Genomic DNA, 55566 nt, shown 5'->3' with positions numbered 1-55566 from the left:
GACATCTCGGCGCATCCGCAGGGTGCGTTCACGGGCGAGCAGTCGGCCGCCATGCTGAAGGACTTCGGCGTGCGCTATGCGATCGTCGGCCATTCCGAGCGCCGCCAGTACCATGCCGAATCCGACGAGGCGGTGGCCGCCAAGGCGGCGGCCGCGCTGGCGAACGGCATTACGCCGATCGTCTGCGTGGGCGAGACGCTGGCCGAACGCGAAGCAGGGCACACCGAAGAAGTGGTCAAGCGCCAGCTGGCCGCGGTGATCCACGTCAACGGCCATTGCATCAGCGAGATCGTCGTGGCCTACGAGCCCGTCTGGGCCATCGGCACCGGCAAGACCGCCACGCCCGAGCAGGCGCAGGCGGTGCATGCCGTGCTGCGCGCGCAACTGCACCATGCCGCGAGCGAGCACGCAGCGGGCATCCGCATCCTCTATGGCGGCAGCATGAACGCGGCGAACGCCGCCGAGCTGCTGGCCCAGCCCGACATCGACGGCGGGCTCATCGGCGGCGCATCGCTCAAGGCCCCCGATTTCCTGCAGATCATTTCGGCTGCCGCACGCTGAACGCGGCGCGAGCAGTCATCAATTAGGAGTAAGAACGAATGAACCTGGTCCTCAATCTTTTGGTCGGCGTGCAGATGCTGACGGCGCTGGTCATGATCGGGTTGATCCTGATCCAGCACGGCAAGGGCGCCGACATGGGCGCGGCCTTCGGCAGCGGCAGTGCCGGCAGCCTGTTCGGTGCCAGCGGCAGCGCCAATTTCCTGTCGCGCACCACTGCGGTGCTGGCGGCGGTGTTCTTTGCCTCCACGCTGCTGTTGGCCTACTTCAGCCATGCGCGGCCCGCGGGCGGCGGCAACAGCCTGCTGGAGCGCGCGGCCATCGGCGTGCCGGCCACGCCTGCTTCGGGCGCGGCAGGGCAGATTCCCGCTGGCGCAGCCCCGGCTGGTGCAGCTGCATCGGCGCCGGCCGCACCCGCTCCGGGCGCCGGCGAGATCCCGAGCAAATAATCAAGTTGTTTTCATTGAGCAGGTCGCTGAAAACGACTTCATTTCAGGGTAAACTCTAAAGCTGTTCGGAAAGCCAAACACCTTCACAGGTACCTCATGCCATCCGGACAAGTCAAAACCGCGGTCGTGGTGAAATTGGTAGACACGCTATCTTGAGGGGGTAGTGGCGAAAGCTGTGCGAGTTCGAGTCTCGCCGACCGCACCAAATCTCACCGGCAGAAAGCCTCTTTCAGAGCGTTCTTCTGCCGGTGGCAAGCGGTGAAAAATTCCCGATGAACCTCGATTCCTATCTCCCCGTCCTTTTGTTCATTCTGGTCGGTGTCGGTGTAGGCGTCGCGCCACAGGTCATCGGCTACATCCTGGGGCCCAACCGGCCCGACGCAGCGAAGAATGCACCTTACGAGTGCGGCTTCGAGGCCTTCGAGGATGCGCGCATGAAATTCGACGTGCGCTATTACCTCGTCGCGATTCTCTTCATCCTGTTCGATCTCGAGATCGCCTTCCTGTTTCCGTGGGCCATTGCGCTCAAGGAAATCGGCGCCGTCGGCTTCTGGGCCATGATGATCTTTCTCGCCATCCTCGTCGTGGGCTTCGCCTACGAGTGGAAAAAAGGCGCGCTCGACTGGGAATGACAAGGAAGCTACAAAATGGCCATTGAAGGCGTCATGAAAGAAGGCTTCGTCACCACCACCTACGACACGGTGGTGAATTGGGCGAAGACCGGATCACTTTGGCCGATGACTTTCGGCCTTGCATGCTGTGCCGTCGAGATGATGCATGCGGGCGCGGCCCGCTACGACATCGATCGCTTCGGCATGCTGTTTCGTCCGAGCCCGCGCCAGTCCGATCTGATGATCGTGGCCGGCACGTTGTGCAACAAGATGGCGCCGGCGCTGCGCAAGGTCTACGACCAGATGCCCGAGCCGCGCTGGGTGTTGTCGATGGGTTCGTGCGCCAATGGCGGCGGCTACTACCACTACAGCTACTCGGTGGTGCGCGGCTGCGACCGCATCGTGCCCGTCGACGTCTATGTGCCGGGCTGCCCGCCGACGGCCGAGGCGCTGCTCTACGGGATCATCCAGCTGCAGCAGAAGATCCGCCGCACCAACACCATTGCGCGCGCCTGAGGAGCTGCCCTGATGACCGACTTTGCGATTTCTCCAGAGGCGCTCCAGGCGACTCTGGTGCAGACCCTGGGTGCCAAGGCCAAGCGCGTGACGGTTGCGCTCGGCGAGGTGACGGTGGTCGTGGCTGCCGCCGACTACATCGACGCCGCGCTGCTGCTGCGCGATGCGCCCGGCTGCCGCTTCGAGCAGCTGATCGACCTCTGCGGCATGGACTACTCGGACTACCGCGAAGGCGAGTGGGAGGGCGCGCGTTATTGCGTCGTCGCCCACCTGCTGTCGGTTAGCCTCAACCAGCGTGTGCGGCTCAAGGTGTTCGCCGAGAGCGACGACCTGCCAGTCGTCGATTCGCTGCAGCCGGTGTGGAGTGCCACTACCTGGTTCGAGCGCGAGGCCTTCGACCTCTACGGCATCGTGTTCGAGGGGCATGACGACCTGCGCCGCATCCTGACCGACTACGGCTTCATCGGCCATCCGTTCCGCAAGGATTTCCCGGTGTCGGGCCACGTCGAGATGCGCTACGACGAAGAACAGAAGCGCGTGGTCTACCAGCCGGTGTCGATCGAGCCGCGAGAGATCACGCCGCGCGTGATCCGCGAAGACAACTACGGCGCCGGACTCCACTGACATGGCCGAAATCAAGAACTACACCCTCAACTTCGGCCCCCAGCATCCCGCGGCACACGGCGTGCTGCGCCTCGTGCTGGAGCTCGACGGCGAAGTGATCCAGCGCGCCGATCCGCACATCGGCCTGTTGCACCGTGCGACCGAGAAGCTGGCCGAATCGCGCACCTTCATCCAGTCGCTGCCGTACATGGACCGTCTCGACTACGTGTCGATGATGAGCAACGAGCACGCCTACTGCCTCGCCATCGAGCGGATGATGGGCCTCGATGTGCCGGAGCGCGCGCAGTACATCCGTGTGATGTTCGCCGAGATCACCCGCCTGCTGAACCACCTGCTGTGGCTCGGCGCGCACGGGCTCGACTGCGGTGCGATGAACATGCTCATCTACTGCTTCCGCGAGCGCGAGGACCTGTTCGACATGTACGAGGCGGTTTCGGGCGCGCGCATGCATGCGGCCTACTTCCGTCCGGGCGGCGTCTACCGCGACCTGCCCGACGCGATGCCGCAGTACAAGGTCAGCAAGATCAAGAACGCCAAGGCGATCGAGAAGCTCAACGAGAACCGCCAGGGCTCGCTGCTCGACTTCATCGACGACTTCTGCAAGCGCTTCCCGAAGATGGTCGACGAGTACGAGACGCTGCTCACCGACAACCGCATCTGGAAGCAGCGCACCGTGGGCATCGGCGTGGTGACGCCGGAGCGCGCGCTGAACCTCGGTTTCACGGGTCCGATGCTTCGCGGCTCGGGCGTCGAGTGGGACCTGCGCAAGAAGCAGCCATACGACGTCTACGACCGCATGCAGTTCGACGTGCCCGTCGGGCGCACCGGCGATTGCTATGACCGCTACCTCGTGCGCGTGGAAGAAATGCGCCAGGCCAACCGGATCATCCAGCAGTGCTCGGCCTGGCTGCGCGTCAACCCGGGCCCGGTCATCACCGACAACCACAAGGTCGCCGCGCCTGCGCGCGAATCGATGAAGGCGAACATGGAGGAGTTGATCCACCATTTCAAGCTCTTCACCGAAGGCTTCCACGTGCCCGAAGGCGAGGCGTATGCCGCCGTCGAGCATCCGAAGGGCGAGTTCGGCATCTACCTCGTGAGCGACGGCGCCAACAAGCCCTATCGCCTGAAGATCCGTGCGCCCGGTTTCCCGCATCTCGCCGCCCTCGACGAAATGTCGCGCGGTCACATGATCGCCGACGCTGTCGCGGTGATCGGCACGATGGACATCGTGTTCGGCGAAATCGACAGGTGAGAAAGAGCGAATGACTTCCTCGACCCACCACGACACGGCGCCTTCTGCTCCTTTGAGGGCCGACATTCTCGAGCGCTTCGCGCGCGAGGTCGCCAAGTACCCCGAGGCCGGCAAGCAGTCGGCCGTGATGGCGTGCCTGGCCATCGTCCAGCAGGACGAGGGCCACGTGAGCATCCCGCGCGAGCGCGAGATCGCCGACTACCTGGGCATGGCGCCGATCGCCGTGCACGAGGTCACGACCTTCTACAACATGTACAACCAGCATCCGGTGGGCCGCTTCAAGCTCAACGTGTGCACCAACCTGCCGTGCCAGCTGCGCGACGGCGCCACCGCGCTCGTGCACCTCGAGAAGAAGCTCGGCATCAAGATGGGCGAGACCACGGCCGACGGCCTGTTCACGCTGCAGCAGAGCGAATGCCTTGGTGCCTGCGCCGATTCGCCGGTGATGCTGGTCAACGACCGCACGATGTGCAGCTTCATGAGCAACGAGAAGCTCGACCAGCTCGTCGACGGCCTGCGCGATTCGGCCAAGGGAGAGGCTGCATGATGTCGCCCGAACAAGTGCTCCAGCAGTTCCGCGCCACGGGCGTGCAGACCTGCTTCCACAATCGCCACCTCGAGCCGCAGATCTATGCCGGCCTCGACGGCACCAACTGGCGCCTGGCCGACTACGAGGCGCGCGGCGGCTATCAGGCGCTGCGCAAGATCCTCACCGAAGGCCTCACGCCCGACCAGGTGATCGCCGAAGTCAAGGCCTCGGGCCTGCGCGGCCGCGGCGGCGCGGGCTTTCCGACGGGCCTCAAGTGGAGCTTCATGCCCCGCCAGTTCCCGGGCCAGAAGTACCTCGTGTGCAATTCCGACGAGGGCGAGCCGGGCACCTGCAAGGACCGCGACATCCTGCAGTTCAACCCGCACATCGTGATCGAGGGCATGGCCATTGCTGCCTACGCCATGGGCATCAGCGTGGGCTACAACTACATCCACGGCGAGATCTTCCAGAGCTACGAGCGCTTCGAAGAGGCGCTCGAGGAAGCGCGCGCGGCGGGCTACCTCGGCGACAACATCATGGGCAGCGCGTACAGCTTCCAGCTGCATGCGTCGCATGGCTTCGGCGCCTACATCTGCGGCGAGGAAACCGCGCTGCTCGAGTCGCTAGAAGGCAAGAAGGGCCAGCCGCGCTTCAAGCCGCCGTTCCCGGCGAGCTTCGGCCTCTACGGCAAGCCCACCACCATCAACAACACCGAGACCTTCGCGGCGGTGCCCTGGATCATCCGCAACGGCGGCCAGGCCTACCTCGAGTGCGGCAAGCCGAACAACGGCGGCACCAAGATCTACTCGGTGAGCGGCGACGTCGAGCTGCCCGGCAACTACGAAGTGCCGATGGGCACGCCGTTCTCGAAGCTGCTCGAGCTCGCGGGCGGCGTGCGCAAGGGCCGCACGCTCAAGGCCGTGATTCCCGGCGGATCGTCGGCGCCGGTGCTGCCGGCCGAGATCATGATGCAGTGCACGATGGACTACGACTCCATCGCCAAGGCCGGCTCCATGCTGGGCTCGGGCGCCGTGATCGTCATGGACGACAGCCGCTCGATGGTCGAGTCGCTGCGCCGCCTCTCGTACTTCTACATGCACGAATCCTGCGGCCAGTGCACGCCGTGCCGCGAGGGCACGGGCTGGCTCTACCGCGTGGTCGACCGCATCTACAACGGGCAGGGCAGGGCGACCGACATGGACCTGCTCAACTCCGTGGCCGACAACATCCAGGGCCGCACCATCTGCGCGCTGGGCGATGCCGCGGCCATGCCGGTGCGCGCCATGATCAAGCACTTCCGCCACGAGTTCGAGGCACTGATCCCGGGCTATGTCCCGAAGGCGTCTGTCAAGGCATGAACCGCCGGGCCGTTCCCAAGGTGAATACCGCAGCCGCAGGCGGAGGTTGTCCGTTGGCGCGAGAAGAAACACACTCATGATCGAAATCGAACTCGACGGCAAGAAGGTCGAAGTGACCGAAGGCAGCATGGTGATGCATGCGGCCGACAAGGCGGGCACGTACATCCCGCACTTCTGCTATCACAAGAAGCTCAGCATCGCGGCCAACTGCCGCATGTGCCTGGTCGACGTGGAGAAGGCGCCCAAGCCGATGCCGGCCTGCGCCACGCCCGTGACGCAGGGCATGATCGTTCGCACCAAGAGCGAGAAGGCCATCAAGGCGCAGCAGTCGGTGATGGAGTTCCTGCTGATCAACCATCCGCTCGACTGCCCGATCTGCGACCAGGGCGGCGAATGCCAGCTGCAGGACCTGGCCGTGGGCTACGGCGGCTCTTCCTCGCGCTACGAGGAAGAGAAGCGCGTCGTGTTCCACAAGGACGTCGGCCCGCTGATCAGCATGGAAGAAATGAGCCGCTGCATCCATTGCACGCGCTGCGTGCGCTTCGGCCAGGAAGTGGCCGGCGTGATGGAGCTCGGCATGATCCACCGCGGCGAGCATTCCGAGATCACCACCATCCTCGGCGAGACCGTGGATTCCGAACTCTCGGGCAACATGATCGACCTGTGTCCGGTCGGTGCGCTCACGAGCAAGCCGTTCCGCTACAGCGCTCGTACTTGGGAGCTGTCGCGCCGCAAGTCGGTGAGCCCGCACGATTCGACCGGCGCGAGCCTGATCGTGCAGGTCAAGAACAACCGCGTGATGCGCGTGGTGCCGCTCGAGAACGACGACGTCAACGAATGCTGGATCGCCGACCGCGACCGCTTCTCGTACGAGGCGCTCAACGGCCCCGAGCGCCTCACGCAGCCCATGCTCAAGCAGGGCGGCCAGTGGCAGCAGGTCGACTGGCAGACCGCGCTCGAGTACGTCGCCAACGGCCTCAAGCAGATCAAGGCCGACCACGGCGCGCAAAGCATCGGCACGCTCGTGAGCCCGCACAGCACGCTCGAGGAGCTCAAGCTCGCGGCCATGCTCACGCGCGAGCTCGGCAGCGACAACATCGACTACCGCCTGCGCAACGCCGAGTTCCCGGCATTCGAAGGCGTGCGCTGGCTCGGCACTTCGGTCGCATCGCTGTCGCAACTGCAGCGTGCGTTCGTCATTGGCTCGAACCTGCGCAAGGACCATCCGCTGTTCGCGCTGCGCATCCGCGAAGCCGTGCGCAAGGGTGCGGCGCTGTCGGTGCTGACCTCGCAAGGCCTGCTGGCCGATCCCGAGGCATGGGCCATGACCGTGGCCCAGGCCGCCGTCGTCGACGCCGGCCAATGGGTCGAGGTGCTCGCAGGCGTTGCCGCGGCGATCGGCCAGACCACGGGCGTCACATCGCCGCTCGCACCCGCCAACGCACCCGACGACACCGCCAAGGCCATCGCGGCTTCGCTGCTCGGCGGCGAACGCAAGGCGATCCTGCTCGGCAACGCCGCGGCGCACCATGCGCAGGCCAGCAGCCTGCTGGCCCTCGCGAACTGGATCGGCGCGCAGACCGGCGCCACCGTCGGCTACCTGACCGAAGCCGCCAACACCGTGGGCGCACAGCTCGTGGGTGCGTTCCCGAAGAACGGCGGCCTCGATGCCGGGCGCATGCTCGCGGCCGGTTCGGGCCTCAAGGCGGTGCTGCTGCTCAACAACGAACCGGTGTTCGACTCGGCTGCGGGCGCCGCGGCCGCCGACACCATCGGCAATGCCCAGATGGTCGTCACGCTGAGCCCATTCAAGGCCAACCTCGAATTCAGCGACGTGCTGCTGCCGATCGCGCCGTTCACCGAAACGCCGGGCACCTTCGTCAATGCCGAAGGCCGCGTGCAGAGCTTCCATGCCGTCGTCAAGCCGCAAGGCGAGGCGCGTCCGGCCTGGAAGGTGCTGCGCGTGCTCGCGAACCTGCTCGGCCTGCCGGGCTTCGCCTTCGAATCGACCTCGGAAGTGCTCGCCACGGTGGGTGACAACGGCGCGCTGCCGGCCGGTGCGCTGGCCAACGCCACCGCTGCAAAGGCCGTGGCCGCCGACGCGGGCCTGCCCGCGCCCGTGGTCGCGAGCATCTACCAGCTCGATTCGATCGTGCGCCGCGCGCCGTCGCTGCAGCTCACCGCCGATGCGCGCAGTGCATCGGCCGCACCGGCCCGTGCCGAGGAGGCCTTGGCATGATCGACGCACTGCACGCTTTCGGCCAGGGCCTGGTTCAGGCCGGCTGGTGGACCGGCATGGCCTGGCCCGTGATCTGGACGCTCATCAAGATCATCGCGGTCGTGATCCCGCTGATGCTTGCCGTCGCCTACCTCACACTCTGGGAGCGCAAGGCCATCGGCTTCACGCAGATCCGGGTCGGGCCGAACCGCATCGGGCCGCTGGGCCTGTTGCAGCCGATTGCCGACGCGCTCAAGCTGATGACCAAGGAAATCATCCTTCCGACGGTTGCCAACAAGGGCCTGTTCCTGCTCGGTCCGATCATGACGATCATGCCGGCGCTCGTCGCATGGGTCGTGATTCCCTTCGGTCCCGACCAGGCGCTGGCCAACATCAATGCCGGCCTGCTGTTCGTGATGGCCATCACCTCGCTCGAGGTCTACGGCGTGATCATCGCCGGCTGGGCCTCGAACTCGAAGTACGCCTTTCTGGGCGCGCTGCGCGCGTCGGCCCAGATGGTGAGCTACGAGATCGCGATGGGCTTCTGCTTCGTCGTGGTGCTGATGGTCTCGGCCAGCCTCAACATGACCGACATCGTGACGGGGCAGGGCAAGGGCATGTTCGCGGACATGGGCATCGGCTTCCTGTCGTGGAACTGGCTGTCGCTGCTGCCGATCTTCGTCGTCTACTTCATCTCGGGCCTGGCCGAAACGAACCGCCATCCTTTCGACGTGGTCGAGGGCGAATCCGAGATCGTCGCGGGCCACATGATCGAGTACTCGGGCATGAGCTTCGCGATGTTCTTCCTGGCCGAGTACGCCAACATGTGGCTGGTCTCGATCCTGTGCGTCGTGCTGTTCCTCGGTGGATGGCTGCCGCCCTTCGAGTTCCTCGCCTTCATTCCGGGCTGGATCTGGCTCGGCATCAAGACCTTCTGCGTGGTCACCATGTTCCTGTGGGTCCGCTCGACCTTCCCGCGCTTCCGCTATGACCAGATCATGCGGCTCGGCTGGAAGATCTTCATTCCGGTCACGCTCGTGTGGCTGGTGGTGGTCGGTGCCTGGATGCAGACCCCGTTCAATATCTGGAATTAACTGGAAGCGCCAACATCATGTCTGCGCACACCGCAACCACCACCGCGTCCGCACCGTTCTCGCTCAAGGACTTCCTGAGCAGCTTCATGCTGCTCGAGCTGTTCAAGGGCCTGGCGATCACGGGCAAGTACGCCTTCGCACGCAAGATCACCGTGCAGTTCCCCGAAGAGAAGACGCCGCTGTCGCCGCGCTTCCGGGGCCTGCATGCGCTGCGCCGCTATGAGAACGGCGAAGAGCGCTGCATCGCCTGCAAGCTGTGCGAGGCCGTGTGCCCCGCGCTCGCGATCACGATCGAATCCGACGTGCGCGACGACGGCTCGCGGCGCACCACGCGCTACGACATCGACCTGACCAAGTGCATCTTCTGCGGCTTCTGCGAAGAAAGCTGCCCGGTCGATTCGATCGTCGAGACCCACATCTTCGAATACCACGGCGAAAAGCGCGGCGACCTGTACTTCACCAAGGACATGCTCCTGGCGGTGGGCGATCGCTACGAAAAAGAAATCGCGGCGAACAAGGCGGCCGACGCCAAGTACCGCTGATCCGATCGGCCCGAACCCCGTACCCATCCGAATTCCAATGGACGTCAAGACCGGTCTGTTCTATCTGTTTGCCGCGGTGCTGCTGTTCGCGGCATTCCGCGTCATCACCGCACGCAATCCCGTGTACGCCGCGCTGTACCTGGTGCTGGCCTTCTTCCAGGCCTCGGCCATCTGGCTGCTGCTGCGTGCCGAGTTCCTTGCGATCGCGCTGGTGCTCGTCTACGTGGGGGCGGTGATGGTGCTGTTCCTGTTCGTCGTGATGATGCTCGACATCAACATGGACGGCTTGCGGCAGGGCTTCTGGAAGCACTTTCCGCTGGCCGCCGGCGTGGGCGCGCTCATCGCGCTCGAGATGGCCGCGGTGCTGATGGGCGGCTTCCGCCTGTCCGAGGCGCCGCGCGCGGCGACCGAGGCCGCGGCCAACAGCTCGAACACGCTCGAGCTCGGCAAGTTGCTGTATTCGGAATATCTGTATCCGCTCGAGATCGCAGCTGTGATCCTGCTCGTGGCCATCGTGGCGGCCATTGCCCTGACGCTGCGCACCCGCAAGGACAGCAAGTACGTCAACCCGGCCGACCAGGTTCGCGTCAAAGCGCGTGACCGCGTGCGCATCGTGCAGATGTCCGCCACGCGCGCAGCCGAGCCCGTGGTGGAAGCACCAGCCGCCGCCGACGCGCCTGCAGCAAAGGAAAACAAGGCATGACGCTCACGCTCGGACACTTTCTCTCGCTCGGCGCGATGCTCTTCGCGCTGTCGGTGATCGGCATCTTCCTGAACCGCAAGAACCTCATCGTGCTGCTGATGGCGATCGAGCTGATGCTGCTCGCGGTGAACATGAACTTCGTGGCGTTCTCGTACTTCCTGGGCGACATGCACGGCCAGATCTTCGTGTTCTTCATCCTGACGGTGGCGGCGGCCGAGTCGGCCATCGGCCTCGCGCTGCTGGTCCTGTTGTTCCGCAACAAGTCCAACATCAACGTCGATGAGCTCAACACGCTCAAGGGATAACGACAAGAACTCACCATGAGCGCAACCCTCTCTGCATCCACGCTGCTGGCCGTTCCGCTGGCACCCCTGGTCGGCGCGGTCCTCGCGGGCCTGTTCGGCACCAAGTTCGCCGGCAACCACATCGGCCGCAAGGTCACGCATTCGCTGACGATCCTCGGCGTGCTCGTCGCATTCGTGATCTCGGCCATGACGCTGAAGTCGGTCATCGTCGACGGCGCCCGCTTCAACGAGACCATCTACGAATGGATGATGGTCGGCGGCCTCCGGATGGAGGTCGGCTTCCTTGTCGACGGCCTCACCGCCATGATGATGTGCGTCGTGACCTTCGTGTCGCTGATGGTGCACATCTACACCATCGGCTACATGGAGGAAGACGAGGGCTACAACCGCTTCTTCGCGTACATCTCGCTCTTCACCTTCTCGATGCTGATGCTCGTCATGAGCAACAACATGCTCCAGCTGTTCTTCGGCTGGGAAGCGGTGGGCCTGGTGTCGTACCTGCTGATCGGCTTCTGGTTCAACCGGCCGACCGCGATCTTCGCGAACATGAAGGCGTTCCTGGTCAACCGCGTGGGCGACTTCGGCTTCATCCTCGGCATCGGCCTGATCGCGGCCTATGCGGGCACGCTGAACTACGGCGAAGCCTTTGCCAAGGCCGACACGCTGGCCGGCATCACCTTCCCGGGCACCGAATGGATGCTCGTGACCGTGATCTGCATCTGCCTGTTCATCGGCGCCATGGGCAAGAGCGCGCAGTTCCCGCTGCACGTGTGGCTGCCCGACTCGATGGAAGGCCCGACCCCGATCTCGGCACTGATCCACGCGGCGACCATGGTGACAGCGGGCATCTTCATGGTGGCGCGCATGTCGCCGCTGTTCGAGCTCAGCGACACGGCGCTGTCGTTCATCCTCGTGATCGGTGCCATCACCGCGCTGTTCATGGGCTTCCTGGGCATCATCCAGAACGACATCAAGCGCGTGGTCGCGTACTCCACGCTGTCGCAGCTCGGCTACATGACGGTGGCGCTCGGCGCCTCGGCGTACTCGGTGGCGGTGTTCCACCTGATGACCCACGCCTTCTTCAAGGCGCTGCTGTTCCTCGGCGCCGGCTCGGTGATCATCGGCATGCACCACAACCAGGACATCCGCTGGATGGGCGGCGTGCGCAAGTACATGCCGATCACCTGGATCACGTCGCTGCTGGGCTCGCTTGCGCTGATCGGCACGCCGCTGTTCTCGGGCTTCTACTCGAAGGACAGCATCATCGAGGCGGTGAAGGAAAGCCATCTCTGGGGCGCGCAGTTCGCGTATTGGGCGGTGCTGGCCGGCGTGTTCGTGACCGCGTTCTATTCGTTCCGCATGTACTTCCTGGTGTTCCACGGCAAGGAGCGCTACGACCAGAACCCCGATGCCCACCATGACGACCATGGTGCACACGGCGACGACGGCCATGGCCACCACGACCACAAGCCGCACGAATCGCCGATGGTGGTGTGGCTGCCGCTGGTGCTCTTGGCCATTCCGTCGGTCGTGATCGGCTACTTCACGATCGAGCCGATGCTGCACGGCGATTTCTTCAAGGACGCGATCTTCGTGGACGCCGCGAAGCACCACGCCATGAAGGAACTCGGCGAGGCCTTCCACGGCCCGATGGTGATGGCCCTGCACGGCCTGCAGACGGCGCCGTTCTGGCTGGCGCTCGCGGGTGTGGTGCTCTCGTACTACATGTACATGGTCAACCCGGCGCTGCCGACCGCCATCAAGCGCGGCTTCGGTCCGGTCTATCGCCTGCTCGAGAACAAGTACTACCTCGACTGGATCAATGAGAACATCGTGGCGCGCGGCGCGCGAGCGCTCGGTACCGGCCTCTGGAAGGGCGGCGACCAGGCGCTGATCGACGGTGCCGTGGTCAACGGTTCCTGGAAGCTCATCGGCCGCCTCGCGGGCGTGGTGCGCTGGCTGCAGTCGGGCTTCATCTATCACTACGCCTTCGCGATGCTGCTCGGCATCTTCATCCTGATGACGTACTTCGTCTGGTTCAAACGCTGAGTCCAAGCGCTGGAGAAAAAGAAAAATGGGTTTGTTGAGCCTTGCCATCTGGGTGCCGATCGCATTCGGCACCGCGCTGCTGGCGTTCGGCCGCGACGAAAACGCCCGGGGCGTGCGCTGGGTCGCGCTCGTCGGCGCCATCGCGAGCTTCCTGGTGACCGTGCCGCTCTTCACCGGCTTCGAGAACGGCACTGCCGCCATGCAGTTCGTCGAGAAGGCGAGCTGGATCACGCGCTTCAATGTCAGCTACCACCTGGGCGTGGACGGCCTCTCGCTCTGGATGGTGCTGCTGACGTCGTTCATTACTGTCGTGGTGGTGATCTCGGCCTGGGAAGTGATCACCGAGCGCGTCAACCAGTACATGGGCGCGTTCCTGATCCTGTCGGGCCTGATGATCGGCGTGTTCTCCGCGCTCGACGGCATCCTGTTCTACGTGTTCTTCGAAGCCACGCTGATCCCGATGTACCTGATCATCGGCATCTGGGGCGGCCCGAACAAGATCTACGCGGCGTTCAAGTTCTTCCTCTACACGCTGCTCGGCTCGCTCCTGATGCTGGTGGCGCTGATCTACCTGTACAACACCTCGGGCGGCAGCTTCGACATCCTGACCTGGCACAAGCTGCCGCTGGATGGCACCGCGCAGACCTTCCTGTTCTTCGCCTTCTTCGCCGCCTTTGCCGTCAAGGTGCCGATGTGGCCGGTCCACACCTGGCTGCCCGACGTGCACGTCGAGGCGCCCACGGGCGGCTCGGCCGTGCTGGCGGCGATCATGCTGAAGCTCGGCGCCTACGGCTTCCTGCGCTTCTCGATGCCGATCGCCCCCGATGCGTCGCACGAATGGGCCTGGCTCATGATCGCGCTGTCGCTGATCGCGGTGATCTACGTTGGTCTCGTGGCGCTGGTGCAGCAGGACATGAAGAAGCTCGTGGCTTATTCGTCGATCGCGCACATGGGCTTCGTGACGCTCGGCTTCTTCATCTTCAACGAACTCGGCGTGTCGGGCGGCATCGTGCAGATGATCGCGCACGGCTTCGTGTCGGCCGCGATGTTCCTGGGCATCGGCGTGCTGTACGACCGCGTGCATTCGCGCCAGATCGCCGACTACGGCGGCGTGGTCAACACCATGCCCAGGTTCGCGGCCTTCGCGCTGCTGTTCGCCATGGCCAACTGCGGCCTGCCGGGCACGGCCGGCTTCGTGGGCGAGTGGATGGTGATCCTCGGTGCGGTCAAGTTCAACTTCTGGATCGGCCTGGCGGCCGCCACCGCACTGATCTTCGGCGCGGCCTACACCCTGTGGATGTACAAGCGCGTCTACCTCGGCCCGGTCGGCAACGACCACGTCAAGGAACTCACCGACATCAATGCCCGCGAGTTCCTGATGCTCTCGCTGCTGGCGATCGCGGTGCTGTGGATGGGCCTCTATCCAAAGCCCTTCACCGATGCGATGGACGCGTCCGTGGTCGAACTGCTGCGCCACGTGGCGGTTTCCAAACTGCCTTCCTGATGATGACCCCCACGTTTGCGGCTGTGCCGCTGCACTGCCCCCCGAGGGGGCCCCGGACCGGCTTGGGGCGGCCCTGCGCCGCCGGGCCACGCTGAACAAGAGAACGAGATGATTGACAAACTCAGCTGGGTCGCGATCTACCCGGAAATCGTGCTGCTGGTCATGGCCTGCATCATTTTGCTGGTCGACCTGTCGACCACGAGCCCACGCCGCACGCGCACCTATGTGCTCACGCTGCTCACGCTCGCTGTGGTGGCGGTGCTGACCGGCCTCGCGGCCAACGACGGCAAGACCGTCTACGGTTTCGGCGGCATGGTCGTGAGCGACCCCATGGGCAACTGGCTCAAGTGCTTCGCCACGCTGGCGCTGATGGTCACGCTGGTCTATGGCCGTCCGTATGCGGCCGACCGCGAGATGCTGCGCGGCGGCGAACTGTTCACCATCAGCATGTTCGCGCTGCTGGGCATGTTCGTGATGATCTCGGGCAGCAACTTCCTGCTGATCTACCTCGGCCTCGAACTGCTCACGCTGTCGAGCTATGCGCTGGTGGCGCTGCGCCGCGACAACGCGGTGGCCAGCGAGGCGGCCATGAAGTACTTCGTGCTCGGCGCGATGGCGAGCGGCTTCCTGCTCTACGGGCTTTCGATGATGTACGGCGCGACCGGCTCGCTCGACGTCAACGAGGTGTTCAAGATCATCGCGAGCGGCAAGGTCAACCACCAGGTGCTGGTGTTCGGCCTGGTGTTCATCGTGGCGGGCCTGGCGTTCAAGGTCGGCGCGGCACCGTTCCACATGTGGGTGCCCGACGTCTACCAGGGCGCGCCGACGGCCGTCACGCTGCTGATCGGTGCGGCGCCCGAGCTGGCTGCGTTCGCCATCATCATCCGCCTGCTGGTCGAGGGCCTGCTGCCGCTTGCCTTCGACTGGCAGCAGATGCTGGCCGTGCTGGCCATCGCGTCGCTCGTGATCGGCAACCTGGCCGCGATCGCGCAGACCAATCTCAAGCGCATGCTGGCCTATTCGACCATCGCGCAGATGGGCTTCATGCTGCTCGGCCTCGTGGCGGGCGTGGTCAACGGCAACACCTACAACGCGCAGTTCGCGTACAGCGCCTCGATGTTCTACATCGTGACCTACGTGCTGACGACGCTCGCGAGCTTCGGCATCATCCTGCTGCTGGCACGCGAAGGCTTCGAGAGCGAGGAGATCACGGACCTCGCGGGCCTGAACCAGCGCAGCCCGCTGTACGCTGGCGTGATGGCCGTGGCGATGTTCTCGCTCGCGGGCCTGCCGCCGCTGGTCGGCTTCTACGCCAAGCTCGCGGTGTTGCAGGCGCTGATTGCCTCGGGCCAGGCGATCTACATCGGCCTCGCGGTGTTCGCGGTGGTCATGTCGCTGATCGGTGCCTTCTACTACCTGCGCGTGGTCAAGGTCATGTACTTCGATGCGCCTGTCACCGTCAGCACCGTGTCGGCACCGCGCGACGTGCGCGTCGTGCTGTCGGCAAACGGCCTGCTGATCCTCGTGCTGGGCATCGTGCCGGGCGGCCTGATGGCGCTGTGCGCCAAGGCCATCGTGGCCACGCTGGCCAACTGATTCCGGACTGAGCACGCTCGGTGTCGCAAACCGCATCGGTCTGGGTCGTGCTGCTGGTGGCCCTGGTGGCCGCCAACCTGCCGTTCCTCAACGAACGGCTGTTCGGCGCCGTGCCGCTGGCCACGCAGCCCAAGCCGCTGGCCGTCCGCTTCGCGGAGCTGGTGGTGATGTACTTCATTGCCGGCGGCGTCGGCCTGCTGTTCGAGCGCAGGGCAGGGCAGATCGCGCCGCAGGGCTGGGAGTTCTATGTGGTGACCGGCGCGCTCTTCATCGTGCTGGCCTTCCCAGGGTTCACCTGGCGCTACTTGATGAAGCACAGGCACTGAAACTGAAGAAATGACTTCTTCTCCAATCGCCGATTCGCACCTGAGGGAAGAACGCACGGGCAGCGAGATGCTGCTCGAGGGCAACTTCCTCAAGGTCTGCCGCGACACGGTGCGCCTGCCCGACGGGCACAGCGCGACGCGCGAGTACGTGATCCATCCGGGCGCCGTCGTCGTGGTGCCGCTGCTCGACGACGGCCGGGTGGTGATGGAGCGCCAGTACCGCTATCCGGTCGAGCGCGTGATGGTCGAGTTTCCGGCCGGCAAGCTCGATGCGGGCGAGGACCCCTTCGTCTGCGGGCGCCGCGAACTGCTCGAGGAAACCGGCTACACCGCGCGCGAATGGGCCCATGCAGGCGCCATGCACCTGGCGGTGGCCTATTCCACCGAGATCATCCATATCTACTTTGCGCGCGGCCTCTCGCTCGGCGAGCGCCAGCTCGACCACGGCGAGTTTCTCGACGTGTTCACCGCCACGCCGCAGGACGTGGCGCTCTGGTGCCGCGACGGCACGATCACCGATGCAAAGTCGCTCACCTGCGCGCTCTGGCTGCAGAACGTCCTTTCGGGGGCATGGGCTCTGGACTGGCAGGCCGCCCCGGAACAAGGCGGCGCGGGATAATCCGCGCATGAAGGTTCTCGATCTCCGATGCACGCACGGCCACGGCTTCGAAGGCTGGTTCGCGTCCAATGAGGCATTCGAGTCCCAGCTCGCCGCCGGGCTGGTCGAGTGCCCGATCTGCGCCGACACAGGCATCGTCAAGCTGCTGAGCGCCCCGCGCCTCAACCTAGGCAACCCCAGGCCGCCCGAAGCGGCCTCGGCGCCGTCGAAGTCGCAGCTGCCCGCCGAGTTGCCACAGTCGCCCGAGGCGCGCTGGATGCGCGCCGTGCGCGAGGTGCTCGCCAGGACCGAGGACGTCGGCGACCGCTTTGCCGACGAAGCCCGCCGGATGCACTACGGCGAAGCCGAGGAGCGCGGCATCCGTGGCCAGGCCACGCCCGAGCAGACGGTCGCGCTGCTCGAAGAAGGCATTCCCGTGCTGCCGCTGCCGATCCCGGCCGCGCTCAAGGAAACCCTGCAGTAGTCAAACCGCTGGGCCTTTCGTTCACAGCTTTTCAGCTCGTGAACTGCAGCGCGGCCAGCCGCGCATAGACCCCGCCCTGCGCCACCAGCGCCGCATGCGTGCCCTGTTCGACGATGCCGCCGTGGTCGAGCACCACGATGCGGTCGGCGCGCTGCACTGTCGCAAGCCGGTGCGCGATCACCACCGTCGTGCGGTTTTCCATCGCCGACTCGAGCGCGGCCTGCACCATGCGCTCGCTTTCCGCGTCGAGCGCGCTCGTGGCCTCGTCGAGCAGCAGCAGGGGCGGGTTCTTGAGGATCGCGCGCGCGATCGCAATGCGCTGGCGCTGCCCGCCCGACAGTCGCACGCCACGCTCGCCGAGGAAGGTGTCGTAGCCCTCGGGCAGCGCGCTGAGGAAGTCGTGCGCGAAGGCTGCACGGGCCGCGGCATGCACCTCGTCGGCGCTCGCCTCGGGCCGGCCGTAGCGGATGTTCTCGAAGGCGCTGGCCGAGAAGATCACCGCATCCTGCGGCACCAGGCCGATGCGCGTGCGCAGGTCGGCGAGCGCGAGCCCGGCGAGCGGCGCGCCGTCGAGCAGCAGCCCGCCCGACTGCGGGTCGTAGTAGCGCAGCAGCAACTGGAACACCGTGCTCTTGCCCGCGCCGCTCGAACCCACGAGCGCCACCGTCTCGCCGGGGGCCACGTCGAGGCTGAAGTCCTTCAGCGCCGGTGTCCCGGGCCGTGAAGGATAGTGGAATGTCACCGCGTCGAAGCGGATCGTGCTGCCTGCGGCGGGCGTCGGCGCCATGGCCGGGCTGGGCGGCGACACGATGGCCGAGGGCGCGTGGAGCAGCTCCATGAGCCGCTCGGTGGCGCCGGCCGCACGCAGCAGGTCGCCGTAGACCTCGCCGAGCACCGCGGTGGCCGCCGCGAGGATCGCGACATACACCACCGTCTGGCCCAGGTGGCCGGCCGTGATGTCGCCGCGCAGCACCGCCTGCGTGCCCTGGTACAGGCCCCACAGCAGCGCCGCCGAAGTGGCGATGATGATGAAGGCCACGAGCACCGAACGCGCGCGCGTGCGCCGCACGGCGGTGCCGAACGCGTTCTCGGTCGAGGCGCGGAACCGATCGGCCTCGCGCGCCTCGGCCGTGTAGCTCTGCACCACGGGAATGGCATTGAGCACCTCGGCCGCGATCGCACTCGCGTCGGCCACCCGGTCCTGGCTGGCGCGCGAGAGCTTGCGCACGCGGCGACCGAACCACATGCTTGGCAGCACCACCAGCACCAGGATGCCCATCACCTGCACCATCACGTAGGGATTGGTCCAGATCAGCACCGCGAGCGCGCCCACGCCCATCACCGCATTGCGCAGCCCCATGCTGAGCGACGAGCCCACCACCGTCTGCACCAGCGTGGTGTCGGCCGTCAGGCGCGACAGCACCTCGCCGGTCTGCGTGGTTTCGAAGAAGGCCGGGCTCTGGCGCAGCACGCGCTCGTAGACCGCATTGCGCAGGTCGGCCGTGACGCGCTCGCCGAGCCAGCTCACCGTATAGAACCGGGCGGCCGAGAAGAGGCCCAGCGCCACCGCCACCGCGAACAGGGCGCCGAAGTGCTCGCGCAGCGCCATGGTCTGCGCGCCCTTGTCGCTGCTGACCAGGCCGCCGTCGATCAGGCTGCGCAGCGCGAGCGGAAACGCCAGCGTGGTGACCGCTGCCATGACAAGAAAGATGCCGGCGAGCGCGATCTGCACGCGGTAGGGCCGAAGAAAAGGGCCCAGGCCCGAGAGCGATCGGGGTGAGCCCTTGGCCGGCGAGGACAGGGGAGGAGATGCCATGCGGCGATTCTAACGAGCGACCTTTGCCGTCTCAAAGGTAGCCTTGACAATGATTGCCTCGGCAATTAATATTTCGGCCATGAGCGATGCAGATACCCCGCAGGGCACCCAGGCCCCGGCTTCCAACCGCGAGCCGGCCGATTTCTATCGTCCCGAGACCTACCGGGCCGAGGACAGCATCGGCTACCTGATGCGCCGCATCGTGAGCTCGGTCGCGCAATCGGTGGAAACCGGGCTGTGCGAACCGGGCGGGCCGACCTATCCGCAATGGATGCCGCTCTACAAGCTGCACGTGGGAGCGGCCACCACGGTGGCCGAACTGGCACGCGCCTGCGAACTCGATGCGGGCGCAATGACGCGCCTGCTCGACCGTCTGGAGGCCAAGGGCCTGTGCCGCCGCGTGCGCTCGCTCGAAGACCGCCGCGTGGTCAACATCGAACTCACCGACGAAGGCCGCGCCGCCGCCAAGGAGGTGCCGCATGTGCTGTGCCGCGTGCAGAACGATGTCCTCGCGGGCTTCAGCAAGGAAGAGTGGGTGCAGCTCAAGGGCTACCTGCGCCGCGTGCTCGACAACGCACAGACCCTCTCGGCCCGTGGAGAAAAGAATGACTGAATCCTTCGCCGCGCGCGCGATGCGCCGCACCCCCGTGGTTGCCGCCGCGCTGCTCGTGGTGGCGTTGGCCGGCTGTGCCGACATGGGCGGCATCCGATCCCAGGCCACGCTGCGCGACGCCACGTCGCTCGGCATCGCCGCCGACACCCATGCCGCCGCCATGCCGGCCGTCGACAGCCACTGGTGGCGCGCCTTCGGCGATGCGCAGCTCGATGGCCTCGTCGACCGCGCGCTGGCCGGCAACCCGAACCTCCAGGTCGCCCGGGCGCGCCTCGCGCGGGCCCAGGCGTCGGTCGACATCGCCGGCGCGGCGCTGAAACCCCGGGTCGATGCCACGCTCGACCTGAAGCGCCAGAAGTTCAACAGCAACTACATCTATCCCGCGCCGCTCGGCGGCTCGACCCAGAACACCGGCCTGCTGCAGCTCGGCGCGAGTTGGGAGCTCGACTTCTTCGGCAAGCACCGCAGCGCGCTCGATGCGGCGATCGGCAGCGCCAACGCCGCGGCCGCCGAGGCCGATGCCGCGCGCGTGCTGCTGGCCAGCAACGTGGCGCGCAGCTACTTCCAGTGGGCGCGCCTGAACGAACAGCTCGGCGTGGCCCAGCGCACGCTGGCGCAGCGCGACGAGACGCTGAAGCTCGTGCGCGACCGCGTCGCCGCCGGCCTCGACACGCGGCTCGAGCTGCGCCAGAGCGAAGGCGGCCTGCCCGAGGCGCGCCAGCAGATCGAGGCGCTCAACGAGCAGATCGCGCTGCAGCAGCATGCGCTCGACGCGCTCGTGGGCCAGCCCGGCGCCACCGCGTCGCTGAAGCCGCCAATGCTCGAGGCCGTCAAGCCGATCGCGCTGCGCCCCGACATGCCCGCCGACCTGCTCGGCCGGCGCGCCGACATCGCGGCCGCGCGCTGGCGCGTCGAGGCGGCCACGAGCGACGTGGCGAACGCGCGCACCCAGTTCTATCCCAACGTCAACCTCACCGCCTTCGTCGGCTTCCAGAGCTTGGGGTTGGGCAAGCTGCTCAAGTCGGGCAGCGAGCAGTGGGGCGTTGGCCCCGCGGTCCATCTCCCGATCTTCGAGGGTGGCCAGTTGCGCGCCAACCTGCGCGGCAAGGCAGCCGACCTCGATGCCGCGATCGAGAGCTACAACGCCACCGTGCTCGACGCAGTGCGCGATGCGGCCGACCAGGTGTCGAGCGCGCAGTCGATCACGCGCCAGCAGGCCGAGCAGCGCGCCGCGCAGGCCGCGGCGGAGGGCGGCTACGAAATCGCCGTGCAGCGCTACCGCGCAGGCCTCGGCAACTACCTCAACGTGTTGACGGCAGAAACCGCTGTGCTCTCGCAGCGCCGGCTGGCGGTCGACCTCGCCGCGCGCGCACTCGACACCCAGGTCGGCCTGGCGCGTGCGCTCGGCGGCGGTTGGCAGGCGCCTTCCATCGCGACCGCCGCCGCGCCGTCGCCAGGGGCCGCACCGAACTGAGCGCGCCGTCGACCAACTTCGGAAAGAACTTCATCACCATGAACGACAACAACACACCGACGCCCGCTGCACCCGCAGCCTCCCTCGCAACCGAAGCCCCGGCCGGCAACGGCAAGCGCCGCCGCGCACTGACCGCACTCGCGGCCGTGGTGATCGTGGCCGGCAGCGGCTGGGGCCTCTACGAATGGCTGGTCGCCAGCCACTACGAAGAGACCGACAACGCCTACGTGCAAGGCCACGTGATCCAGATCACGCCGCAGATCGGCGGCACCGTGATGGCCATCAACGCCGACGACACCGACTTCGTGAAGGCCGGCCAGCCGCTGGTGCAGCTCGACCCCGCCGATGCGAAGGTCGCGCTCGAGCAGGCCGAGGCCGCGCTGGCGCAGGCCGTGCGCCAGGTGCGCACGCTCTATGCCAACAACGGCTCGCTGGCGGCGCAGGTGTCGCTGCGCCAGGCCGACATCGCCAAGGCGCAGAGCGACGTCGCCAAGGCCCAGGACGACCTGCAGCGCCGCCGCTCGCTCACGGGCAATGGCGCGGTCTCGAAGGAAGAACTCAACCATGCCGAGACGCAACTCGCCAACGCGAAGAGCGCGCTGGCGGCGGCGCAGGCCGGCGTGCTCGCCGCGCGCGAGCAGCTCGCGAGCAACCAGTCGCTGACCGAGGGCACCACGGTGGCCGAGCATCCGAGCGTGCTGGCTGCCGCCGCCAAGGTGCGCGAGGCCTACCTCGCGACGCAACGCGTCGCGATGCCCGCGCCGGTCGACGGCTACGTCGCGCGCCGCACGGTGCAGCTCGGCCAGCGCGTGGCGGCCGGCACGCCGATGATGTCGATCGTGCCGCTCAACCAGCTCTGGGTCGATGCCAACTTCAAGGAAGTGCAACTGCGCAACATCCGCATCGACCAGCCCGTGAAGCTCACGGCCGACGTCTACGGCAAGAAGGTCGAATACACCGGCCGTGTGGCGGGCCTGGGCGTGGGCACGGGCAGCGCGTTTGCGTTGCTGCCGGCGCAGAACGCGACCGGCAACTGGATCAAGGTGGTGCAGCGCGTGCCGGTGCGCATTGCGCTCGACCCCGCGCAGCTCAAAGCCAACCCGCTGCGCATCGGCCTGTCGATGCTGGCCGAGGTCGACATCACGCAAAAGGACGGCAAGATGCTGGCCGATGCGCCGCGCACCACGCCGCTCTCGCAGACGCAGGTCTACAGCCGGCTCGACCACGGCGCCGATGCCGAGGTGGACCGCATCATCGCGGCCAACCTCGGACGCGGAGCGGCGGCCGGCCATGCCGCGAAGCCGGCCGCCGGCACGAAGCAACAGCAGCTCGCCTCTCAATCGCATCCCGGCTGATCGCCGCCGGACCCCGAGGCAAAGCCCATGGCCACTGCTGCTGCTCCCGCCTACGTCGCGCATCCGCCGCTCGAGGGCGCCGCCCGCGTCTGGGGCACGATCGCGCTGTCGGCCGCGACCTTCATGAACGTGCTCGATTCGTCGATCGCGAACGTGTCGCTGCCGGCCATCTCGGGTGACCTGGGCGTGAGCACCACGCAAGGCACCTGGGTCATCACCAGCTTCGCGGTGGCCAACGCCATTGCGGTGCCGCTCACGGGGTTCATGACCCAGCGCTTCGGCCAGGTGCGGCTCTTCATGGCGAGCGTGATCCTCTTCATGATCAGCTCGCTCCTGTGCGGCCTGGCACCGAACATGACCATGCTGATTGCGTTCCGCGCGCTGCAGGGCTTCGTCGCCGGGCCGATGATCCCGCTGTCGCAGACGCTGCTGCTGTCGAGCTATCCGCGCGCCAAGGCCGGCCTTGCCATGGCGATGTGGTCGATGACCACGCTGGTCGCGCCGGTGATGGGGCCGCTGCTCGGTGGCTGGATCACCGACAACATCTCGTGGCCGTGGATCTTCTACATCAACATCCCGGTCGGCATCGTCGCGGCGGTCATCACCTGGGCGCTCTACCGCAAGCGCGATAGCGGCACGCACAAGGTGCCGATCGATGCCATCGGCCTCGCGCTGCTGGTGCTCTGGGTCGGCGCGATGCAGCTGATGCTCGACAAGGGCAAGGAGCTCGACTGGTTCCACTCGCCCGAGATCATCGCGATGGCGGTGATCTCCGTGGTCGGCTTCGCGTTCTTCCTGATCTGGGAGCTGACCGACAAACACCCGGTGGTCGACCTTTCGCTCTTCAAGCGGCGCAACTTCTGGTCGGGCGCGGTGGCCACGGCGGTGGCCTACGGTCTGTTCTTCGGCAACGTGGTGCTGCTGCCGCTGTGGTTGCAGCAGTGGATGGGCTACACCGCGACGCAGGCCGGCATGATCATGGCGCCCGTAGGGCTGCTCGCAATCTTCTTCTCGCCGCTGGTCGGGCTCACGGTGTCGAAGATCGATCCGCGGCAGTACGCGACCTTCTCGTTCCTGATCTTTGCGCTGGTGCTCTGGATGCGCTCGAACTTCAACACGCAGGCCGACTTCGCGACGATCATCATCCCGACGGTCATCCAGGGCATTGCGATGGCGTTCTTCTTCATCCCGCTGGTGACCATCACGCTGTCGGGCCTCACGCCGGACCGCATACCGGCCGCCTCGGGGCTGTCGAACTTCCTGCGCATCACCGCGGGCGCGATGGGCACCTCGATCACCACCACGCTGTGGGAGAACCGTGCGGCGCTGCACCACGCGCAGCTTGCCGAGTCGGTGAACCAGGGCAATGCCGCGGCGACCAGCGCAATGTCGGGCCTGGCGAGCAGCGGGCTCAGCAGCGACCAGGTGCTGGCCCAGATCAACCGCGTGGTCGACCAGCAGGCCTTCATGCTGGCCACGAACGACATCTTTTATGCGTCGGCGCTGCTGTTCCTGCTCCTGATCCCGCTCGTGTGGCTCGCGAAGCCGCAGCGCGGCGGTGCCGGCGGCGACGCCGCGGCCGGCGCGCACTGAGCGCGCAGCGCGCGCCGGGCGCGCTGCCAATGTCGTTGCGGCGACAGTCGCCTGCGGGCAGCCGCGAGGTTGCACCGCAGCATAGGCATTTGCCCCAGTATGCAATCACGGGGCGCCCCTCAACAATCGGTCCGCGTTCGACAGTGGCGCGACAAGATGGACCGCATGACTTTTCTATCCTTTCTGAACCCGGGCGACTTCGCGAGATGAGCGACGTCATCCTAGAAACGCGCCAGCTCACCAAGGAGTTCAAGGGGTTCACCGCGGTCAGCAAGGTCGACCTCTCGGTGGTGCGCGGCTCCATCCATGCGCTCATCGGCCCGAACGGCGCCGGCAAGACCACCTGCTTCAACCTGCTCACCAAGTTTCTCGAACCCACGAGCGGCACCATCCTGTTCAACGGCAACGACATCACCGGCGAGCGGCCGGCGCAGATCGCGCGGCGCGGCATCATCCGCTCGTTCCAGATCTCGGCGGTGTTCCCGCACCTCACCTTGCGCGAGAACGTGCGCCTCGGGCTGCAGCGCGCGCTCGGCACCTCGTACCATTTCTGGAAGAGCGAGAAGACGCTCGCGCCGCTCGATGCGCGCGCGCTCGAGCTGCTGGCCGAGGTCGGCCTCGCCGAGCAGGCCGACGAACTCACGGTGAACCTGCCCTACGGACACAAGCGTGCGCTCGAGATCGCCACCACGCTCGCGATGGATCCCGAGCTGATGCTGCTGGACGAACCCACGCAGGGCATGGGCCATGAAGACGTGCACCGCGTGGCCGAACTCATCAAGCGCGTGTCGGCAGGGCGCACCATCCTCATGGTCGAACACAACATGAGCGTGGTCTCGACCATCGCCGATACCATCACCGTGCTCCAGCGCGGCGCCGTGCTGGCCGAAGGCCCGTATGCCGAAGTCTCGAAGAACCCGCAGGTGATGGAGGCCTACATGGGCACCACCGACGGCCAGCTGCAGGGAGCCCACTGATGGCCGCGCCCGCACTCGAGATCAAGGGCCTGAACGCCTGGTACGGCGAATCGCACGTGCTGCACGGCGTCGACATGGTGGTGCAGCCCGGCGAGGTCGTCACCCTGCTCGGGCGCAACGGCGCCGGGCGCACCAGCACGCTGCGCGCGATCCTGGGCCTGACCGGCACGCGCAAGGGCAGCATCCAGGTCAATGGCGTGCAGACCATCGGCATGGCCACGCACCGCATCGCGCACCTCGGCATCGGCTATTGCCCCGAGGAGCGCGGCATCTTCGCGAGCCTCTCGGCCGAGGAGAACCTGCTTTTGCCACCTCCGCTCAAGAGCGCCAAGGGCGCGGGGCAGGGCATGTCGGTGGCCGAGATCTACGAGATGTTCCCGAACCTCGCCGAGCGGCGCCACAGCCCCGGCACCCGGCTCTCGGGCGGCGAGCAGCAGATGCTCGCGGTGGCGCGCATCCTGCGCACCGGCGCCCGGCTGCTGCTGCTCGACGAGATCTCCGAAGGCCTCGCGCCAGTGATCGTGCAGGCCCTCGCCCGCATGATCCAGACGCTGCGCGGCAAGGGCTACACCATCGTGATGGTGGAGCAGAACTTCCGCTTCGCCGCGCCGCTGGCCGACCGCTTCTACGTGATGGAGCACGGCCGCATGGTCGAGGCTTTCAGTGCCCGCGAACTCGACGCGAAGATGCCCGTGCTCGGCGAGCTGCTCGGCGTCTAGGCTTTCCCCGATTTTTCCAAGGAGACATTCCATGAACTCGAAATTCCTGATTCCATCGCTGGTGGCGGTTGCCGTGCTCGCGGCCTGCGGCAAGAAGGAAGAGCCCGCGCCGGCACCCGCACCTGCGGCGCCGACGGCACCCGCCCCGGCTGCGGCCCCTGCACCTGCCGCCGCACCCACCGCGGACGCACCATCGCCCAACAAGGTCACGATCGGCTACATCAGCGATCTCTCGGGCCTCTACGCCGACCTCGAAGGCAAGGGCGGCGCCACGGCCATCCAGATGGCCATCGACGACATGGGCGGCAAGGTGCTCGGCCAACCCGTCGAGGTGCTGTCCGTCGACCACCAGAACAAGCCCGACATCGCGGCCTCGAAGGCGCGCGAATGGATCGACACCGCCGGCGCCACGATGATCTTCGCGGGCACCAATTCGGGTGTGGCACTGGCGACCGCCAAGGTCGCGCAGGAAAAGAAGCGTGTGTTCTTCACCAACGGCGCCGCCACCTCGGCGCTGACCAATGCGCAGTGCAGCCCCTACACCGTGCACTACGCCTACGACACCGTGGCGCTCGCCAAGAGCACCGGTGGCGCGGTGGTCGACACCGGCGGCAAGAGCTGGTTCTTCCTGACGGCCGACTACGCCTTCGGCCATGCGCTCGAAGCCGACACCTCCAAGGTCGTCAAGGCCAAGGGCGGCACGGTGGTGGGCACGGTCCGCGCGCCGCTCAATGCGTCCGACTTCTCCTCGTTCCTGCTGCAGGCGCAGAACTCCAAGGCCCAGGTGCTGGGGCTCGCCAACGCCGGCGGCGACTTCGTCAATTCGATGAAGGCCTCGAAGGAGTTCGGCATCGACAAGACCATGAAGCTCGCGGGCCTGCTGGTGTTCCTGACCGACGTGAAGAGCCTCGGCCTCGAGGCCACGCAGGGCCTGCTGCACACCACCAGCTGGTACTGGGACGCCGATGACGCCTCGCGCAAGTGGGCGGCCCGCTACGAGGAAAAGACCGGCAACAAGCCTTCGGACATCCAGGCCGCCGACTACTCGGCCACCATGGCCTACCTCAAGGCCGTCGAGGCGGTGCAGACCACCGACGCCGACAAGGTCATGGAGCAGCTCAAGAAGACGCCGATCGACGACTTCTACGCCAAGGGCGTGATCCGTCCCGACGGCCGCATGGTGCACGACATGCTGCTGGCCGAGGTCAAGAAGCCTTCGGAGTCGAAAGGCCCGTGGGACCTGCTGAAGATCGTCAAGAAGGTGCCGGGCGACGAGGTCTACACGACCAAGGAAGAAAGCACCTGCGCCCTCTGGAAGTAAACCTGCTGTCCCGCGCGAAACCGCTGCCGCCACTCCGAACCCAGTTGCCACGATGAATATTTCCATGCCCGCCCTGTTGAGCCAGCTCCTGCTGGGGCTGGTCAACGGGTCGTTCTACGCGATCCTGAGCCTGGGGTTGGCGGTGATCTTCGGCCTGCTCAACGTCATCAACTTCGCACACGGTGCGCTGTTCATGATGGGGGCGGTGCTGTCGTGGATGGCGATGACGTACTTCAACGTCAACTACTGGGTCATGCTGGTGGCAGCGCCGCTCATCGTCGGCGTCTTCGGCATGCTGATCGAGCGGCTGCTGCTGCGCTGGATCTACAAGCTCGACCACCTCTACGGCCTGCTGCTCACGCTCGGCCTCACGCTGCTCATCGAGGGCGGCTTCCGGTCGGTGTACGGCGTGTCCGGCCTGGCCTACAGCCCGCCCGCGGCGCTCAGCGGCGGCACCAACCTGGGCTTCATGTTCCTGCCGAACTACCGCGCCTGGGTGGTCGTCGCGTCGCTCGTGGTGTGCTTCGCCACCTGGTATGCGATCGAGAAGACCCGGCTCGGCGCCTACCTGCGTGCCGGCACCGAGAACCCGCGGCTGGTCGAGGCCTTCGGTGTCAACGTGCCGCTGATGGTCACGCTGACCTACGGGTTCGGGGTGGCGCTCGCGGCCTTTGCCGGCGTGCTCGCCGCACCGGTCATCCAGATCTCGCCCCTCATGGGCCAGAACCTCATCATCATCGTGTTCGCGGTGGTGGTCATCGGCGGCATGGGCTCGATCATGGGCGCCATCATCACGGGCCTTTCGCTCGGCGTCATCGAGGGGTTCACCAAGGTGTTCTATCCCGAGGCTTCATCCACCGTGGTCTTCGCGATCATGGTCGTGGTGCTGCTGATCCGCCCGGCCGGCCTGTTCGGCAGCGAGAAGTGAACGGGCGCCAAGACATGAAGAAGATCTCCCTCGCCGTCTACGCACTGCTCCTGGTGGCGCTGATCGCCGCACCGTTCATCGGTTTCTATCCGGTGTTCGTGATGAAGGTGCTGTGCTTCGCGCTGTTTGCCTGCGCGTTCAACCTGCTGCTCGGCTACACCGGGATGCTGTCGTTCGGCCACGCCGCCTTCCTGGGCGGGGCCGCCTACCTCACGGGCCATGCGCTCAAGGTCTGGCACCTCACGCCCGAACTGGGCCTGCTCGCGGGCACGGCGGCCGGCGCGCTGCTGGGGCTGGTGTTCGGCTGGCTCGCCATTCGCCGCCAGGGCATCTACTTCTCGATGATCACGCTGGCGCTCGCGCAGATGATCTTCTTCGTTGCGCTGCAGGCGCGCTTCACCGGCGGCGAGGACGGCCTGCAGTCGGTGCCGCGCGGCAAGCTCTTCGGCCTGATCGACCTGCGCGACGACCTCACGATGTACTACGTCGCGCTGGTGATCGTGGTGGCGGCCTTCCTGCTGATCGCGCGCACCGTGCACTCCCCGTTCGGGCAGGTGCTCAAGGGCATCAAGGAAAACGAGCCGCGCGCCATCTCGCTCGGCTACGACGTCAACCGCTTCAAGCTGCTGGCCTTCGTGATCTCGGCCGCGCTGTCGGGGCTGGCGGGTTCGCTCAAGACGCTGGTGCTCGGCTTCGCGTCGCTCAGCGACGTGCATTGGACCGCCTCGGGCCACGTGATCCTCATGACGCTGGTCGGCGGGCTCGGCACGCTGTCGGGGCCGCTGGTGGGCTCGGCCGTCGTGGTGCTGCTCGAGAACAAGGTCGGCGACTTCGGCGTCTTCATGGCGAACCTGACGGGCATCAACTGGTTCAACACCCTCGGCGAGTCGGTCACCATGGTCACGGGCCTGATCTTCGTGATCTGCGTGCTGGCGTTCCGCAAGGGCATCATGGGCGAGATCATCGCCTTCGTCGACCGGCGGCGCGGCAAGCGAACCTGAAGCGAAAGAAGGCGGACCCGGTCCGCCTTCTTCGTTTTAGGGCCGGGCTCCGCCCGATGCTCAGGGCAGCGCCGTGATGCGGTTCGTCGCAGGCGGAACGAGCGTGCCGCTTGCCTTGATGTAGGCCTCCAACGCATCCACGTCCTGGTCGCCGCCGAGCGTGTCGGTTCCCTGGTTGAAGACCGTGAAGTTGTCGCCGCCCGTGGCCAGGAAGCTGTTCATCGTGACGCGGTAGCTCGTGGCGTCGCCCATCGCGGTGCCGTTGAGCGCCATGTTCGAGATGCGCGAGCCGGCCGGTGCCGACAGGCTGTAGCTGTAGCGGAGGCTGTGCGAGGGCAGCAGCACCCGAGGGGCGGCGACCGTATTGCTGCCGCTGTTGAACTGCTGCTCGAGCAGGGCCTTGATCTGCGCGCCGGTCATCGTCTTCACCACCAGGCTGTTGCCGAAGGGCTGCACGCTGAAGATCTGGCCATAGGTCACGTTGCCCTTGTCGTCGGGCACGAGGTCGGCCCGCACGCCGCCCGGGTTCATGAAGGCGATCTGCGCGCCGCCCTTGTCGCTGGCGCGGGTCGCGGCGAGCTGTGCGTCGGCAATCAGGTTGCCGAGCACGCTTTCGCGCGACGGGGCCTGCGTGCGCGTGGCCGCCCCCGAGAGCGAGCCCACCACGCGTTGCACCAGCGGCGCGGCGACCGAGAGGTACTGGCTGACGAGCGCCGCCACCTCCTGGTTCTTGCCGAACACCGGGTACTGGTCGGTCAGCGCGATGGTGGTGGCGCCGCTGGTGAAGGCCTCGCCCTGGACGATCACGTTGTCGGCCGATTTGGCCGAGACCTTGCGGGTGCGCGTGTCGATCGTCAGGTTGATGTCGGTCAGCAGCGTGCCGTACTGGCCGGCGCTCGTCAGCAGGAAGGGCCGGGCCGGATTCGACTTGCCGTAGTCGCAGACGTAGGAGCGGTGCGTGTGGCCCGAGATCACCACGTCCACCGCCGGGTCGAGCTTGTCGAGGATCGGCAGGATGTCGCCGCTGAGGCCGGCGCAGCTCTTGTCGTTGTAGCCGACCGTGGTCGTGGCGCCTTCGTGCACCACGACGACGATGGCGTCGGCGCCCTCGGCCTTGAGCTGCGGGATCAGCGCATTGGCGGTGTCCGCCTCGTCCTTGAAACTCAAGCCTGCCACGCCGGCCGGCGTCACGATGCTCGGCGTGTTCTTGAGCGTCATGCCGATGAAGGCCACCTTCACGGTGGCACCGTCCTTCGTGAAGGTCTTCATGCCGGTGGCGGGGAACAGCGTGTTGCCGTCGGTCTTGACGGTGTTGGCCGCCAGGAAGCCGAAGTTCGCGCCCGGGAAGGATTTGTTGACCCGGCAGGGCTCCAGCGGCGTGTGCTTGTCGCAGCCGCCGTTCTTCATGCGCATCAGTTCGTTCTGGCCTTTGTCGAACTCGTGGTTGCCGACCGCGTTGAAGTCGATCTTCATCGCGTTCACCGCCTCGATCGTGGGCTCGTCGAGGAACAGCGCCGACACCAGCGGCGAGGCGCCGATCATGTCCCCGGCCGAAACCACCGCGTTGTTCTCGTTCCTGGCCTTGAGCGACGCGATGGCCGAGGCGAGGTAGGCGGCGCCACCCGCGGGCACCGGGACCGTGCCGCCACCGCTGGCCGGCGCGGTGATCGAAACCCGCGGCGGCTCGAGGTTGCCGTGCAGGTCGTTGAAGGCAATGATCTTCAGCTCGACGCTGCCGGGCGTTGCCGGCGAGGGGGCAGGCGCCGGTGGCGGGAAGAACGGGATGAATGCGTTCGAGCCGCCGCCGCCGCTGCCGCCGCAGGCCGCCAGCGTGGCCAGGACCGCGCCGGCCACGGCGAGATGTTTGATCGATGCGTGCACGAGCCTCTCCTCGGTGAATGGACTGGTCGCATGCTGGCCGCGGCAGATGACGTCGGCGTGACCGGCTGCCGCGCCCCCGGCGTCTCAGGGCAGGTCGATCAGCCGCACCGGGAGGTCGGGGCCGAAAGCCCGCTGCAGCAGTTCGCGCGCGGGTGCGCTGTGCGCAGGGTCCGAACGTGGCAGGGCCAGCGATCCCTCGGCCGCACGGCGCTGCAGGTGCCAGCCTTCCTGGCCGAGGCGGATCAGTTGCGCGAGCGCCGCGGCGTCGGCCACGGGCAGGGCGTCGGGCCGGATGTCGAGCCAGTCGACCACCTGGCCGGACTCGCCGCCGAGCCGCGCGGTCGCACCTTCCACCAGCGCCTGCTGCGTGGCCGCGTCGCGCACCGCGCCCTGCAGCACGATGCCGTGGCCGTGCCAGCGGATCTCGAGCGCGGCACCGCCCGTGGCCGCCGCGGGCGGCACGCGCGCGGCCAGCCATGCGGCGCCCGCAGCGGCTGTCAGCAGCACCGCGAGCACGGCGATCCATCGTCTTCTCATCGGCAAGGCAGGTTCATCGTTCGAGTTCAAGCGCGCGGCATGACGGCCTGATGACGACCTCAGGGCGGGGCTTCAGAGCCGCAGCGGCGCGGCGTAGCCCGTCATCTCGAGGTAGCCGCGGCCAATGCGGCGGCCCTGCGCGTCGCGCAGGTCGCTCAGGCCTTCCCAGTACACGCCGCCGGTCGAGCCGCGGCTGTCGAGCTCCTGGTCGTCGAGCAGCGCATGCACCTCGAACTCGCCCGTCGGCGTGCCCACGCGCCACTGCGTCGGGTAGCGGGCCTGGGTGCGTGGGCTGGTCCAGGCACGGCCGGCTTCGAAGCGCACCTCCTCGTGGCCGAAGATGCGCAGAGCACCGTCGCGCGTGCGGAACGATCCGCCCGCCCACAAGGCGCTGCCGTCGCGCCGGCGCAGGTGAAAGGCGGTGAGCGCACTGCCGTCGTCGAGGTTCATGCCGGTCCAGTCCCAGCCGACGGCCTCGGGGTGCAGCAGCGCCTCGCTCCATTCGTGGTCGAGCCAGGCGCTGCCCGCGACATCGAACGGCGCCTGCCCCTGCAGCGCGATGCGCCCGCGCGCCTGCAACTGCGGTTCGCTGTAGTAGTAGCTCGCCTGGGCTTCCTCGGGGCCCTTGCGCGAGAGGCCGGCGTTGCCTTGCAGCAGCAGCGGCTGCGTCGGCGAGAAACGCAGGTCGAGCGAGAACCCGGCGGCCGGAATGCGCGCCGCGTAGCTGCCGTCGCTTCCGCGCACCAGCGACCAGTCGCGCAGGCGCAGGTCGGTGTCGTGCTCGCTGGCCGACGCAACACCCTGGCCCGCACGCGCGATGCGCTGGTCGTGGCGCAGCGCGCCGGCCTCGAGGTCGGTGATGGCGGCATGCGCGAACACCAGCTGCTTGGCTGCGAAGGCCGAGCGCAACTGCTGCGTGGCGTCGACGCGCGAGCGGAAGAAGGTCACTTGAAAGCCGAAGGTGCGCCCGGCCGGCGTCGTCGCGTGGCCGGTGATGTACCACCACTCGGTTCGCAACTCGGGATGGCTGCCGAAGTCGCGCGGGAACTGCAGGGTGCGTGCGGGCAAGGCCCAGCCCGCGGGCGCGGCGGCCAGCGCCGCCAGCAGCAGGCTGCGCCGCGAGAGTGCGAGGGGCGCCCGCGCCGGCATCAGCCTCTCACAAGTTCGTCGATGCGCTGCCGCGCGGGAGCGATGTCGCCGAATGCGTCGCGCACCCAGCCAGCGTCGTGGTAGCTCGGCAGGTAGCGCTCACCCGCATCGCACAGCAGTGAGAGGATCGATCCCCGGCGGCCCGCCGCGCGCATCTCGTGCGCGATCGCGAGCATGCCCGCGAAGTTGGTGCCGGTGGAAGGCCCGACCTTGCGCCCGAGCAGCGCCGAGAGCGCATGCATCGCGGCCACCGAGTCGAGGTTCGGCACCTCGATCATGCGGTCGACCAGCGTGCGGATGAAGCTGGGTTCCACGCGGGGCCGGCCGATGCCTTCGATGCGCGAGCCCGTCGCCGTGAGCGCGGCGTCGCCGCTCTGGTGATAGGCCGAGAAGACCGAGCCCTCGGGGTCGGGCACGCAGAGCTGCGTGTCGTGGCAGCAGTAGCGCACGTAGCGGCCGATGGTGGCGCTGGTGCCGCCGGTGCCCGCGCCGACCACGATCCAGGCCGGCACCGGATGCCGCTCGCGCGCCATCTGCCGGAACATGCTCTCGGCGATGTTGTTGTTGCCGCGCCAGTCGGTCGCGCGCTCGGCATTCGTGAACTGGTCCATGTAGTGGCCGCCGGTCTGTTCGGCCAGCGCGCGGGCCTCGTCGTAGACCTCGGCCGCATGGTCGACGAAGTGGCAGCGCGCGCCGTAGAAGGCGATCTGCGCGATCTTCTCGGGCGAGGTGCTGCGCGGCATCACCGCGACGAACGGCAGGCCGAGCAGCCGTGCGAAGTACGCTTCGCTGACCGCCGTGGAGCCGCTCGAGGCCTCGACCACCGTCGTGCCTTCGCGCACCCATCCGTTGCACAGCGCATACAGGAAGAGCGAGCGTGCGAGCCGGTGCTTGAGGCTACCGGTCGGATGCGTCGATTCGTCCTTCAGGTAGAGGTCGATGCCGGCCGCGGCGAGCGTGGGCAGGGGCAGCGGGATCAGGTGCGTGTCGGCGCTGCGCTGGTAGTCGGCCTCGATGCGGCGCATCGCAGCGTCGCGCCATGCGGTGCGGGGCGATGAAGAAGCAAGGGACGAAGAAGGAGAGGGTGTGTGCGGCTGCTGCATGGAAGAGGCAGTCTACAAGCCATGCGCCAGAGGCCGCCTACCAGTCTTCCTTCACCGCCAGCACCGCGTCGCTGCCCGCGGCGGCGCGGCCCGCGAGCCAGGCCGTGACGGTGCCGGCGGCCACCACCGCCGCGCACAGCGCCGCGAGGCGCCCCCAAGGGACCAGCAGGTCCATGGTCCAGTGGAAGCTCTGCGGATTGACCACCTTCACGAGCACCAGCGAGACGGCGAGCCCGAGGCCCAGCCCCGCCACCGCGCCGATCGCGGTCCAGGCCGCACCTTCGCCCGCCACCACGGCCAGCACCTGCCGCCGCGTGAAGCCCAGGTGCGCGAGCAGGCCGAACTCCTTGCGCCGCGCCAGCACCTGGGCGCTGAAGCTCGCGGCGATGCCGAACAGGCCGATCGCGATGGCCACCGCCTGCAACCAGTAGGTCACGGCGAAGCTGCGGTCGAAGATGCGCAGCGACGTGGCGCGGATCTGGCCGACCGACGAGATCTCGATGCCGGTGTCGGGCGCCGCGCCATGGCGTGAAGCCAGGTCGCGGACCGCCGCCTGCACCGCGGCCTCCGAAGCGCCCGGCACGAGCCACAGCGACACGTCGCTGACCTCTCGCTCGCCGGTGAGCCGCTCAAAATCGCGCGCATCCATCGCGATCGCGCCGAACTGGCGCGCATAGTCGCGCCACACGCCCGCCACGAAGAACGGCTGCGGCGCCGTTCGGCCCGCACGGCCCAGCGCCGAAGCGAGCGGCGCGTACGGCGCGCCGGGCTTCGCGCCATGCAGCTCGACCATCGGCTCGCTCACGTAGATGCCGATCTGCCCGGGCGGTACCGGCAGTGCCGGCCCGGTGAGCGGCAGCGCCTGCGCCGCGCCGCCTTCGAGGCTGCGCGAGATCAGCGTGACCGCGGGCTGCGCGGGATCGAGCTGCAGCGCTCGGGTGCGCAGCGTGCCGGTGCGCGCCACGCCCGGCAATTGGCCGAGCGCCTGCACGAAGGCCGGCGAGAAGGCCGCGGTGTCGCCGCCGCCGCTGCCCGATGCGGCGCGCAGGTACAGGTCGGCCGGCAGCACGACGTCGAGCCATTGGGTCACCGAATCGCGGAAGCTCGCGACCATCACCGTGAGCGCGACCGCGAGGCTCAGGCTCGCGACCACGCCGCTCACGGCCACCGCCGCGGTACCGCGCATGCGGCGCGCACGCTCGATGGCCAGCATCGGCAGCAACCGGCGCGCGAACATCGGCGCCATCCGGTCATAGAGCAACGCGACGAACCAGGGCAGGGCGGTGATGCCGCCCACCAGCAGGCAACCCACCGACACATAGGCCGCCACCGGAATGCCACCGATCGCAGGCAGGTTGGCCAGCAGCGCGCCCGCAACCACCAGGCCGAGCGCGAGCCAGTGGCTGTTGCCCTGCGTGGGCGCGGCGCCCAGGCCCTTGAGCGTCTGCGCCTCGGGCAGCGCCTGCGCCGCGCGCGCGGGCCACCAGCCGCCGGCCAGCGCCGCGAGCACGCCGAGCGCGCCGTACAGCAGCGCCGCGCCGCCGTTCCAATGCAGCGTCGGCGCCACGCCTTCGAAGTACCCGCCGCCGAGGTCGCCGCCGAGAACCCGCAGCGCGAAGGCCGCGAGCGCGGTGCCCAGCGCGAGGCCGGCCAGGCTGCCGACCAGACCCAGCACCAGCGATTCCGCCAGCACCAGGCGCAGCCGCTCGCGCGGCGTGAGGCCCAGCACGCCGAGCAGCGCGAACTGCTGCGCGCGCTTGGCAACGCTGAGCGCCAGCACCGAGAACACCAGGAACGCGCCCGTGAACAGCGCCACCAGCGCCAGCACGGTGAGGTTGACGCGGTAGGCGCGCGAAAGGTTGCTCACGCGCTCGGCCGCATCGCCCGGCTCGGCGAACTGCAGGCCCGCGGGCCAGCCTGGCCCGCTCGGCGTTTGGGCGAGCGAGGCGGTGAACGAAGCCTGGTCGGTACCCGGCGCGAGCCGCAGGTCGATGCGGCTGAGCTGGCCGAGGCGGTCGAACAGGTCTTGCGCGGCCCCGATGTCCATCACCGCGATCGCGGCGCCGCCGGCCGCGACGTGGCCTGCGACCTCGAGCGTGCGCCAGGCGCCCCCGCCGCTGCGCAGCCGCACGGTCTCGGTGCCGCCCTCGGCGGCCTCGGGCGCGAGCCCCAGCGCACCGCGCGCCGCGGCGTTGAGGAACACATGGCCCGGCGCCAGCATCGCGAAGCGCGACGCATTCTGGCGCGGCTGCGGCATCAGCGCCGGCGCGATGGTGGGGAGTGCCAGCGCGTCGATGCCGATCACGCGCAGCGGCACCTGGCGCTCGTCGCCCGCGAGCGCAAGGCCCTGGATCTCGAGCACGGGGCTCGCGAGCACCACCTGCGGATGCCGCGCCAGCGTGGAGAACACGGCCTCGTCGAACCGGCCCTGCACCGCGCGCACTTCGAGGTCGGGCTGGCCGTTGACCGAACGCACCGCGCTGGAGAATTCGTCGAGCGCCGAGGCATTGATGAGCTGCACCGAGAACGCGAGCGCCACGCCGAGCATCACCGCGAGCACCGCGGCCGCATTGCGCCAGGGGTGATGGCGAAGTTCCTGCCATGAGAAGGTGGTGAGCAAGGCGCGCATGGGGCCATTGTGGCGGGCCGACCGGCGCACCGAGCGCGTGGCACCATGCGGCACCTGTCCATGTCCGGGAATCGACGATGAGCTTTCTCTCCGCGCACCGCCGCATGCTGGCTGCGCTGCTGGCCGCACTGCCGTGGCTGGTTGCCACCGGCGCCGCCGCGCAGTTGGCGCCGTCCGTCGCGGATGCGGGCGCGGCGCCGCTGTCGCTCGCGAGCGACCCGGCCCTGATCGCGCGCACCGCGCTGGGCAGCGAGCGCGGCACGGTCGTGGTCGGGCTGCTGCGCGGCGGGGAGGCGCACTACGGCGGCGCCCACAACCCCGCGCCACCGGACGGCCCGCGCCGGGTGCCGGCCGACGGCGCGGAGCAGCCGATGTTCGAGATCGGCTCGGTCACCAAGGTCTTCACCGGCCTGCTGCTCGCACAGGCCGTCGAGCGCGGCGACCTCCGGCTCGACGACGACCTGGGCCGGCTGCTCGCTGACAAGGTCGCGTCGCTGCCGCCGGCCGTGGCTTCGATCACGCTGCGCCAGTTGGTGACGCACACCGGCTGCATGCCGGTGATGGCCGACGGCGTGGCACGCGGCCCGGCGCTCGCGTCGCAGATGCGTGCGCTCGAACGTCAGGCGCTCTACGAGTCGCTGGCCCGCATCACGCTCACCGGTCCGGCGCCGCCCTGCGCGGGCAGCTACAGCAACCTCGGCATGGCGCTGGTCGGCCAGTTGGTGGCCGAGCGCTACCAGACCACCTGGGGCGAGCTGGTGCGCGCGCGCATCACCGAGCCGCTGGGCATGAACGACACCGTGGTGCTGCTCGGCGCCAAGGCTTCGCGCATGGCGCCTGCGTTCGCGGGCGACCGGCGGCGGTCGCTGCTCGACATGAAGGCCTATGCGCCGGTGGCCGCACTGCGCTCCACCGCGGCCGACATGCTGCGCTTCAGCCGCGCGATCCTGGCTGGCGCGCGCGGTCCGCTGGGCCCGGCCGCCGAGCGCCTGCTCACGCCGCTGGCGCGCTACGAGGGTGCGGAGATCGGCTACGCGGTGATGGTGCGCGGACGCGAGGGCGAGCACCGCACCTACTACCACGCGGGCGTAACCGAGGGCTACCGCACGCTGTGGCTGCTCGCACCCGACACCGGCGAGGCCATGATCCTGCTGGCGAGCAACACGCGCGCGCCGCTGCAGCGCGTGATGCTTGCGATCGGCAAGAGCCGCTATCCGGTGGCGGCCGACGAGGTGCCCGTCGATGCCGCGGCGCTCGCACAGTACCGCGGCGAATACCGCGTGAGCCAAGGCAAGTCGCTCGAGTTCACCGTGCGCGGTGGCCGCCTGCTGGTGCGCGAGAGCGGGCGCGGCTACAACCCGCTCAAGCCCGTGGGCAGTGACCGCTTCGTGGTCGGCGAGATCGGCGCGCAGATCGTGTTTCGGCGCGAGCGCGGCGCGATCGTCGGTGTGACGCTGGCGCAGGGCGGCAGCGAGATCACGGCCCGGCGCGTGAATGACGCAGCGGCGCGCGAGTAGGCCGGCGGGCCTTCACAGCCGTTGTGCCAACGCGCCCAGGTAGGCCCGCACTGCCGCATCCGCGCTGAGCCCGATCGCACGTTCAAAGGCCTGCCGCGCGGCGGCGCGCGCGCCGCCAGCCGCGAGCAGGTGCGCGCGTGCGGCCCAGAAAGGCTGGTAGTTCGACACCTCGTCGGCGGGCAGGGCGTCGAGCGCACGCAGACCCGCCTCGGGCCCGCGGGCCTTCGCGAGCGCACACGCCAGGCTCACTTGCGCGCCGATGCCGGGCCGCAGCCCAAGCAGGCTTTCGTAGAGCGACACCAGCGCTTCGCCGGACACCAGCGCGCCGACGCGGCGCTCGCAATGGGCCGACTGGATGGCGGCCTCGAGTTGGTAGGCGCCCGTGCGCTGCAGCGCCGTCGCGCGGCCCAGGCTGTGCTCGGCTTCGGCGAGCAGACCGGGGTCCCAGCGCGCGGTGTCCTGCTGGTCGAGCGGCACGTAGGCGCCGCTGTCGCTGCGACGCGCGCCGGCGCGGCTTTCGCAGAACAGCATCAGCGCAAGCAGGCCCAGCGGCTCGGGTTCTTCGGGCAACAGGCCGCACAGCATGCGGCCCAGTTCGATGGCTTCGGCCGTGAGCCCGGTGGGCCGCGCATCTGCCCCGTCGACGTCGTCCCAGCCGCTGCCGTAGGCCGCGTAGATGGTGTCGAGCAGATCCTGCAGCCGCTGCGGCAGTTCACGTGGTGCAGGGCGTTCGAATGCATCGGCGATGCCGCGCAGCTGCGCCTTGGCGCGTTTCAAGCGCTGGGCCAGCGTGGCCGGCGCGGCGAGAAAGACGCCGGCCATGCGCGCGGTATCGACGCCGAGCAAGGCCTGCAGCATCAGCGGCGTGCGTGCGCCGGCATCGACCTCGTAATGTGCGCAGGCGAACATCAGCCGCAGCCGCTCGTCGGGCAGGTCGCGGTGCTCGGCCTCGGCCGTGTCGGTCTCGCCAGCCAGGAGCAGCAGCGCGCGCGTGGCTTCGTCCTGCGAGCGCGTGTGGCGCCATGCGTCGAGCCGGCGGTTGCGCGCCACACCGAGCAGCCAGGCGTCGGGCCGCTCGGGCACCCCGTCGGCGGGCCAGCGTTCGAGCGCGCGCGCGAAGGCATCGGCCAACGCGTTCTCGGCGCCGGCGATGTCGCGCGTGCGCACGGCAAGGATGGCGAGCAGCCGGCCGTGGGACTGGCGGGCGGCCCTGGCGGGATCAGACTGCATGGTGCACCCCTTCCTCCAAAGCAACCCGGAGGATCGCTCTGCGCCATTCTTCGACTGCCGCGCCGGCGGCGCAAGGCCGATTTGCCCTGTAGGCCTTGCGACAGCCTCCTAGGCCGCGCGGGCCCGTTCGGCCGGGGCGAACATCGCCTCGAGCTCGCTGCGCAACCGGTAGGCGGCGGTGGTGGTGTCGATCGCCACGTCGGCCCAGCAGAGGCTCTGGCCCTTCTTCACCGGGCGCACCACCTTCACGTCGTGCGCGAGGCCGAGCGGCAGGCCACCCAGGCGCATCGACCGTTCGGCCGGCAGCAGCTTGCCCCAGACGGTGTAGCCGCCTTCACCGTCGAGCATCTCGCCGGGTGCGAGATCGCGCTTGGCGGTGGCGACCACGTCGGCATTCCAGCAGGTGGCCACGCCCGTGGCCTCGCCGCGCAGCGCCACGCTGGCCACCGACATGCCGACCTCGAGGCCGATCAGGTGCCAGCGCTTGTAGAGCGTGAAGTAGCGTCCGCTCGGGTCGGTGTGGGCGTTGTATTCCTCGAAGCAGTTCTTGATGTAGTCGGTCTCGGCCTCGACTGTGACCCACACGCCCATGCGGATGTCGTAGGGAATGCGGCGGCCGTCCGCCTCGAGCGAGGAAACCACCTCGACCATGCCCTTGCGTTCGAGCACGCCGCCTTCGCTCTTCGGCCGCGTGACGAAGGGAATGTCTTCCACGCTCGCGGGCGGATAGAGCAGGCCGTCCGAGGGCACGCTGAGGCCGGTGGCATTGGCCACGGCCGAGCTTTCGATCGAGGGCTTGGAGCCATCGAGAAAGCTGTTGAACATCTTCGGATTGAGCCCGCCGCGCTGGGCCTGCTCGGGCGTGAGGCCGTAGTTTCCCCAAACCGTCTCGGGCGTCGATTCGCTGAAGTGCGGCAGCCACTTGTGGCCGCGCCCGGCCGCCACCACCGGAAAGCCGCAGGTGCGCGCCCAGTCCACGAGGTCGCAGATCAGCGCGGGCTGGTCGCCGAAGGCGAGCGAATACACCACGCCGGCCTGCTGTGCGCGGCGCGCGAGCAGCGGACCGCAGAAGGCGTCGGCCTCGACCGTCACGTTGACCACGTGCTTGCCGTGCGCGAACGCGTCGAGGCAGTGGTCGACCGCCGCCACCGGGTGGCCGGTGCATTCGACCACGATGTCGATCGAGGGCTCGCGCGTCACCGCCTGCCAGTCGTCGGTGACCCAGGTGCTGCCGGTGTCCAGCGCTTCGGCCACCGAGCGTGCGGCGCTGCGCTCGGGCTGCCAGCCGACGCGCGCGAGATTAGCGCGCGCCGCGGCGGGCGAGAGGTCGGCAATGGCCACCAGCTGCACGCCGGGGGTGCGCGGAATCTGCGCCAGGTACATCGAGCCGAACTTGCCGGCGCCGATCAAGCCGATGCGGATCGGGCGGCCTTCGGCTTCGCGCTGCTGCAGGCGGGTGTAGAGGCTCATGGGGTCAGGCCTCCACGGTGTCGCGCACCTCGAGCGAGGTCGCCAGCGCGCTCTCGGGCAGGCCGTTCTTCCACGGCAGATCGACGGGGTAGGGCTTCAGCAGGCAGTCGTCGGGCAGCATCTCGATCGGCGCGAAGTCGCGGTGCGCGATGTATTCGGGGCGCTTGTGGCGGCGGATGTGGTTGCTGACCGCGCACAGGCTCAGGTACACCGCCACCCGGTTGAACGGCGACAGGTTGCTGCCCGAGGCATGCACCAGGCAGCTGTGGAACAGGATCATCGAACCGGCCGGACCCTTCGGCGAGACGATGCCGCCCTGCTTGCCGCCGGCGCGCTCGACCAGCTGACGGATCAGGTCGTTGTCGACCGTCCAGAGCGGATAGCTGGTCGTCGTGAGATCGTGCTTCGCATCGACCACGCCTTTCCTGTGGCTGCCCGGAATGAACATCAGCGGCCCGTTGTGCTCGGTCACCTCGTCGAGAAAGATCGCAACGTTCATCGCACGCTCGGTGGGCATCAGGTCGTCGTTGAGCCAGGTGCCGTAGTCCTGGTGCCATTGCCACACGTCGCCCTCGAAGGCCATCTTGCCGTTGATCTTGAACTGGTGCATGTAGACCTCCTCCTCGAAGAGATCGCGCACCGGGCCGACCATGCGCGGATGGCGCGCGAGCTTCGCGAATGGTTCGCTGATCAGGTGGGCCGCGAAATTGGTGCGCACCGCGTCCGATCCCTTCTCGCGCACGTTGAAGGCCTCGCGCCGGCTGTAGAGCGCGGGCACGGCATCGGTCAGCACGCCGATCTCTTCCGGCGAGAAGTGGCCGGGAAAGAACAGGTAGCCCTCGCGCTCGAACTGCGCGCGTTGCTCGGATGTCAGCTTCATGCGGTGTCTCCTTGGGGGGTGGGGTTTGGGAAAGAGGGCGCGGCGGCCGTGCCGCGCGAAAGCTGTTCGGCAAGCCGCCGGCCGAGCGCCTCGCTGGCCTGGGCCACATGCGCTTCGCTCAGGCGCGCGGCCCGCTCGGCATCGCCCGCCGCAATGGCCGCTGCAATGGCTTCATGCTCGTCCCAGAGCGAGTCGCGCTGCGGCTCCGCCTGCAGCACCGCGCCCATCGCGCGGCGCAGGTGGCGCCAATGCTGGCCGGCGCTCTGGCCGATCAGCGGGTTGCCCGAGGCGTCGTAGATGGCCTGGTGGAAGGCCATGTCGGCGTCGATCATGGCCTCGACGTTGCGCCCGCGCGCGGCGCGGCGGCCGCGCTGCATGAGCTTCGGGTCGATGATGAAGCGTTCCCCCGCCGCGAGCCGTGCGGCCAGCACGTCGAGCGCGCCGCGCACCTGGTAGACCTTCTTCGTCCACTCGGCATCGAGTGGCGCCACGAGCACGCCGCGCCCCGGTGCGTCGTGCACGAAACCGTCCTTCTTGAGCAGGCGCAGCGCCTGCAGCACCGGCTGGCGCGACACTGCGAGACGCTGGGCGATGTCTTCCTGCGTGAGCCGTTCGCCGGGCGCGAGTTCGCCGCTGCTGATGGCGCCGAGCAGGGCGCGGTACACCTGGTCGACGAGGTCGGGAGCGGCTTCGATGCTGACGAGCTGGGCGGGCATGGTGGTGGAAGGCTCCTGTTCCTGAAGTCTGTATACAGAGTACAGAGATTGGCGCCGCCGCGCGCAGCGGGTTTTCACCCATGCCGGCCGAAAGAAAATGCAACCGGCTAAGCTGCGCGCATGCAGTCACTTCCCACCTACGACGACGTCGCCGCCGCGGCCGCGCGGCTCGAGGGCCATGCCCATCGCACGCCCGTGCTGCGTTCGCGCACGGCCGATGAACGCTGGGGCGCCAGCTTCTTCTTCAAGTGCGAGAACTTCCAGCGCATGGGCGCGTTCAAGTTCCGCGGCGCCTTCAACGCGTTGTCGAAATTCGACGCGGCCCAGCGCAAGGGCGGCGTGATCGCGTTCTCGTCTGGCAACCATGCGCAGGCGATCGCGCTGTCGGCGCGGCTGCTGTCGATGCCGGCCGTGATCGTGATGCCCCTGGACGCACCCACCGCGAAGGTCGCGGCCACGCGCGGCTACGGTGCCGAGGTGGTGACCTACGACCGCTTCACCGAAGACCGCGAGGCGCTGACGAAGCGGCTTGCCGAGGAGCGCGGCATGACGATGATCCCGCCCTACGACCATCCGGACGTGCTCGCCGGACAGGGCACCGCGGTGAAGGAGCTGATCGAGGAGAGCGGCCCGCTCGACCAGCTTTTTGTCTGCCTCGGCGGCGGCGGGCTGCTGTCGGGTTCGGCACTGTCGGCGCGCGCGCTGGCGCCGGCCTGCAAGGTCTACGGCGTCGAGCCCGAGGCCGGCAATGACGGACAGCAGTCGTTCCGCACGGGCCGCATCGTGCACATCGAGACGCCGCGGACCATCGCCGACGGCGCGCAGACGCAGCACCTGGGCGAGTACACCTTCGCAATCATCCGCCGCGACGTGGACGACATCCTCACGGTGACGGACGACCAGCTGGTCGAGGCGATGCGCTTCTTCGCCGAGCGCATGAAGATGGTGGTGGAGCCGACCGGCTGCCTGGCCTTCGCGGGCGCCATCGCCGCGGGCAAGGCCATCGCAGGGCAGCGCGTGGGCATCGTGGTGAGCGGCGGCAATGTCGACCTGGCGCGCTTCGCGTCGCTGATCGCGAGTTGAGCTTCTTCAGGCACGAATGCCGCTGGCCGTGAGGTGCAGCAGGCGGTCGGCGCGGGCCGCGGCGCTTTCCGAGTGCGTCACCAGCACCAGCGAGGCGCCATGCTCGCGGGTCTGGCGCACGAGCAGTTCCATCACCTTGGCAGCGGTCGACGGGTCGAGGTTGCCCGTGGGCTCGTCGGCCAGCAGCAGCGCAGGGCGGTGCACCAGCGCGCGCGCGATCGCCACGCGCTGCAACTGGCCGCCCGACAGCGTCTGCGGCAGCCGTGCGCCCATGTCCCCCAGGCCGACCGCCTCAAGCATCTGCGCGACGCGACCCTCGTCGCGCGCAGCGCCCAGCAGCATCAGCGGCAGCGACACGTTCTGCGCCACGTCCAGGTGCGGCAGCACATGGAAGGCCTGGAACACGAAGCCCACATGCCGGCGCCGCCACAGTGCGCAGGCTTCGCCGTCGAGGGCGCCGATGTCGGTCTCGCCATGCCGCACCGTGCCGGTGTCCCAGCGATCGAGGCCGGCCATGCAGTTGAGCAGCGTCGACTTGCCGACGCCCGACTCGCCGACGATCGCGACGAACTCGCCAGGCGCGATGGTGAGCGTCACATGCTCGAACACGGGCACGTCGCCGTAGTGCTTGCCGAGGTCGGTGATGCACAACGTCATGCCTCGATCGCCTCCGCCATGCATTGCACGGCCGCGTCGGTGGCCCCGGGCGCGTCACAGACGATCACCGTGCGCTGCGGCATGCTGCGCAGCCAGGTGATCTGCCGCTTGGCGAGCTGGCGCGTGGCGGCAATGCCGCGCTCGCGCAGCGCATGCATCGCGGCAGCGTCGGGCGCGTCGAGCTCATCAAACATTTCCCAGGCCTGGCGATAGCCGACGCAGCGCATCGATGGCAACTCGGGCGAGAGATCGCCGCGTGCGCGCAGCGCGCGCACCTCGTCGAGGAGGCCCGCGGCCAGCATCGCGTCGAAGCGCTCGGCGATGCGGGCATGCAGCCAGCCGCGGTCGGCGGGTTCGAGCGAGAACAGGCGCCCGCCTGCGGCCGCGGGCGTGGTCTTGTGGGCGCCCGCATGAAAGCGCGACAGCGGCTGGCCGCTGCTTTCCCACACTTCGAGCGCGCGCTGGATGCGCTGGCTGTCCTGCGGCGCGAGCCGCGCGGCGGTTGCCGGATCGACCTCGGCGAGCCGCGCGTGCATCGCGGGCCAGCCGATCGCCGCGGCCTCGGCGTCGATGCGCGCACGCACCTCGAGGTCGGCCGCGGGCATCGCGTCGATGCCGTCGAACAGCGCCTTGAAATACAGCATGGTGCCGCCCACCAGCAGCGGCAGGGCGCCGCGCGCGCGGATCTCGCCGATGAGCCGGGTGGCGTCGGCGACGAACGCCGCGGCGCTGTAGCGCTCGCTTGGATCGAGGATGTCGATCAGGTGGTGCGGCACGGCGCGCAATTCGCCGTCGCTCGGCTTCGCGGTGCCGATGTCCATGCCGCGGTAGACCAGTGCCGAGTCGACGCTGACGATTTCCACCGGAAGCCGGCGCGCCAGCGCGAGCGCGGCGGCGGTCTTGCCCGATGCCGTGGGCCCGGCCAGCGCGATGTACTTCAGGGGTTCGGGGCGGCCGGAGGCGGCGACGGAAGGCGGCATAAGCGCCCGAGGGTAGCAAACAACCAAAGCCGCGGTGCCGCGGCAGGGCAGCGCCTGCCGCCGGGGCTCAGATCGACTGCGCGCCCGCCTGCCGTGCCCTGGTCTGGACTTCGGGCTGCGAACCGTCGGCGTCGATGCGGTTCGCGGGCGGCAGCACCGGCTGCGGCCGCGGCGCACGCGCGAACGTGGCTTCGGGGTTCATGCGGAACAACTGCGTGAGCGCCGAGCGGTATTGCGCCGCGCCGATCGAGTTGGTGTTGTGGTGCGAACCGCCTTCGACCAGCACGAACAGCTTTGGTACGGTGGCCGCCTCGTAGAGCTTGCGGCCCAGCGTGGGATTGATGAGGCTGTCGGCGGTGCCGTGCACCACCAGCAGCGGTGCGCCGATGTCCCTGACCTTGTTGATGGCCTCGAAGCGCTGCGTGATGAAGGGGCCGAACGGCAGCCAGCCCCACTTGAAGCTGCTCACCACGTCGGCGATCGAGGTGAAGGTGCTCTCGACCACGGTGCCGCTTTCGTCACCCACGCGCGAGGCGAGGTCGATGCCGATGGCGCCGCCGAGCGAGTGGCCGAAGATGTAGCGGTGCTGCTTCGGATGGCGCGCGGCGAGCCAGGTCCAGGCTGCGCGGGCGTCCTCGCGCGCGGATTCCTCCGACGGCAGGCCCTTGGTGCTCTTGCCGAAGCCGCGGTAGTCGATCGCGAGCACCGAGAAGCCCAGTTCGTGCATGCGCTGGATGCGCGGGGCCGAACCGGCCACGTTGTAGCGCGCGCCATGCAGGTAGAGCATCACGGGGCGGTCGGTCGTCTCGGGTTCGCCGCCGAGCCAGAGACCGTGCAGCCGCGCGGGCTCGCCGGTGATGGACGACTGGAAGTCGATCCAGACATCCTGCATGCCCGAGGTCATGCTGGCGCTGTTGCCCCAGCTCCGGTCGCTGGGCTGGAAGATCCATTCGCGTTGTCGTTCGTCGAACGTGGCGCAGCCGGCGGCCAAGAGGGCGCAAAGCGAAAGAACGGAGGCAAACAGGGACCAGCGTTTCATGGGCAAGGGACAGACAACGATGTCGGCGGAAAAGTTCATGTGCTTTCTTCCTGGAACACGCCGACACTGCATTCCAGGCCTCCCCCTGCCAAAGTGTTCATCGACACTTTGGTCCTCACATGCAACGCCCGTGCCCAGACCGCGGATGACGGCGAAATCTCCGGAAAAACCCTCAACAATTTGTAACGAACTTAGCGACCGCGCATGAAAAGCGCGTCGAGTTCGCGGACCGACAGCTGGCGCCAGGTCGGCCGGCCGTGGTTGCACTGGTCGGAGCGCTCGGTGGCTTCCATCTGGCGCAGCAGGGCGTTCATCTCGTCGATCGTGAGCTTTCGGTTGGCCCGCACCGCGCCGTGGCAGGCCATGGTCGAGAGCAGTTCGTTCTGCGCCCGCTGCACCACGGTGCTGGCGTCATGTTGGGCCAGTTCGGCCAGCACGCTGCGCGCGAGCTCGACCGGGTCGCCGTCCGCCAGCGTTCCGGGCACCGCGCGCACCGCCAGGGTGCGTGGCGAGAACGGCGTGATCTCGAGGCCCAGCGTGGGCAGGACCGCGGCGCAGGCCTCGGCGGTCGCCACTTCCTGCGGCGTGGCCGCGAAGGTGGCCGGAATCAGCAGCGGCTGGCTCGTGATGGCGGCGCCTTCGAGCTGCGACTTGAGGCGCTCGTAGACGATCCGCTCGTGCGCCGCATGCATGTCGACCACCACCAGCCCCTGGCTGTTCTCGGCGAGGATGTAGATGCCCTGCAGCTGCGCGAGCGCGCGGCCGAGCGGCCAGGCCTGCTCGCTGGTGGCGGCTGCCGGTGCCTCGGGCGCCGCGGACAGCCCCGTCGGGGCGCGGAACGGCACGCCCGGCGCCGCCTCGTCCTGGCCGGTGCGCCGCGGCCACATGGCCTCGAAGTCGCCGGCGCCGCGCTCGGCGGCCCTGAAATTGATGGCCGGCTGGGTCCAGTTCTCGCCGCTGGCGGGGACCGGCTGCTTCAGGAAGAAGGGCGTGGCGGCCGCGCTCGCCGATGCCACGGCGGCATCGCCCGCGCGCGGCGCGGCGAGCGCGTCCTCGATCGCATGGCGCACCGCCTGGTGCACCTCGCGGCCATCGCGAAAGCGCACCTCGATCTTGGTCGGGTGCACGTTCACGTCGACGCGCGCGGGATCGATCTCGAGGTACAGCACGTAAACCGGCTGGCGCTGGCCGTGCAGCACGTCTTCGTAGGCGCTGCGCACCGCGTGCGACAGCACCTTGTCGCGCACGAAGCGGCCGTTGACGTAGAAGAACTGCTGGTCGGCGCGCGAGCGTGCCGCGTCGGGGATGCCCGCGCGGCCGACCACGCGCACCGCGCCGCCGAGGTGCTCGACCGTCACGCTCTGCGCGACGAACTCATCGCTCAGCGCATCGGCGAGCCGCTGCTCGCGGCGCTCGGCCGCGCGCCACTGCTCGACGAGCTTGCCGTCGTGCCAGACCGAGAAACCGACCTCGGGGCGTGCCAGCGCATGGCGGCGCACCGCATCGATGCAGTGCGCCAGCTCGGTGGCATCGGTCTTCAGGAACTTGCGGCGCGCGGGCGTGGCGAAGAAGAGTTCGCGCACCTCGACCGTGGTGCCCACGGCGCGCGCCACCGGGCGCAGCTCGCCGGTGCGGCCGTCGAGCGCGAAGGCGCTGTCGGCGCCGCCAAAGCGCGACAGGATGCTGAGATCGGCAATGGCATTGATGGCCGCCAGCGCTTCGCCGCGAAACCCCATCGTGCCGACCGTCTCGAGGTCGTCGAGGCTCGCGATCTTGCTGGTGGCGTGGCGCCGCAGCGCCACCGTGAGTTCCTCGCGCGGAATGCCCTGGCCATCGTCCTCGACCGAGATCAGCCGCACGCCGCCCGAGGCCAGCCGCACCGTGACCTGGCGCGCGCCGGCATCGAGCGCGTTGTCGAGCAGTTCGCGCACCACCGAGGCCGGGCGCTCGACGACCTCGCCGGCGGCGATCTGGCTGATCAGCTCGTCGGGAAGCTCGCGGATCGGCCGGCGTTCGGAAGCAGGGGAAATGGAAGCGGGAAGGGCACTCACGAGCGGCATTCTAGAAGCGCATCCACCCGCGCCGCCTGTGGCCGGCAGATGCCCTTCAGCCCCGCGTCAGCAACGTGTTCGACGGCAGGGTCTCGTCGAGCAGCTTGCGCGCCGTCTCGACGCCGGCCACCGGCAGCAGCGCGGGGTCGAGCAGGCCGACCTGCACCAGCACGCTGGCCTGGTCCCAGTAGATGTGCTCGTGATAGAGCTTGTTGCCGCGGAACTTGATGACGGCCAGCAGCGGCACCTCGACGCGCCGCCCCGTGGGCGCCACGCCCGGCAGCATCCACGGAATTTCGGTGGTGTGGGTGAAGCTGAACAGCAGCTCGTCGACCACCTGCGTGGCGCCGACGGTACGCGAGATCGATGTCAGCGTGGTGTCGGGCGGATTGCTGTTGACGAAATGGTTGCTGTAGAAGGCATGCAACGCCTTGTAGCCCACGCCGCCGGTCATGGTGGGAATGTGGTTTACGTAGGGCTCGGCGACCATGGTCGACATGGTGTCGTCGACGTTGCGCGTGCCGAATTCGTATTCGCAGTGCTTGTCCCAGAGCGCCGACAGGTCGTAGTTCGGGCCGATCGCGGCCTTCAGCGCGGCGATGCTGCGCTCGTGTGCCATGAGCGCCGAAGGCTTGTGGAAATGCTCGCCGCCCGCGCGTGCAAACGCATGGTCCATGCCCGGATAGACATGCAGCGTCACGTCGGGGCGGCCGGCAAGCGCCTGCACGATGCGCTCGCGGGCTTCGGGCGGACAGAACTTGTCGAGCTCGGCGATGTGCAGCATGAGCGATCGGCGGATGCGCTCGGCCTCGTCGAGCGCTGCGTCGATGCCCACGCCGTAGTAGCCCACCGCCACATCCGCATCGGTGCGGCAGGCCGCGAGGTAGGCGAGCTTGCCGCCGAGGCAGAAGCCGAGCACGCCGGCCTTGCCGCCGTCCACCTCGGGCAGCGCGCGCAGCGCGTCGAGGGTCGACTGGATGTCTTCCATGCCTTTGGCCTCGTCGAAGCCCTGGTAGAAACCGAACGCGCGCTGCCAGTCGGCCTCGCTGTAGCCGAGCTCCACCTCGGGCTCCTGGCGCCAGAACAGGTCGGGTACCAGTGCCACGTAGCCCTCCTCGGCGTAGTAGTCGGCAACCTCGCGCATCGTGTGGTTGATGCCGAAGATTTCCTGTGCGATCACCAGGCCGGGGCCGCTGCCGGCCTCGGGCGTTGCAAGGTAGGCACGGAAGGAGCCGCTGCCGTCACGGGCATCGACGCGGATGTATCGACCTGTCATGTGGGATCTCCGAATTCATCATGGAACGCCGGACGGCGTGCAGCAAGGATAATCCGCGACCATGGAAATCATCAGCTTTCTCGTCGACTTCATCCTGCACGTCGACAAGCACCTCGAGGCCTTCGTCATCGCTTATGGCCCCTGGGTCTACGCGCTGCTCTTCCTGATCGTGTTCGTGGAGACCGGCGTGGTGGTGATGCCGTTCCTGCCCGGCGACTCGCTGCTGTTCATCGTGGGTGCGCTGTGCGGCGCGGGGTTCATGAGCTATCCGCTGGCCTGCGCGATCCTCATCGCGGCGGCGATCCTCGGCGACCAGTGCAACTACAGCATCGGGCGCTACTTTGGGCCGAAAGTGTTCAAGTGGGAGAACTCGCGCTTCTTCAATCGCAAGGCCTTCGATCAGGCCCACGCGTTCTACGAGCGCTACGGCGGCGTCACGATCATCCTGGCGCGCTTCATGCCCTTCATCCGCACCTTTGCGCCCTTCGTGGCTGGCGTGGCCGAGATGAACCGCGCGAAGTTCACCATGTACAACGTGGTGGGCGCGCTGATCTGGGTGCTCGGCATCGCCACCGCCGGCTACTTCTTCGGCAACCTGCCGTTCGTGCGCGAGCACCTCGACAAGATCATCTGGGCGCTGATCTTCGTGCCGGGCGTGCTCGCGATCTTCGGTGCCTGGCGTGCGTCGCGCGCCGAGAAGGCGCGCGCGGCGGTTCCCACGAAGGCCTGAGCGTACAAAAAAAAAGCGCGCCGGCGGCGCGCTCTTTCAATGCCGGCCCGCTCAGTAGCGCGGGCCATTGTTCGGATAGTAGGTTCCAGGCGGGTAGGCCTGCTGCTGCTGGTTGTAGTAGTTGCGCTCGTCGACGTTGCGGCCCACCTGATTGCCGATGACGCCGCCAATGGCCGCGCCGCCCAATGTGGCGCCGGTGTTGCCGCCGATGGCATGCCCCACGGCCGCGCCGCCGAGTGCACCGATGCCGGTGCCCAGGTTCTGGTTGGGGCCGGAAGCGCAGCCCGCCAGCGCCATGACCGTGGTAGCCGCTGCAGCGGTGATCCAGATTCGTGCCTTCATCATGATGTCCACCTTTCTAGAGTGATGGACTCATCATGCGCAAAAGTCGCATTCGCCCAGTGTAGGAGTCTGCCGCGCATAGGTGTGCGGTCTGACGGCCCGGGCCGCGTGGGACGGCAGGGCGGGGCGCGCCTTCAAAGCTGCCGGCTGCGCGCGAGCGGCGGATTCTGCGCGAAGTAGCGCTGGATGCCGCGCATCAGCGCATCGGAAAGGTCTTCCTGATAGCTCGCGCTGCGCAGCTTGGCTTCTTCCTCGGGGTTGCTGATGAACGCGGTCTCGACCAGCACGCTCGGGATGTCGGGGGCCTTGAGCACCGCGAAGCCGGCCTGCTCGACGCGGGGCTTGTGCAGCCGCGCGCCGATGCCGCGGATCTCGCCGAGCATCGCGCCGCCGAGCTTGAGGCTGTCGTTGATCTGGGCCGTGGTGCTCATGTCGAGCAATGCGCGCTGCACCTGCACGTCGTGGTTGCCGACGTTCACGCCGCCGACCTTGTCGGCATCGTTCTCCTTGTTCGCGAGCCAGCGCGCGGCGCTGCTCGACGCGCCGCTCTGGCTCAGCGCGAACACGCTTGCACCGCGGGCGGCGGGCGTGGTGAATGCGTCGGCATGGATGCTCACGAAGAGGTCGGCCTGCACGCGCCGCGCCTTGTCGACCCGCACGCGCAGCGGCACGAAGAAGTCGGCATCGCGCGTGAGAAAGGCGCGCATCGGGTTGCCGTTGACGCTGCTCGCGTTGATGCGGTCGCGCAGCCGGTGCGCGATCTGCAGCACGATGTCTTTCTCGCGCGTGCCGTTGGGACCGATGGCCCCGGGGTCCTCGCCGCCATGGCCGGGATCGAGCGCCACGATGATGATGCGGTCGGTGCGGTTCGCGGTCGCGCCGCTGCGCGCCACGGCCACGGGCGGCGGTGCCGCGGGAGGGCGTGCTGAAGGCGCAGGCGGTGTGGGAGGCGCGGGCCGCGTGGCCTGCTGCGCCATCAGTTCGCCGAGCGGATCGGCCTGCGCTGGCGCATTGGCGACGGCGGGCGGGCGCGGCGGCATGACCGGCACAGGCACAGGCATCGGCACCGGCGGCGGAACCGGCGGGCGCGGCAGGGGCGGCGCGGGCACGTTCGGCGACGGCCGCACAAGGATCGGTGGCCCCCCGTCGGGGGCCAGGCCGGTGTAGCCGGCATAGGGCGCGGCCGGGGGCGCCGCTGCGACGGCGGCATCGTTGCTGCCGTTGCCGCGCCCGCGCGGCGCGTCGCGCAGGCGTTCGGCAATCAGGGCCTCCATCGGGTCGACCGGCTGCTCGGGGTACAGGTCGAGCACGAGCCGGTGCTTGTACGAGGCGATCGGCGCGAGCGAGAAGACCTGCGGCACCACCGCCTGCTTCAGGTCGAACACGATGCGCACCACCTTCGGTGCGTACTGGCCCACGCGCAGCCCGTTGATGTAGGGATCGCCGGGCTTGATCTTGCCGACGAGTTCGCGCAGCTCGGGGTTGAGGTCGATGCCCTCGATGTCGACCGCGAGCCGCGGCGGGCTGCCGACCACCAGCTGCTGCGACTTGAGCCGCGCGTCGGATTCGATGGTCACGCGCGTGTAGTCGGCCGCGGGCCACACGCGCACTGCCAGGATGGTGGCGCCGCGCGCGATCTGGTGCACGCCGAGCATCAGCGCGACGCTGCCGCCCTGCAGCAGCACGCGCCGCTTCAGCCCGCTCGCCTTCATGCGCCGGTCTGCGCCAGCAGGGCGCTGCCGCGGGGGGTGTTCGCAAGAAGGGTCACGTGGCGGGTGTCGTCGGTCATTGCTTCTATTTTAATAGCGAGGTCGGCAGCCGGTATATGGCCGGCGGCGTTGTCGGGCCATTCGGCGAGCTTGAGTCCGGGTCCGGCGAAGATGTCGCGGAAGCCCGCGTCCTCCCATTCGCGCGGGTCGTTGAACCGGTAGAAGTCGAAGTGGAAGATGGCGAGCCCATCGGGCGCCTCGTGCGGCTCGACCACGGCGTAGGTCGGGCTCTTGATGCGGCCGTCGATGCCGAGCGCACGCAGCAGGTGGCGAACGAAGGTGGTCTTGCCCGCGCCGAGGTCGCCGTGCAGTGCGACAAAGGCATCGCGCAGCGCCGGGGCGGCGGCGAGGGCGCGCGCAAAGGCGGCGGTGTCGTCCTCGCTTTGCCAGTGCAAATTGCGGCTGGCGTTCGGGGTCTTCTGCGTTTCTACAATCGGCAAGTGATCGTCAGCCATCCACTCGTTGCTCGTATTCAGGCCTTGGCCCGGGAACTCGGATTCTCCCAAATAGGGATCGCGGGCGTCGATCTGTCGAGCGCCGAGGCCGGTCTGATGCAATGGCTGGCCCATGGGTTCCATGGCGAGATGAAATACATGGCAACGCATGGCACGCGCCGCGCGCGGCCGGCCGAGCTGGTGCCGGGCACCGTGAGCGTGATCACGGCGCGCATGGACTACCTGCCGCGCGACACGCCCGAGGGCGAGTGGCAGGCGATCGAGTTCGATCGGCTCTCGCGTCCCGGCGAGGCGATCGTCTCGCTGTATGCGCGTGGCCGGGACTATCACAAGGTGATGCGCACGCGGCTCGCGAAGCTCGCCGAGCGCATCGCCGAGGAAGTGGGGCCGTTCGGGCACCGTGCCTTCACCGACTCGGCGCCGGTGCTCGAGGCCGAGCTCGCCTCGCGCAGCGGCCAGGGCTGGCGCGGCAAGCACACGCTGGTGCTCGATCGCGACGCGGGCTCGATGTTCTTCCTCGGCGAGATCTACGTCGACATGGCACTGCCGGAGAGCGAACCGGTGAGCGCGCATTGCGGCAGCTGCAGCGCTTGCATCGACGTGTGCCCGACAAAGGCCATCGTCGCGCCCCACCGGCTCGATGCGCGGCGCTGCATCTCGTACCTGACCATCGAGCATGCCGGCGCGATCCCGCTCGAATTGCGCCCGCTCATGGCCAACCGCATCTACGGCTGCGACGACTGCCAGCTGACTTGCCCCTGGAACAAGTTCGCGAAGAAGAGCGTGCTGCCCGACTTCGATGCGCGCGAAGGGCTCACGGGCCAGACGCTGGCATCGCTTTTCGCCTGGACAGAGGACGAGTTCCTGCGCCGCACCGAAGGCAGCCCGATCCGTCGCATCGGCCACGAGCGCTGGCTGCGCAACATTGCCGTGGCCCTCGGCAACGCCCTGCGCGCCGGCGAACCGGGCGCCGCCGAGGCGCTGGCCACGCGCGCGGACGATGCCAGCGCGCTGGTGCGCGAGCATGTGGCGTGGGGGCTTGCGCAAGGCGCCGGGGCCGATGCTGCCTAGCGCGGCAGCGCCAGCGCGAACGGCAGGCTCACCACCCCCAGCAGCGTAGACAGCGTCACCAGCCCCGCCACGTACGGCCCGTTGTAGCCCATGCGCGCCGCGAGCACATAGGCGCTCGAAGCGGTCGGAACGGCCGAGAACGCCATCAGCACCGCGGCCTGGGTCGCGTCGAGGCGCAGTGCATGCGACAGGCCCCAGGCCACGAGCGGCAGGAACAGGTGGCGGATGGCGAGCACCGATACCGCGAGCGCCTTGCCGCGTCCCAGCGTTGCGAACTGCATGCCCGCGCCCGCGGCCATGAGGCCGAGCGCGAGCGACGCGGCACCGATGCGCGTGAGCGTCGGCGTCGCCCAGTTCGGTACGGTGAGCCCCAGCACGTTGGCGAGCAGCCCGGCGAGCGTGGCGACGATGAGCGGGTTGCGCACCAGTTGCCGCGCGAAGCCGGCCTTGGCATGCCGCGCCATCGGCCAGACGGCGGCGATGTTGAACATCGGCACGCACACGCCGATGAGCACCGCGATCAGCAGCAAGCCCTGCGGACCGGCAAGCCGCTCGGCGAGCGCCAGGCAGATGAAGGAGTTGAAGCGGAATCCGATCTGCGCACTGGCCGCGTGGTCGCGCCGGTCGATGTGCCGGCCGAGGCCGGGCACGAAGGGCAGGGCGTAGGCCATCGCGATGCCGCAGACGCCGACACCCACGCCGGCCGTGAGCAGGCTAGAGGTGGCGCCGAAATCGAGCGGGCTGCGCACGATCGAGTGGAACAGCAGCACCGGAAATAGAAAGTAGTACACGAGGCTCTCGACCTGGTCCCAGACGCGGCGGTCCAGCGCGGTGTAGCGGCAAAGTAGCCAACCGATGGCGATGAGCGAGAAATCCGGGAAGAGCAGCTGTGCAAAGTTCACCGCTTCGAGCATAAACCGTAGAAAACCATGGGTAATCCACAGCACAGGGCGGCGCGTGCTGCGGCTAGCATCCGGGGCTTTGCTTTTTCGACCACAGTCAATCAAGGAGTTATAGATGCAACGTCGTCAATGGAGCGCCATCGTGGGTGCTGCCGCGCTGCTCGCGGCCACGGGCCAGAGCTTTGCCCAGGGCTATCCCACCAAACCGGTGGAACTGAGCGTTCCCTTCGCGCCGGGCGGCACCACCGACATCGTGGCGCGCGTGATCGCTGATCCGCTGGGCAAGGTGCTCGGCCAACCCGTGGTGGTGATCAACCGCGCCGGCGGCGGCGGCATCGTGGGCGCGGCCGAGACGGCGCGCGCGGCACCTGACGGCTACAAGCTCGGCGTGGCCACGGTCTCGAGCACGGCGGCCAACCCGGCCATCAACCCGAAGGTCCCCTACGACCCGATCAACGACTTCACGCCGATCATCAACATCGCGGCCACGCCGAACATCATTGCGGTGAACCCGAGCTTCCCGGCCAAGAACTACGCCGAGTTCGTGGCCGAGCTGAAGAAGAACCCCGGCAAGTATTCGTACGCGTCGTCGGGCACGGGCGGCATCGGCCACCTGCTGATGGAGCTCTACAAGAGCCTCACCAACACCTTCGTCACGCACATCCCGTACCGCGGCGCGGGCCCTGCGCTCAACGACGTGGTGGCGGGCCAGGTGCCGATCATTTTCGACAACATCCCCTCGGCGATGCCCTTCATCCAGAGTGGCCGCCTGGTGCCGATCGTGGTGTCGGCGCCGCAGCGCCTCGCCGCGCTGCCGAACGTGCCCACCTTCAAGGAAGTCGGGCTCGAGCCCGTCAACCGCATGGCCTACTACGGCATCCTCGGCCCCAAGGGCGTGCCGAAGGAAGTGGTCGACAAGATCAACGCCGGTGTGAAGAAGGCGGTCGAAGATCCGGCAGTGAAGAAGCGCATCGAGGACACCG

At 68.2% G+C, this 55566-nt stretch carries 52 protein-coding genes and 1 tRNA gene (2 of these 53 running past the window's edge); 34 read left to right on the top strand and 19 right to left on the bottom strand.

Annotated features, from left to right (window positions below):
• The 20 genes from tpiA to AC3A6J_RS00985 all read left to right on the top strand — a co-directional run.
• Positions 1-561, top strand: the 3' portion of a protein-coding gene (gene tpiA, locus AC3A6J_RS01080) for a triose-phosphate isomerase (protein WP_487858046.1). 210 nt of this gene lie to the left of the window's left edge; the window shows 561 of its 771 coding nt (coding positions 211-771); its start codon lies beyond the left edge, outside the window; it ends in the stop codon at positions 559-561.
• 38 nt (positions 562-599) lie between these two features.
• Complete coding sequence (gene secG, locus AC3A6J_RS01075) at positions 600-1007, top strand: preprotein translocase subunit SecG (RefSeq protein WP_487858045.1); 408 nt, start codon at positions 600-602, stop codon at positions 1005-1007.
• A gap of 120 nt (positions 1008-1127) precedes the next feature.
• Positions 1128-1212 (top strand) — tRNA-Leu (locus AC3A6J_RS01070).
• Between the two features lie 67 nt (positions 1213-1279).
• Positions 1280-1639 (top strand): NADH-quinone oxidoreductase subunit A, encoded by a 360-nt coding sequence (locus AC3A6J_RS01065; RefSeq protein WP_012748607.1) that lies wholly within the window; start codon positions 1280-1282, stop codon positions 1637-1639.
• A 15-nt stretch (positions 1640-1654) separates the two neighbouring features.
• Positions 1655-2134: a NuoB/complex I 20 kDa subunit family protein gene (locus AC3A6J_RS01060; protein WP_280815972.1), complete on the top strand. Its 480-nt coding sequence runs from the start codon at positions 1655-1657 to the stop codon at positions 2132-2134.
• A 12-nt stretch (positions 2135-2146) separates the two neighbouring features.
• Entirely contained in the window at positions 2147-2758 is a 612-nt protein-coding gene (locus AC3A6J_RS01055; RefSeq protein ID WP_487858044.1) for an NADH-quinone oxidoreductase subunit C, read from the top strand.
• A 1-nt stretch (position 2759) separates the two neighbouring features.
• Positions 2760-4013 carry an NADH-quinone oxidoreductase subunit D gene (locus AC3A6J_RS01050; protein ID WP_487858043.1) on the top strand — a complete coding sequence of 418 codons (1254 nt, stop codon included), beginning with the start codon at positions 2760-2762 and terminating at the stop codon, positions 4011-4013.
• Between the two features lie 10 nt (positions 4014-4023).
• On the top strand, positions 4024-4560 hold the full coding sequence (locus AC3A6J_RS01045) for an NADH-quinone oxidoreductase subunit NuoE family protein (protein ID WP_487858042.1): 537 nt from the start codon (positions 4024-4026) through the stop codon (positions 4558-4560).
• Positions 4560-5900, top strand: a complete 1341-nt coding sequence (nuoF, locus tag AC3A6J_RS01040) for an NADH-quinone oxidoreductase subunit NuoF (protein ID WP_487858041.1) — start codon at positions 4560-4562, stop codon at positions 5898-5900. The genes AC3A6J_RS01045 and nuoF overlap by 1 nt, the downstream gene beginning before the upstream one ends.
• A gap of 76 nt (positions 5901-5976) precedes the next feature.
• Positions 5977-8139: an NADH-quinone oxidoreductase subunit NuoG gene (gene nuoG / locus AC3A6J_RS01035; protein WP_487858040.1), complete on the top strand. Its 2163-nt coding sequence runs from the start codon at positions 5977-5979 to the stop codon at positions 8137-8139.
• Complete coding sequence (nuoH, locus tag AC3A6J_RS01030; RefSeq protein WP_487858039.1) at positions 8136-9212, top strand: NADH-quinone oxidoreductase subunit NuoH; 1077 nt, start codon at positions 8136-8138, stop codon at positions 9210-9212. Before nuoG ends, nuoH begins: the two co-directional genes overlap by 4 nt.
• Before the next feature lie 17 nt (positions 9213-9229).
• Positions 9230-9754, top strand: a complete 525-nt coding sequence (nuoI, locus tag AC3A6J_RS01025) for an NADH-quinone oxidoreductase subunit NuoI (RefSeq protein ID WP_487858038.1) — start codon at positions 9230-9232, stop codon at positions 9752-9754.
• A gap of 37 nt (positions 9755-9791) precedes the next feature.
• Entirely contained in the window at positions 9792-10457 is a 666-nt protein-coding gene (locus tag AC3A6J_RS01020; protein WP_487858037.1) for an NADH-quinone oxidoreductase subunit J, read from the top strand.
• Positions 10454-10762 (top strand): NADH-quinone oxidoreductase subunit NuoK, encoded by a 309-nt coding sequence (nuoK, locus tag AC3A6J_RS01015; RefSeq protein WP_487858036.1) that lies wholly within the window; start codon positions 10454-10456, stop codon positions 10760-10762. The genes AC3A6J_RS01020 and nuoK overlap by 4 nt, the downstream gene beginning before the upstream one ends.
• Before the next feature lie 15 nt (positions 10763-10777).
• A complete protein-coding gene (gene nuoL / locus AC3A6J_RS01010) occupies positions 10778-12811 on the top strand; it encodes an NADH-quinone oxidoreductase subunit L (protein WP_487858035.1) in 2034 nt (677 codons plus the stop codon).
• Positions 12812-12836: 25 nt separating this feature from the next.
• Positions 12837-14315, top strand: coding sequence for an NADH-quinone oxidoreductase subunit M (locus AC3A6J_RS01005; protein ID WP_487858034.1), 1479 nt, complete (start codon positions 12837-12839; stop codon positions 14313-14315).
• 108 nt (positions 14316-14423) lie between these two features.
• Positions 14424-15911, top strand: a complete 1488-nt coding sequence (gene nuoN, locus AC3A6J_RS01000) for an NADH-quinone oxidoreductase subunit NuoN (RefSeq protein WP_487858033.1) — start codon at positions 14424-14426, stop codon at positions 15909-15911.
• Between the two features lie 20 nt (positions 15912-15931).
• On the top strand, positions 15932-16237 hold the full coding sequence (locus AC3A6J_RS00995; RefSeq protein WP_487858032.1) for a DUF2818 family protein: 306 nt from the start codon (positions 15932-15934) through the stop codon (positions 16235-16237).
• Positions 16238-16247: 10 nt separating this feature from the next.
• Positions 16248-16856, top strand: coding sequence for an NUDIX domain-containing protein (locus tag AC3A6J_RS00990; protein WP_487858031.1), 609 nt, complete (start codon positions 16248-16250; stop codon positions 16854-16856).
• 7 nt (positions 16857-16863) lie between these two features.
• Positions 16864-17319, top strand: a complete 456-nt coding sequence (locus AC3A6J_RS00985; RefSeq protein ID WP_487858030.1) for a DUF1178 family protein — start codon at positions 16864-16866, stop codon at positions 17317-17319.
• Positions 17320-17350: 31 nt separating this feature from the next.
• On the opposite strand, the gene AC3A6J_RS00980 is transcribed toward AC3A6J_RS00985, so the two are convergent.
• Positions 17351-19135 (bottom strand): ABC transporter transmembrane domain-containing protein, encoded by a 1785-nt coding sequence (locus AC3A6J_RS00980; RefSeq protein WP_487858029.1) that lies wholly within the window; start codon positions 19133-19135, stop codon positions 17351-17353.
• Between the two features lie 79 nt (positions 19136-19214).
• Between AC3A6J_RS00980 and AC3A6J_RS00975 the strand changes: the two genes are divergently transcribed.
• From AC3A6J_RS00975 to AC3A6J_RS00935, 9 genes are all read left to right on the top strand, one after another.
• Positions 19215-19748, top strand: a complete 534-nt coding sequence (locus AC3A6J_RS00975) for a MarR family winged helix-turn-helix transcriptional regulator (RefSeq protein WP_487858028.1) — start codon at positions 19215-19217, stop codon at positions 19746-19748.
• Positions 19741-21222 (top strand): efflux transporter outer membrane subunit, encoded by a 1482-nt coding sequence (locus tag AC3A6J_RS00970; protein WP_487858027.1) that lies wholly within the window; start codon positions 19741-19743, stop codon positions 21220-21222. Before AC3A6J_RS00975 ends, AC3A6J_RS00970 begins: the two co-directional genes overlap by 8 nt.
• A gap of 38 nt (positions 21223-21260) precedes the next feature.
• Positions 21261-22577, top strand: a complete 1317-nt coding sequence (locus tag AC3A6J_RS00965; protein WP_487858026.1) for an EmrA/EmrK family multidrug efflux transporter periplasmic adaptor subunit — start codon at positions 21261-21263, stop codon at positions 22575-22577.
• 27 nt (positions 22578-22604) lie between these two features.
• The gene (locus AC3A6J_RS00960) at positions 22605-24170 is read left to right on the top strand and encodes a DHA2 family efflux MFS transporter permease subunit (RefSeq protein ID WP_487858025.1); all 1566 of its coding nucleotides are present in this window, start codon (positions 22605-22607) and stop codon (positions 24168-24170) included.
• 206 nt (positions 24171-24376) lie between these two features.
• On the top strand, positions 24377-25147 hold the full coding sequence (locus tag AC3A6J_RS00955; protein WP_487858024.1) for an ABC transporter ATP-binding protein: 771 nt from the start codon (positions 24377-24379) through the stop codon (positions 25145-25147).
• Positions 25147-25866, top strand: coding sequence for an ABC transporter ATP-binding protein (locus AC3A6J_RS00950; RefSeq protein ID WP_487858023.1), 720 nt, complete (start codon positions 25147-25149; stop codon positions 25864-25866). The genes AC3A6J_RS00955 and AC3A6J_RS00950 overlap by 1 nt, the downstream gene beginning before the upstream one ends.
• A 31-nt stretch (positions 25867-25897) precedes the next feature.
• On the top strand, positions 25898-27187 hold the full coding sequence (locus AC3A6J_RS00945) for an ABC transporter substrate-binding protein (protein WP_487858022.1): 1290 nt from the start codon (positions 25898-25900) through the stop codon (positions 27185-27187).
• Between the two features lie 52 nt (positions 27188-27239).
• The gene (locus tag AC3A6J_RS00940) at positions 27240-28115 is read left to right on the top strand and encodes a branched-chain amino acid ABC transporter permease (protein WP_487858021.1); all 876 of its coding nucleotides are present in this window, start codon (positions 27240-27242) and stop codon (positions 28113-28115) included.
• Between the two features lie 14 nt (positions 28116-28129).
• The gene (locus AC3A6J_RS00935) at positions 28130-29116 is read left to right on the top strand and encodes a branched-chain amino acid ABC transporter permease (RefSeq protein ID WP_487858020.1); all 987 of its coding nucleotides are present in this window, start codon (positions 28130-28132) and stop codon (positions 29114-29116) included.
• A 60-nt stretch (positions 29117-29176) separates the two neighbouring features.
• Here AC3A6J_RS00935 and AC3A6J_RS00930 read toward each other — a convergent pair whose 3' ends face one another.
• From AC3A6J_RS00930 to AC3A6J_RS00910, 5 genes are all read right to left on the bottom strand, one after another.
• A complete protein-coding gene (locus tag AC3A6J_RS00930) occupies positions 29177-30997 on the bottom strand; it encodes a bifunctional metallophosphatase/5'-nucleotidase (protein WP_487858019.1) in 1821 nt (606 codons plus the stop codon).
• Positions 30998-31081: 84 nt separating this feature from the next.
• Entirely contained in the window at positions 31082-31534 is a 453-nt protein-coding gene (locus tag AC3A6J_RS00925) for a hypothetical protein (RefSeq protein WP_487858018.1), read from the bottom strand.
• Between the two features lie 72 nt (positions 31535-31606).
• Positions 31607-32683: a lipocalin-like domain-containing protein gene (locus AC3A6J_RS00920; RefSeq protein ID WP_487858017.1), complete on the bottom strand. Its 1077-nt coding sequence runs from the start codon at positions 32681-32683 to the stop codon at positions 31607-31609.
• Positions 32683-33708: a PLP-dependent cysteine synthase family protein gene (locus AC3A6J_RS00915; RefSeq protein ID WP_487858615.1), complete on the bottom strand. Its 1026-nt coding sequence runs from the start codon at positions 33706-33708 to the stop codon at positions 32683-32685. Before AC3A6J_RS00915 ends, AC3A6J_RS00920 begins: the two co-directional genes overlap by 1 nt.
• A gap of 115 nt (positions 33709-33823) precedes the next feature.
• A complete protein-coding gene (locus tag AC3A6J_RS00910) occupies positions 33824-36415 on the bottom strand; it encodes an FtsX-like permease family protein (protein WP_487858016.1) in 2592 nt (863 codons plus the stop codon).
• A 77-nt stretch (positions 36416-36492) separates the two neighbouring features.
• Between AC3A6J_RS00910 and AC3A6J_RS00905 the strand changes: the two genes are divergently transcribed.
• On the top strand, positions 36493-37932 hold the full coding sequence (locus AC3A6J_RS00905) for a serine hydrolase domain-containing protein (RefSeq protein WP_487858015.1): 1440 nt from the start codon (positions 36493-36495) through the stop codon (positions 37930-37932).
• Positions 37933-37944: 12 nt separating this feature from the next.
• On the opposite strand, the gene AC3A6J_RS00900 is transcribed toward AC3A6J_RS00905, so the two are convergent.
• From AC3A6J_RS00900 to AC3A6J_RS00885, 4 genes are all read right to left on the bottom strand, one after another.
• Entirely contained in the window at positions 37945-39162 is a 1218-nt protein-coding gene (locus tag AC3A6J_RS00900) for an RNA polymerase sigma factor (protein WP_487858014.1), read from the bottom strand.
• 108 nt (positions 39163-39270) lie between these two features.
• Complete coding sequence (locus AC3A6J_RS00895) at positions 39271-40632, bottom strand: NAD(P)H-dependent oxidoreductase (RefSeq protein ID WP_487858013.1); 1362 nt, start codon at positions 40630-40632, stop codon at positions 39271-39273.
• Positions 40633-40636: 4 nt separating this feature from the next.
• Complete coding sequence (locus AC3A6J_RS00890; RefSeq protein ID WP_487858012.1) at positions 40637-41512, bottom strand: phytanoyl-CoA dioxygenase family protein; 876 nt, start codon at positions 41510-41512, stop codon at positions 40637-40639.
• On the bottom strand, positions 41509-42228 hold the full coding sequence (locus tag AC3A6J_RS00885; RefSeq protein WP_487858011.1) for a GntR family transcriptional regulator: 720 nt from the start codon (positions 42226-42228) through the stop codon (positions 41509-41511). The genes AC3A6J_RS00890 and AC3A6J_RS00885 overlap by 4 nt, the downstream gene beginning before the upstream one ends.
• A 120-nt stretch (positions 42229-42348) precedes the next feature.
• Here AC3A6J_RS00885 and AC3A6J_RS00880 point away from each other — a divergent pair, with 120 nt between their 5' ends.
• Complete coding sequence (locus AC3A6J_RS00880; protein ID WP_487858010.1) at positions 42349-43311, top strand: threo-3-hydroxy-L-aspartate ammonia-lyase; 963 nt, start codon at positions 42349-42351, stop codon at positions 43309-43311.
• A gap of 6 nt (positions 43312-43317) precedes the next feature.
• Here the strand turns inward: AC3A6J_RS00880 and AC3A6J_RS00875 are convergent, their stop codons facing one another.
• The 5 genes from AC3A6J_RS00875 to AC3A6J_RS00855 all read right to left on the bottom strand — a co-directional run bounded on the left by AC3A6J_RS00875 (position 43318) and on the right by AC3A6J_RS00855 (position 49314).
• The gene (locus AC3A6J_RS00875; protein ID WP_487858009.1) at positions 43318-43968 is read right to left on the bottom strand and encodes an ABC transporter ATP-binding protein; all 651 of its coding nucleotides are present in this window, start codon (positions 43966-43968) and stop codon (positions 43318-43320) included.
• Positions 43965-44948: a tRNA (adenosine(37)-N6)-dimethylallyltransferase MiaA gene (miaA, locus tag AC3A6J_RS00870; protein ID WP_487858008.1), complete on the bottom strand. Its 984-nt coding sequence runs from the start codon at positions 44946-44948 to the stop codon at positions 43965-43967. The genes AC3A6J_RS00875 and miaA overlap by 4 nt, the downstream gene beginning before the upstream one ends.
• Before the next feature lie 67 nt (positions 44949-45015).
• A complete protein-coding gene (locus AC3A6J_RS00865; RefSeq protein ID WP_487858007.1) occupies positions 45016-45987 on the bottom strand; it encodes an alpha/beta hydrolase in 972 nt (323 codons plus the stop codon).
• 191 nt (positions 45988-46178) lie between these two features.
• A complete protein-coding gene (mutL, locus tag AC3A6J_RS00860) occupies positions 46179-48038 on the bottom strand; it encodes a DNA mismatch repair endonuclease MutL (RefSeq protein ID WP_487858006.1) in 1860 nt (619 codons plus the stop codon).
• Positions 48039-48093: 55 nt separating this feature from the next.
• Positions 48094-49314, bottom strand: coding sequence for a dienelactone hydrolase family protein (locus tag AC3A6J_RS00855; protein WP_487858005.1), 1221 nt, complete (start codon positions 49312-49314; stop codon positions 48094-48096).
• A gap of 61 nt (positions 49315-49375) precedes the next feature.
• Here AC3A6J_RS00855 and AC3A6J_RS00850 point away from each other — a divergent pair, with 61 nt between their 5' ends.
• Complete coding sequence (locus AC3A6J_RS00850; protein ID WP_487858004.1) at positions 49376-50044, top strand: DedA family protein; 669 nt, start codon at positions 49376-49378, stop codon at positions 50042-50044.
• Between the two features lie 51 nt (positions 50045-50095).
• Here AC3A6J_RS00850 and AC3A6J_RS00845 read toward each other — a convergent pair whose 3' ends face one another.
• From AC3A6J_RS00845 to tsaE, 3 genes are all read right to left on the bottom strand, one after another.
• Entirely contained in the window at positions 50096-50389 is a 294-nt protein-coding gene (locus AC3A6J_RS00845) for a YMGG-like glycine zipper-containing protein (RefSeq protein ID WP_487858003.1), read from the bottom strand.
• 131 nt (positions 50390-50520) lie between these two features.
• Positions 50521-52098, bottom strand: a complete 1578-nt coding sequence (locus AC3A6J_RS00840) for an N-acetylmuramoyl-L-alanine amidase (RefSeq protein ID WP_487858002.1) — start codon at positions 52096-52098, stop codon at positions 50521-50523.
• Complete coding sequence (gene tsaE, locus AC3A6J_RS00835; protein WP_487858001.1) at positions 52095-52610, bottom strand: tRNA (adenosine(37)-N6)-threonylcarbamoyltransferase complex ATPase subunit type 1 TsaE; 516 nt, start codon at positions 52608-52610, stop codon at positions 52095-52097. The genes AC3A6J_RS00840 and tsaE overlap by 4 nt, the downstream gene beginning before the upstream one ends.
• Between tsaE and queG the strand changes: the two genes are divergently transcribed.
• Positions 52596-53681, top strand: coding sequence for a tRNA epoxyqueuosine(34) reductase QueG (queG, locus tag AC3A6J_RS00830; RefSeq protein ID WP_487858000.1), 1086 nt, complete (start codon positions 52596-52598; stop codon positions 53679-53681). The two genes, tsaE and queG, sit on opposite strands and share 15 nt — an antisense overlap.
• Here the strand turns inward: queG and AC3A6J_RS00825 are convergent.
• Complete coding sequence (locus AC3A6J_RS00825; RefSeq protein WP_487857999.1) at positions 53678-54595, bottom strand: AEC family transporter; 918 nt, start codon at positions 54593-54595, stop codon at positions 53678-53680. The two genes, queG and AC3A6J_RS00825, sit on opposite strands and share 4 nt — an antisense overlap.
• A 103-nt stretch (positions 54596-54698) precedes the next feature.
• Here AC3A6J_RS00825 and AC3A6J_RS00820 point away from each other — a divergent pair, with 103 nt between their 5' ends.
• On the top strand, positions 54699-55566 hold the 5' portion of the coding sequence (locus tag AC3A6J_RS00820; RefSeq protein WP_487857998.1) for a tripartite tricarboxylate transporter substrate binding protein BugE. 107 nt of this gene lie beyond the right edge of the window; only the first 868 of its 975 coding nucleotides appear in the window; the start codon lies at positions 54699-54701; its stop codon lies off the right edge, out of view.

The sequence above is a fragment of the Variovorax sp. Soil_C_39 genome (genome assembly GCF_057656815.1).
This window is presented reverse-complemented; position numbering and strand designations above follow the sequence as displayed.

Bases quoted from the DNA above. Each gene is read 5' to 3' on its own strand.
- AC3A6J_RS00950 (WP_487858023.1), top strand. From the start codon at position 25,147: ATGGCCGCGCCCGCACTCGAGATCAAGGGCCTGAACGCCTGGTACGGC.
- miaA (WP_487858008.1), bottom strand. From the start codon at position 44,948: ATGCCGCCTTCCGTCGCCGCCTCCGGCCGCCCCGAACCCCTGAAGTAC.
- AC3A6J_RS01060 (WP_280815972.1), top strand. From the start codon at position 1,655: ATGGCCATTGAAGGCGTCATGAAAGAAGGCTTCGTCACCACCACCTAC.
- AC3A6J_RS00895 (WP_487858013.1), bottom strand. From the start codon at position 40,632: ATGAGCCTCTACACCCGCCTGCAGCAGCGCGAAGCCGAAGGCCGCCCG.
- AC3A6J_RS00935 (WP_487858020.1), top strand. From the start codon at position 28,130: ATGAAGAAGATCTCCCTCGCCGTCTACGCACTGCTCCTGGTGGCGCTG.
- AC3A6J_RS00945 (WP_487858022.1), top strand. From the start codon at position 25,898: ATGAACTCGAAATTCCTGATTCCATCGCTGGTGGCGGTTGCCGTGCTC.
- AC3A6J_RS01045 (WP_487858042.1), top strand. From the start codon at position 4,024: ATGACTTCCTCGACCCACCACGACACGGCGCCTTCTGCTCCTTTGAGG.
- AC3A6J_RS01050 (WP_487858043.1), top strand. From the start codon at position 2,760: ATGGCCGAAATCAAGAACTACACCCTCAACTTCGGCCCCCAGCATCCC.
- AC3A6J_RS00850 (WP_487858004.1), top strand. From the start codon at position 49,376: ATGGAAATCATCAGCTTTCTCGTCGACTTCATCCTGCACGTCGACAAG.
- nuoG (WP_487858040.1), top strand. From the start codon at position 5,977: ATGATCGAAATCGAACTCGACGGCAAGAAGGTCGAAGTGACCGAAGGC.
- AC3A6J_RS00910 (WP_487858016.1), bottom strand. From the start codon at position 36,415: ATGCGCGCCTTGCTCACCACCTTCTCATGGCAGGAACTTCGCCATCAC.
- AC3A6J_RS00855 (WP_487858005.1), bottom strand. From the start codon at position 49,314: ATGACAGGTCGATACATCCGCGTCGATGCCCGTGACGGCAGCGGCTCC.
- AC3A6J_RS00915 (WP_487858615.1), bottom strand. From the start codon at position 33,708: ATGCGCCGCATCGAGGCCGACTACCAGCGCAGCGCCGACACGCACCTG.
- AC3A6J_RS00990 (WP_487858031.1), top strand. From the start codon at position 16,248: ATGACTTCTTCTCCAATCGCCGATTCGCACCTGAGGGAAGAACGCACG.
- AC3A6J_RS00880 (WP_487858010.1), top strand. From the start codon at position 42,349: ATGCAGTCACTTCCCACCTACGACGACGTCGCCGCCGCGGCCGCGCGG.
- AC3A6J_RS00985 (WP_487858030.1), top strand. From the start codon at position 16,864: ATGAAGGTTCTCGATCTCCGATGCACGCACGGCCACGGCTTCGAAGGC.
- secG (WP_487858045.1), top strand. From the start codon at position 600: ATGAACCTGGTCCTCAATCTTTTGGTCGGCGTGCAGATGCTGACGGCG.
- AC3A6J_RS00975 (WP_487858028.1), top strand. From the start codon at position 19,215: ATGAGCGATGCAGATACCCCGCAGGGCACCCAGGCCCCGGCTTCCAAC.
- AC3A6J_RS01005 (WP_487858034.1), top strand. From the start codon at position 12,837: ATGGGTTTGTTGAGCCTTGCCATCTGGGTGCCGATCGCATTCGGCACC.
- nuoK (WP_487858036.1), top strand. From the start codon at position 10,454: ATGACGCTCACGCTCGGACACTTTCTCTCGCTCGGCGCGATGCTCTTC.
- AC3A6J_RS01055 (WP_487858044.1), top strand. From the start codon at position 2,147: ATGACCGACTTTGCGATTTCTCCAGAGGCGCTCCAGGCGACTCTGGTG.
- AC3A6J_RS00845 (WP_487858003.1), bottom strand. From the start codon at position 50,389: ATGATGAAGGCACGAATCTGGATCACCGCTGCAGCGGCTACCACGGTC.
- nuoF (WP_487858041.1), top strand. From the start codon at position 4,560: ATGTCGCCCGAACAAGTGCTCCAGCAGTTCCGCGCCACGGGCGTGCAG.
- nuoI (WP_487858038.1), top strand. From the start codon at position 9,230: ATGTCTGCGCACACCGCAACCACCACCGCGTCCGCACCGTTCTCGCTC.
- AC3A6J_RS00980 (WP_487858029.1), bottom strand. From the start codon at position 19,135: ATGGCATCTCCTCCCCTGTCCTCGCCGGCCAAGGGCTCACCCCGATCG.
- AC3A6J_RS00865 (WP_487858007.1), bottom strand. From the start codon at position 45,987: ATGAAACGCTGGTCCCTGTTTGCCTCCGTTCTTTCGCTTTGCGCCCTC.
- AC3A6J_RS00900 (WP_487858014.1), bottom strand. From the start codon at position 39,162: ATGCAGTCTGATCCCGCCAGGGCCGCCCGCCAGTCCCACGGCCGGCTG.
- AC3A6J_RS00905 (WP_487858015.1), top strand. From the start codon at position 36,493: ATGAGCTTTCTCTCCGCGCACCGCCGCATGCTGGCTGCGCTGCTGGCC.
- nuoN (WP_487858033.1), top strand. From the start codon at position 14,424: ATGATTGACAAACTCAGCTGGGTCGCGATCTACCCGGAAATCGTGCTG.
- AC3A6J_RS00920 (WP_487858017.1), bottom strand. From the start codon at position 32,683: ATGCCGGCGCGGGCGCCCCTCGCACTCTCGCGGCGCAGCCTGCTGCTG.
- AC3A6J_RS00965 (WP_487858026.1), top strand. From the start codon at position 21,261: ATGAACGACAACAACACACCGACGCCCGCTGCACCCGCAGCCTCCCTC.
- AC3A6J_RS00955 (WP_487858024.1), top strand. From the start codon at position 24,377: ATGAGCGACGTCATCCTAGAAACGCGCCAGCTCACCAAGGAGTTCAAG.
- AC3A6J_RS00925 (WP_487858018.1), bottom strand. From the start codon at position 31,534: ATGAGAAGACGATGGATCGCCGTGCTCGCGGTGCTGCTGACAGCCGCT.
- AC3A6J_RS00970 (WP_487858027.1), top strand. From the start codon at position 19,741: ATGACTGAATCCTTCGCCGCGCGCGCGATGCGCCGCACCCCCGTGGTT.
- AC3A6J_RS00890 (WP_487858012.1), bottom strand. From the start codon at position 41,512: ATGAAGCTGACATCCGAGCAACGCGCGCAGTTCGAGCGCGAGGGCTAC.
- AC3A6J_RS01020 (WP_487858037.1), top strand. From the start codon at position 9,792: ATGGACGTCAAGACCGGTCTGTTCTATCTGTTTGCCGCGGTGCTGCTG.
- AC3A6J_RS00875 (WP_487858009.1), bottom strand. From the start codon at position 43,968: ATGACGTTGTGCATCACCGACCTCGGCAAGCACTACGGCGACGTGCCC.
- AC3A6J_RS00940 (WP_487858021.1), top strand. From the start codon at position 27,240: ATGAATATTTCCATGCCCGCCCTGTTGAGCCAGCTCCTGCTGGGGCTG.
- nuoH (WP_487858039.1), top strand. From the start codon at position 8,136: ATGATCGACGCACTGCACGCTTTCGGCCAGGGCCTGGTTCAGGCCGGC.
- AC3A6J_RS00885 (WP_487858011.1), bottom strand. From the start codon at position 42,228: ATGCCCGCCCAGCTCGTCAGCATCGAAGCCGCTCCCGACCTCGTCGAC.
- AC3A6J_RS01065 (WP_012748607.1), top strand. From the start codon at position 1,280: ATGAACCTCGATTCCTATCTCCCCGTCCTTTTGTTCATTCTGGTCGGT.
- AC3A6J_RS00840 (WP_487858002.1), bottom strand. From the start codon at position 52,098: ATGAAGGCGAGCGGGCTGAAGCGGCGCGTGCTGCTGCAGGGCGGCAGC.
- tsaE (WP_487858001.1), bottom strand. From the start codon at position 52,610: ATGGCTGACGATCACTTGCCGATTGTAGAAACGCAGAAGACCCCGAAC.
- AC3A6J_RS00825 (WP_487857999.1), bottom strand. From the start codon at position 54,595: ATGCTCGAAGCGGTGAACTTTGCACAGCTGCTCTTCCCGGATTTCTCG.
- AC3A6J_RS00960 (WP_487858025.1), top strand. From the start codon at position 22,605: ATGGCCACTGCTGCTGCTCCCGCCTACGTCGCGCATCCGCCGCTCGAG.
- nuoL (WP_487858035.1), top strand. From the start codon at position 10,778: ATGAGCGCAACCCTCTCTGCATCCACGCTGCTGGCCGTTCCGCTGGCA.